49 protein-coding genes (2 of these 49 only partly in view) are annotated in these 56,286 nt (G+C 66.4%); 20 read left to right on the forward strand and 29 right to left on the reverse strand.

The annotated features are described in order from the left end of the window. From BM019_RS13190 to BM019_RS13215, 6 genes are all read right to left on the reverse strand, one after another. A protein-coding gene (locus BM019_RS13190) for a tripartite tricarboxylate transporter permease (protein ID WP_092418504.1) crosses the window boundary here: on the reverse strand, positions 1 to 813 show its 5' portion. Its footprint begins 696 nt before the window's first position; only the first 813 of its 1,509 coding nucleotides appear in the window; its start codon is at positions 811 to 813; the stop codon falls past the left edge of the window. A gap of 23 nt (positions 814 to 836) precedes the next feature. Further along, positions 837 to 1,331: a tripartite tricarboxylate transporter TctB family protein gene (locus tag BM019_RS13195; RefSeq protein WP_009043153.1), complete on the reverse strand. Its 495-nt coding sequence runs from the start codon at positions 1,329 to 1,331 to the stop codon at positions 837 to 839. Position 1,332: 1 nt separating this feature from the next. After that, positions 1,333 to 2,304 carry a Bug family tripartite tricarboxylate transporter substrate binding protein gene (locus tag BM019_RS13200; RefSeq protein ID WP_092418505.1) on the reverse strand — a complete coding sequence of 324 codons (972 nt, stop codon included), beginning with the start codon at positions 2,302 to 2,304 and terminating at the stop codon, positions 1,333 to 1,335. A 244-nt stretch (positions 2,305 to 2,548) separates the two neighbouring features. After that, positions 2,549 to 2,962, reverse strand: a complete 414-nt coding sequence (locus BM019_RS13205) for an arsenate reductase ArsC (protein WP_092418506.1) — start codon at positions 2,960 to 2,962, stop codon at positions 2,549 to 2,551. A 228-nt stretch (positions 2,963 to 3,190) separates the two neighbouring features. Then, positions 3,191 to 4,126: a Ppx/GppA family phosphatase gene (locus tag BM019_RS13210; RefSeq protein ID WP_092418507.1), complete on the reverse strand. Its 936-nt coding sequence runs from the start codon at positions 4,124 to 4,126 to the stop codon at positions 3,191 to 3,193. A gap of 339 nt (positions 4,127 to 4,465) precedes the next feature. Next, positions 4,466 to 6,970, reverse strand: coding sequence for a flavin-containing monooxygenase (locus BM019_RS13215; RefSeq protein ID WP_092418508.1), 2,505 nt, complete (start codon positions 6,968 to 6,970; stop codon positions 4,466 to 4,468). A 195-nt stretch (positions 6,971 to 7,165) separates the two neighbouring features. Here BM019_RS13215 and BM019_RS13220 point away from each other — a divergent pair, with 195 nt between their 5' ends. Beyond that, on the forward strand, positions 7,166 to 8,197 hold the full coding sequence (locus BM019_RS13220; RefSeq protein ID WP_092418509.1) for an AraC family transcriptional regulator: 1,032 nt from the start codon (positions 7,166 to 7,168) through the stop codon (positions 8,195 to 8,197). Between the two features lie 39 nt (positions 8,198 to 8,236). Here the strand turns inward: BM019_RS13220 and BM019_RS13225 are convergent, their stop codons facing one another. Together BM019_RS13225 and BM019_RS13230 are read right to left on the reverse strand one after the other, a co-directional pair. Then, positions 8,237 to 9,079 carry a PhzF family phenazine biosynthesis protein gene (locus BM019_RS13225; RefSeq protein ID WP_092418510.1) on the reverse strand — a complete coding sequence of 281 codons (843 nt, stop codon included), beginning with the start codon at positions 9,077 to 9,079 and terminating at the stop codon, positions 8,237 to 8,239. Between the two features lie 208 nt (positions 9,080 to 9,287). Further along, a complete protein-coding gene (locus tag BM019_RS13230) occupies positions 9,288 to 9,992 on the reverse strand; it encodes a glutathione S-transferase family protein (RefSeq protein WP_092418511.1) in 705 nt (234 codons plus the stop codon). A 328-nt stretch (positions 9,993 to 10,320) separates the two neighbouring features. Here BM019_RS13230 and BM019_RS13235 point away from each other — a divergent pair, with 328 nt between their 5' ends. Further along, positions 10,321 to 10,995 (forward strand): histidine phosphatase family protein, encoded by a 675-nt coding sequence (locus BM019_RS13235; protein ID WP_085530406.1) that lies wholly within the window; start codon positions 10,321 to 10,323, stop codon positions 10,993 to 10,995. Between the two features lie 10 nt (positions 10,996 to 11,005). Here BM019_RS13235 and BM019_RS13240 read toward each other — a convergent pair whose 3' ends face one another. From BM019_RS13240 to BM019_RS13255, 4 genes are read right to left on the reverse strand one after another with little or no spacing between them, the layout of a single operon-like run. Beyond that, on the reverse strand, positions 11,006 to 12,295 hold the full coding sequence (locus BM019_RS13240; protein ID WP_092418512.1) for an NAD(P)/FAD-dependent oxidoreductase: 1,290 nt from the start codon (positions 12,293 to 12,295) through the stop codon (positions 11,006 to 11,008). Then, complete coding sequence (locus BM019_RS13245) at positions 12,292 to 13,038, reverse strand: amino acid ABC transporter ATP-binding protein (protein ID WP_009048220.1); 747 nt, start codon at positions 13,036 to 13,038, stop codon at positions 12,292 to 12,294. Before BM019_RS13245 ends, BM019_RS13240 begins: the two co-directional genes overlap by 4 nt. Next, a complete protein-coding gene (locus BM019_RS13250) occupies positions 13,035 to 13,691 on the reverse strand; it encodes an amino acid ABC transporter permease (RefSeq protein WP_009043142.1) in 657 nt (218 codons plus the stop codon). The genes BM019_RS13245 and BM019_RS13250 overlap by 4 nt, the downstream gene beginning before the upstream one ends. 60 nt (positions 13,692 to 13,751) lie before the next feature. Further along, complete coding sequence (locus BM019_RS13255; protein WP_092418513.1) at positions 13,752 to 14,513, reverse strand: ABC transporter substrate-binding protein; 762 nt, start codon at positions 14,511 to 14,513, stop codon at positions 13,752 to 13,754. Positions 14,514 to 14,680: 167 nt separating this feature from the next. Between BM019_RS13255 and BM019_RS13260 the strand changes: the two genes are divergently transcribed. After that, the gene (locus tag BM019_RS13260; RefSeq protein ID WP_092418514.1) at positions 14,681 to 15,457 is read left to right on the forward strand and encodes an IclR family transcriptional regulator; all 777 of its coding nucleotides are present in this window, start codon (positions 14,681 to 14,683) and stop codon (positions 15,455 to 15,457) included. A 183-nt stretch (positions 15,458 to 15,640) separates the two neighbouring features. Further along, positions 15,641 to 16,702, forward strand: a complete 1,062-nt coding sequence (locus tag BM019_RS13265) for a permease (RefSeq protein ID WP_092418515.1) — start codon at positions 15,641 to 15,643, stop codon at positions 16,700 to 16,702. A 117-nt stretch (positions 16,703 to 16,819) separates the two neighbouring features. Here the strand turns inward: BM019_RS13265 and mnmH are convergent, their stop codons facing one another. The 4 genes from mnmH to BM019_RS13285 form a co-directional block, all read right to left on the reverse strand. Next, positions 16,820 to 17,920 carry a tRNA 2-selenouridine(34) synthase MnmH gene (gene mnmH, locus BM019_RS13270; RefSeq protein WP_092418516.1) on the reverse strand — a complete coding sequence of 367 codons (1,101 nt, stop codon included), beginning with the start codon at positions 17,918 to 17,920 and terminating at the stop codon, positions 16,820 to 16,822. Further along, positions 17,920 to 18,954, reverse strand: a complete 1,035-nt coding sequence (selD, locus tag BM019_RS13275; protein ID WP_092418517.1) for a selenide, water dikinase SelD — start codon at positions 18,952 to 18,954, stop codon at positions 17,920 to 17,922. Before selD ends, mnmH begins: the two co-directional genes overlap by 1 nt. Positions 18,955 to 18,986: 32 nt before the next feature. Continuing rightward, positions 18,987 to 19,388 (reverse strand): nuclear transport factor 2 family protein, encoded by a 402-nt coding sequence (locus BM019_RS13280; protein ID WP_092418518.1) that lies wholly within the window; start codon positions 19,386 to 19,388, stop codon positions 18,987 to 18,989. An 86-nt stretch (positions 19,389 to 19,474) separates the two neighbouring features. Continuing rightward, positions 19,475 to 30,016: an autotransporter-associated beta strand repeat-containing protein gene (locus BM019_RS13285; protein ID WP_092418519.1), complete on the reverse strand. Its 10,542-nt coding sequence runs from the start codon at positions 30,014 to 30,016 to the stop codon at positions 19,475 to 19,477. A 537-nt stretch (positions 30,017 to 30,553) separates the two neighbouring features. On the opposite strand from BM019_RS13285, the gene BM019_RS13290 reads away from it, so the two are divergent. Next, complete coding sequence (locus tag BM019_RS13290; RefSeq protein WP_085530399.1) at positions 30,554 to 31,528, forward strand: nucleoside-specific channel-forming protein Tsx; 975 nt, start codon at positions 30,554 to 30,556, stop codon at positions 31,526 to 31,528. Positions 31,529 to 31,551: 23 nt separating this feature from the next. Next, positions 31,552 to 32,595: a purine-nucleoside phosphorylase gene (locus tag BM019_RS13295; RefSeq protein WP_009043133.1), complete on the forward strand. Its 1,044-nt coding sequence runs from the start codon at positions 31,552 to 31,554 to the stop codon at positions 32,593 to 32,595. A 148-nt stretch (positions 32,596 to 32,743) separates the two neighbouring features. On the opposite strand, the gene BM019_RS13300 is transcribed toward BM019_RS13295, so the two are convergent. The 3 genes from BM019_RS13300 to BM019_RS13310 form a co-directional block, all read right to left on the reverse strand. Further along, complete coding sequence (locus BM019_RS13300; protein WP_092418520.1) at positions 32,744 to 33,700, reverse strand: quinone oxidoreductase family protein; 957 nt, start codon at positions 33,698 to 33,700, stop codon at positions 32,744 to 32,746. A 43-nt stretch (positions 33,701 to 33,743) separates the two neighbouring features. After that, positions 33,744 to 33,917, reverse strand: a complete 174-nt coding sequence (locus tag BM019_RS13305; protein WP_007930748.1) for a DUF1427 family protein — start codon at positions 33,915 to 33,917, stop codon at positions 33,744 to 33,746. 401 nt (positions 33,918 to 34,318) lie between these two features. Then, entirely contained in the window at positions 34,319 to 35,098 is a 780-nt protein-coding gene (locus tag BM019_RS13310; protein ID WP_009043131.1) for an AraC family transcriptional regulator, read from the reverse strand. Positions 35,099 to 35,322: 224 nt separating this feature from the next. On the opposite strand from BM019_RS13310, the gene BM019_RS13315 reads away from it, so the two are divergent. Beyond that, positions 35,323 to 35,550 carry a DUF6555 family protein gene (locus tag BM019_RS13315; RefSeq protein ID WP_007930743.1) on the forward strand — a complete coding sequence of 76 codons (228 nt, stop codon included), beginning with the start codon at positions 35,323 to 35,325 and terminating at the stop codon, positions 35,548 to 35,550. Between the two features lie 151 nt (positions 35,551 to 35,701). On the opposite strand, the gene BM019_RS13320 is transcribed toward BM019_RS13315, so the two are convergent. Beyond that, the gene (locus BM019_RS13320) at positions 35,702 to 35,872 is read right to left on the reverse strand and encodes a metallothionein (protein ID WP_062822890.1); all 171 of its coding nucleotides are present in this window, start codon (positions 35,870 to 35,872) and stop codon (positions 35,702 to 35,704) included. A 103-nt stretch (positions 35,873 to 35,975) separates the two neighbouring features. Further along, positions 35,976 to 36,740 carry a transcriptional regulator GlcC gene (glcC, locus tag BM019_RS13325; RefSeq protein ID WP_092418521.1) on the reverse strand — a complete coding sequence of 255 codons (765 nt, stop codon included), beginning with the start codon at positions 36,738 to 36,740 and terminating at the stop codon, positions 35,976 to 35,978. A 25-nt stretch (positions 36,741 to 36,765) separates the two neighbouring features. Between glcC and BM019_RS13330 the strand changes: the two genes are divergently transcribed. Genes BM019_RS13330 through BM019_RS13350 form a run of 5 tightly spaced genes read left to right on the forward strand, consistent with a single transcriptional unit; the run spans position 36,766 to position 41,218 of the window. Further along, positions 36,766 to 36,945 (forward strand): hypothetical protein, encoded by a 180-nt coding sequence (locus BM019_RS13330; RefSeq protein WP_092418522.1) that lies wholly within the window; start codon positions 36,766 to 36,768, stop codon positions 36,943 to 36,945. A 29-nt stretch (positions 36,946 to 36,974) separates the two neighbouring features. Beyond that, complete coding sequence (gene glcD, locus BM019_RS13335) at positions 36,975 to 38,474, forward strand: glycolate oxidase subunit GlcD (RefSeq protein WP_092418523.1); 1,500 nt, start codon at positions 36,975 to 36,977, stop codon at positions 38,472 to 38,474. Further along, positions 38,474 to 39,538 (forward strand): glycolate oxidase subunit GlcE, encoded by a 1,065-nt coding sequence (gene glcE / locus BM019_RS13340; RefSeq protein WP_092418524.1) that lies wholly within the window; start codon positions 38,474 to 38,476, stop codon positions 39,536 to 39,538. Before glcD ends, glcE begins: the two co-directional genes overlap by 1 nt. 15 nt (positions 39,539 to 39,553) lie before the next feature. After that, the gene (glcF, locus tag BM019_RS13345; RefSeq protein WP_092418525.1) at positions 39,554 to 40,804 is read left to right on the forward strand and encodes a glycolate oxidase subunit GlcF; all 1,251 of its coding nucleotides are present in this window, start codon (positions 39,554 to 39,556) and stop codon (positions 40,802 to 40,804) included. A gap of 12 nt (positions 40,805 to 40,816) precedes the next feature. After that, positions 40,817 to 41,218 carry a heme-binding protein gene (locus tag BM019_RS13350; protein WP_009043124.1) on the forward strand — a complete coding sequence of 134 codons (402 nt, stop codon included), beginning with the start codon at positions 40,817 to 40,819 and terminating at the stop codon, positions 41,216 to 41,218. A 121-nt stretch (positions 41,219 to 41,339) separates the two neighbouring features. Here the strand turns inward: BM019_RS13350 and BM019_RS13355 are convergent, their stop codons facing one another. Then, positions 41,340 to 42,659, reverse strand: coding sequence for an Nramp family divalent metal transporter (locus BM019_RS13355; protein ID WP_092418526.1), 1,320 nt, complete (start codon positions 42,657 to 42,659; stop codon positions 41,340 to 41,342). A gap of 254 nt (positions 42,660 to 42,913) precedes the next feature. Between BM019_RS13355 and BM019_RS13360 the strand changes: the two genes are divergently transcribed. The 3 genes from BM019_RS13360 to BM019_RS13370 all read left to right on the forward strand — a co-directional run bounded on the left by BM019_RS13360 (position 42,914) and on the right by BM019_RS13370 (position 45,380). Then, entirely contained in the window at positions 42,914 to 43,690 is a 777-nt protein-coding gene (locus tag BM019_RS13360; protein ID WP_092418527.1) for a helix-turn-helix domain-containing protein, read from the forward strand. Between the two features lie 60 nt (positions 43,691 to 43,750). Then, positions 43,751 to 44,680, forward strand: coding sequence for an aromatic amino acid exporter YddG (locus tag BM019_RS13365; RefSeq protein ID WP_092418528.1), 930 nt, complete (start codon positions 43,751 to 43,753; stop codon positions 44,678 to 44,680). Positions 44,681 to 44,804: 124 nt separating this feature from the next. After that, the gene (locus BM019_RS13370) at positions 44,805 to 45,380 is read left to right on the forward strand and encodes a DcrB/PsbP domain-containing protein (protein ID WP_092418529.1); all 576 of its coding nucleotides are present in this window, start codon (positions 44,805 to 44,807) and stop codon (positions 45,378 to 45,380) included. Between the two features lie 36 nt (positions 45,381 to 45,416). Here the strand turns inward: BM019_RS13370 and BM019_RS13375 are convergent, their stop codons facing one another. The 4 genes from BM019_RS13375 to BM019_RS13390 form a co-directional block, all read right to left on the reverse strand. Beyond that, a complete protein-coding gene (locus tag BM019_RS13375; protein ID WP_092418530.1) occupies positions 45,417 to 46,133 on the reverse strand; it encodes an alpha/beta hydrolase in 717 nt (238 codons plus the stop codon). A gap of 129 nt (positions 46,134 to 46,262) precedes the next feature. Beyond that, positions 46,263 to 47,375 carry a succinylglutamate desuccinylase/aspartoacylase family protein gene (locus tag BM019_RS13380; RefSeq protein WP_092418531.1) on the reverse strand — a complete coding sequence of 371 codons (1,113 nt, stop codon included), beginning with the start codon at positions 47,373 to 47,375 and terminating at the stop codon, positions 46,263 to 46,265. 295 nt (positions 47,376 to 47,670) lie between these two features. Beyond that, the gene (locus BM019_RS13385) at positions 47,671 to 48,450 is read right to left on the reverse strand and encodes an ABC transporter substrate-binding protein (RefSeq protein WP_007932592.1); all 780 of its coding nucleotides are present in this window, start codon (positions 48,448 to 48,450) and stop codon (positions 47,671 to 47,673) included. Positions 48,451 to 48,913: 463 nt separating this feature from the next. After that, the gene (locus BM019_RS13390) at positions 48,914 to 49,348 is read right to left on the reverse strand and encodes a rhodanese-like domain-containing protein (protein ID WP_092418532.1); all 435 of its coding nucleotides are present in this window, start codon (positions 49,346 to 49,348) and stop codon (positions 48,914 to 48,916) included. Between the two features lie 101 nt (positions 49,349 to 49,449). On the opposite strand from BM019_RS13390, the gene ftrA reads away from it, so the two are divergent. Beyond that, on the forward strand, positions 49,450 to 50,427 hold the full coding sequence (ftrA, locus tag BM019_RS13395) for a transcriptional regulator FtrA (RefSeq protein WP_062822900.1): 978 nt from the start codon (positions 49,450 to 49,452) through the stop codon (positions 50,425 to 50,427). A gap of 80 nt (positions 50,428 to 50,507) precedes the next feature. Here ftrA and cobF read toward each other — a convergent pair whose 3' ends face one another. The 3 genes from cobF to BM019_RS13410 form a co-directional block, all read right to left on the reverse strand. Then, positions 50,508 to 51,272: a precorrin-6A synthase (deacetylating) gene (cobF, locus tag BM019_RS13400; protein WP_092418533.1), complete on the reverse strand. Its 765-nt coding sequence runs from the start codon at positions 51,270 to 51,272 to the stop codon at positions 50,508 to 50,510. A 179-nt stretch (positions 51,273 to 51,451) separates the two neighbouring features. Further along, on the reverse strand, positions 51,452 to 52,015 hold the full coding sequence (locus tag BM019_RS13405) for a histidine phosphatase family protein (RefSeq protein ID WP_092418534.1): 564 nt from the start codon (positions 52,013 to 52,015) through the stop codon (positions 51,452 to 51,454). Positions 52,016 to 52,109: 94 nt separating this feature from the next. Next, complete coding sequence (locus BM019_RS13410) at positions 52,110 to 52,673, reverse strand: DUF4865 family protein (RefSeq protein ID WP_092418535.1); 564 nt, start codon at positions 52,671 to 52,673, stop codon at positions 52,110 to 52,112. Between the two features lie 94 nt (positions 52,674 to 52,767). On the opposite strand from BM019_RS13410, the gene BM019_RS13415 reads away from it, so the two are divergent. The 4 genes from BM019_RS13415 to BM019_RS13430 all read left to right on the forward strand — a co-directional run. Further along, the gene (locus tag BM019_RS13415) at positions 52,768 to 53,634 is read left to right on the forward strand and encodes a LysR family transcriptional regulator (protein ID WP_092418536.1); all 867 of its coding nucleotides are present in this window, start codon (positions 52,768 to 52,770) and stop codon (positions 53,632 to 53,634) included. Between the two features lie 170 nt (positions 53,635 to 53,804). Continuing rightward, positions 53,805 to 54,659 carry a MurR/RpiR family transcriptional regulator gene (locus BM019_RS13420; protein ID WP_092418537.1) on the forward strand — a complete coding sequence of 285 codons (855 nt, stop codon included), beginning with the start codon at positions 53,805 to 53,807 and terminating at the stop codon, positions 54,657 to 54,659. 2 nt (positions 54,660 to 54,661) lie between these two features. Continuing rightward, positions 54,662 to 55,306 carry a cysteine hydrolase family protein gene (locus tag BM019_RS13425; RefSeq protein ID WP_009043110.1) on the forward strand — a complete coding sequence of 215 codons (645 nt, stop codon included), beginning with the start codon at positions 54,662 to 54,664 and terminating at the stop codon, positions 55,304 to 55,306. Then, positions 55,303 to 56,286: the 5' portion of a type I glutamate--ammonia ligase gene (locus tag BM019_RS13430; RefSeq protein ID WP_092418538.1), read on the forward strand. 363 nt of this gene lie beyond the right edge of the window; only the first 984 of its 1,347 coding nucleotides appear in the window; its start codon is at positions 55,303 to 55,305; its stop codon lies off the right edge, out of view. Before BM019_RS13425 ends, BM019_RS13430 begins: the two co-directional genes overlap by 4 nt.

Consider the following 56,286-nt stretch of genomic DNA (forward strand, 5'->3'; position numbering starts at 1 on the left):
CGCGCCACCGGCCGGGATCGAGCCGAACGGAAAGCCGATCAGGGTGCCGCGCAGCCAGGCGGGAATCGAGCGTTTCCAGTCCTCGCGGGTCATCCACAAGGACGTCAGGCGATGCCGGCCGGACGCTTCCTCCTTCTGATACAGCAGGCTGTACAAGGCCTCCCCCACGGCAAACAGGCCGACCGCCACCAGCACCACCTCGATGCCATCGACCAGCTCGGGAACGCCCAGGGTGTAGCGGGCAATGCCCGAGGTCGAGTCGAGGCCGATCAGGCCAATGCCCAGGCCGATCCCTAGCGAGGCGAAACCGCGCAGCATGGACGCGCCGAGCACCGCCGACACCGTGGTGAAGGACAGCACCAGGATCGCGAAATACTCCGCGGGGCCGAACTTCAGCGCCAGCATGGCGACGATGGGGGCGAACAGGGTCAGCAGCACCGTGGCGATGGTCCCGGCGAAAAACGAGCCGATCGCCGCGGTGGCCAGGGCCGGCCCGGCGCGGCCGTTGCGGGCCATGAGATTGCCCTCCAGGGCGGTGACCATGGAGGACGACTCGCCCGGGGTATTGAGCAGGATCGAGGTGGTCGAACCACCGAACTGCGCCCCGTAATAGATGCCGGCGAACATGATCAGCGCGCCGGTGGGATCGACCTTGGCGGTGATCGGCAACAGCAGCGCCACGGTCAGCGCCGGGCCGATCCCCGGCAACACGCCGATCGCCGTGCCCAGCAGGCAGCCGATAAACCCCCAGAGCAGATTGATCGGCGCCAGCGCCGCGGAGAAACCTGTCGCCAGGTTCAAGAGAATGTCCACCGTGAGACCTCCTTCGGCCCGGTTCAGATCCAGGCGTTGACCAGGGGTGGCAGGGCCACGCCCAGCCCGGCGTTGAACAGCCAGTAGATCGGCAGGGTCAGGGCGATGCCGATGGCCAGGTCACGCAGCGGACGCCGACTGCCGAAACCCCGTGCCGAACAGGCGAACAGCAAGCCGGCGGCCAGGACGAAACCGATCAGGTCGATCAGCACGGCAAGCGCCACCAGGCCGGCGGTGACCCAGGCCACGCCCAGCCTGCCACCGGGCAAGGCCTGGGCGGTTTCGTCGTCGTGGACGGCCAGTTCGCGGAAACCACCGGTACAGGCCTGATAGCTCAGCAACAGGCCCACGGCGCCGAGGAAGGCGGCGACCGCGCTGGGATAGACATGGGCACCGAGGATGACGAAGCCCATCTCGGGCGGAAAGCGCAAGGCGCCGATGACCAGCACCAGGCTGATGGCGATCAGCCCCAGGCCAATCGCCAACTGCGACAGCACGACCCTGCTGCGCCCGGCCATCTCAAAGCAGCCCGACCTTGACCAGCATCGCTCGCAGGCGCTGGTGTTCCTCGTCGACGAACTGGCCGAACTCGTCACCGGTGAGGACGCTCGGCGACCAGGCGTTGGCTTTCACATTGTCCTGCCAGACCTTGCTGTGGGTGGCGGCCAGCACCGCGTCGGTGACTTGCTTGCGCTGCTCGGCGCTGAGGTTGGCCGCGCCATAGACACCGCGCCAGTTGCCGATGATCACGTCGTAGCCATTCTCCTTGAGGGTCGGCGCATCGATGCCGGGCACGCGCTCCGGAGCGCCGATGGCGAGCAGGCGGAACTGCTTGGACTGCACGTACTTGGCCAGCTCGGCATAACCGCCGGTGATCACCGTGATGTGGCCGCCCAGGGTCGCGGCCACCACTTCGCCGCCGCCGGCGTAGGCGACGTAGTTCACCTTGTTCACCGGCACGTCCATCTTGCTCGCCAGCTCGGCGATGCCGATATGGTCGATGGAACCCTTGGAGCCGCCGCCCCACTTGATGCTGGCCGGGTTGGCCTTGAAGTCCTTGAGCAGGTCTTCGAGGGTCTTGTAGGGCGAATCCTCACGCACCGCCAGCACGTTGTATTCGGTGAACAACCGGGCGATCGGCGTCACGTCCTTGAGGCTGATCTGCGGCTTGTTCTGCTCCACCGCCGTGACCATGATCGCCCCCACCACCAGCAGCGCATTCGGGTCGCCCTTGGTGCTGTTGGCGAACTGCGCCAGGCCCAGGGTGCCCCCGGCCCCGCCCTTGTTCTCGAAGGTCACGGACTTGGCCGTGCCGGCCTCGAGCAAGGCCTTGCCCAAGACCCGCGCGGTCTGGTCGTAACCGCCGCCCACGGAGCCCGGGGCCATGAACTTGACCGTATCCAGGGCAAACGCCGGGGTTGCGAGGGTGAGCGTGGCGAGGCTGGCGGCAAGGGCCATGCCGCGGCTGAATCGACGCAGTGCTGTAAACATCAGGTTTCTCCCGAGACTATTGTTTTTGTTGATACCGGTTGAATGCGCCCAGGGCTGCCGCCCTGTGTGGCCTGCGGTTAAGTGTAGACGGCCGGCGGTGGGCGACCGCCAGAGCAGAGAACCCAGGGTGAACACGGCGCCCAGAGTCTGGGTTCGGGGCGGGTTGGCCGGCATGCAACCCGGCCGTGCCAATCAGCGAGGGAGGATCTGCGATTCGGCCAAAGAGGATCGGCGATCCTTGCCATCACGAGCGGGTCTTCACGGTGATGAACATGTGCAGTCGATCGTGGATCTCCTGGAGGGTGTGGCGAAACGGTTCATGTTTGTCGCTGGTAGCCGGGTCCTCGAAGTTCCAGACAATCACCTCGCCGGAGGACGGCATGCGCGCGGCCTCTTCCGAGGACTTGTCGCACAGGGTGATGACATAGTGGAACTGCTGCCCGGCGAACTCGTCGAGGGCCTTGCTGCGCAGCCCGTCGGTGGCGATGCCGATATGTTCGAGAGACTCCAGGGTGCGCGGGTCGATCTCGCTGGCCACCAGGCCGGCGCTGAAGGCGTCGAAGTGTTCGGCGTCGGCGTGGCGCAGCAGCGCTTGCGCCATCAGTGAACGGGCATCGTTCCTGGCGCACACGAACAGCACGCGGCGTTTGTCACTCATGGTTCATGTCCCCTGTTTTCAGACTGCTGGGGATAGTGCCGCGCAAAATCGCACTTTTTATGACAGCCTTTTTCGCCGGCGGGAATACCGCGGCGACGGCGCGCAGGCGTTGCCGCGCCGGTTGATCCCGGCGTGACCTGTGAAGGGTTGAGTTAGAGCGACAGAGCACCCTGGCGGGAACAGGTGTCTGGAGGAAGGCCAGCCGCTTGTGCGGACAAGGCTCGGTCATCAGTTGTTACATATCAGGCCATGCAGCACGCCGAAGCGCAGCCCCGGTTCGGAAGGCGTCATATGGGTGACGCCAAACACCTTGAACGCCGCCAGCATCACCGCCAGGCCGCCGGGCAGGATGCCCAGGCGATGGGATTGCAGCCCGGCCAGCCGCAGGCGCTTGACATGCCCGGCCTCCAGCAGGCGCAACGACAGGCGCAACAGCCCGCCGTAGGTGATGCCGTCCTCGCCATAGTCGTTCAGGCCGTTGGCCTTGAGCACCTTGGCCAGGAACCGGGCGGTGCCCGAGGAGCCTATGGCCTGCTGCCAGCCGAGCTGGCGATAACGCCGGGCGACTTTCTCGAACTTCAGGCTGGCCAGGCGCTCGGCTTCCTGCAGGGCATGAGCCGAGACCGCGCCGCCCGGAAAGTAGCGCGCGCCGAAGCTCCCGCTGCCAATGGCAATGCTCTCGGTCAGCAAGGGCTGGGCGCCCTGCCCGAGGATCAACTCGGTGGAACCGCCGCCGATGTCCACCACCAGCCGCATGCTTTCGCTGCCCGGCACGGTATGGGCGACGCCGGCATACACCAGCCGCGCCTCCTCATGCCCGGAAATGACATCGATGCGAAACCCCAGGTGACGCTCGGCGCTGGCCAGGAACAGCGGCGCATTGTCGGCTTCGCGCACGGCGCTGGTGGCCACCGCCCGCACCCGACCGGCCTCGAAACCGCGCAGCTTCTTGCCAAAGCGCGCCAGTGCCTGCCAGCCCCGGTCCAGCGCCAGCTCGTCCAGGGCGCCCTCCTGGAAGCCCTCGGCCAGGCGCACCGGCTCACGCAGGGTCTTCACTTCCTGGATCATGAACCCCTGGCTGCGCCGGACCGGCTGGCCGATCATCAGGCGAAACGCATTGGACCCAAGATCAATGGCTGCGAACAGAGAAGCGTCGCCTTTCATGGGGGGGATTCCTGGCAGGTTCATCGACCGGCAGGCCGCAGCCTGTCGACTACTAAAGACGGTTTGCGGCGATCTTGCCATGGCGTCGATGACGCCAAGATGACAGACGTCCGCCTTGATCCGCCCGGCAACCCGGCTGGCGCCCACCCGGGCCGGCCCCTGCCGCAGCCCGGTCACGAAAGGCTGTTCGGCGGCAAGGGGACTGTCATCATTGGGTCATTTTTCGCAGTGATACTCGCGTTATCAGCAACGCGTGCTCTCCTTTAACGCTGCCATCTTGGGCGGCTTTTTTTTGCCCGAAAATCCTCGCGACCACCTTGCCGGATCGAGACAGCCTGCCTACCCATCAAGGGCTGCGGCATCCATCACCGCCGCTGCTGCGACCGCGTCGGCACAAGGCTCGCCGCGATCGTCCAGGCGGCGGCGAGCGAACAGGGCCGCTGAACGCAGGGCTTGCCTGGCCGAACGCAAGTAGAACGCCTGCAACTGAAACACATGCCACCTCGCGGCATGCACTTCCAGGCGACAGGCCACGCCGCAGTGCAGCGCGCGCTCGGCCAGGCGTGTGGCGTCCGCCAGCAGCAGTTCCTGGTCCCCCACCTGGATCAGCATCGGCGGCAGCCCACGCAAGTCGGCGCTCAATGGACTGTGCAACGGGCTCTGGGCAGGTGCTGCGTAGGCGCGCAGCCCTTGCTCGAGCCAATCGCGCCGCAGCATGGGGTCGGCGTACTGGCGGGTGATAAGGGTTGGCCCGCTCAGCGTCGTATCCGTCACCGGGGACAACAACAGCAGGCCCGCGGCAAAGGGCTCGCCACGCTGTTGCAGCGTCAGCGCCAGGGCCAGGACGAGAGAGCCACCCGCGGAGTCGCCGGCCAGCAGGATCTGCCGCGCCGGATAGCCTTGCGCCCGGATCGCCTGGTAGCAGGCCAACGCATCTTCCAGGGCCGCGGGAAACGGCTGTTCCGGCGCCAGCCGATAGTCCGCTACCCAGACGGCCATCCCCGCGTCCCGGGCCAGGCGGCTGGTAACGCTGCGGTGCGTGGCAGGGCCGCCCAGGCAGAAGGCACCGCCATGCAGATAAAGCATCACCCCACCCGCCTCGGCGTGGCCCGGTGTCAGGATTCGCAGCGGTACGCCCGAGACGTGGGCCCGTGCCTGGGTCACGCCAGCGCAGCCCGGCATCAACCAGGACAGGCCGTTGACGATACGCCGCTGGGTGGCAATGCTTCGCGGCGGACCGATCAGCGCCCGGAAGCTCACCCGCAAGAGTTGGCGCAACAAGCCAGCACTGAGGACTTCGAGGCCATCGCGGGGCTCGGCAATCACCTGCCCGTAGACCTGCCCTGACTCGCTGACCAGCGCCCTGGAAAAACCATAGGCGCGCAATGCCGAATAACGGGTCAGCCAGCGATAGGACAAGGTGAAGCCCGGCCAGTTGGTGCTGTTGTTGCCCGCTGCATCGACATACCAGCTCTTGCAACCGCTCCACACGGAACCGGCCAGGCGGCGCTGGATCCGTTGATGAAAACGCTGCTCAGCCTGGTCATCGACCTCGACGGTGGTGGCCGCAGCCTTGTGCATCGCGCGCCAGCAGCGCATGACATGGGATATCTGGCTTTCCAGCATGTAGACGATCGAGTTGTGCCCCAGGTTGGTATTGGGGCCATACAACATGAAAAAGTTGGGAAAGCCCGGCACCGCCAGCCCCAGATACGCACGTGCGCCCTGCTCCCAGGCGTGCTGCAGCTCCACCCCGCCGCGCCCGACGATCGTCATCGGTGCAAGGAACTGCGTCGCCGCGAACCCCGTGCCGTAGATGATCGCATCCACCGGGTGGTGCTTGCCGTCCAGCGTCTCGATGCCCTGCTCGGTGATGCGCCCGATACCCTCGGTGATCAACTGCACATTGGGCCGGGCCAGGGTCTTGAGGTAATCGCTGGACAGCAGGATGCGCTTGCAGCCGATGGGGTAATCCGGGATCAGTTGCCGGCGCAGCTGCGGGTCGCTGACCGACTGGTTCAACAAGCGGCGAAACGGCAGGCCGACCGCCCACTTCATCAGCCCCTTGAGGCGGGTAAAACCCAGGGCCCTGGATTCGTAGCGCAGGTAGATGGCGGCACGATGCAGCGCCATGCGCCAGGGCCTCCTGGCGAACAGCTGCTTTTCTTCATCGCTGTAGGCGCGATCGGGCCGAGGCAAGATGTAGGCCGGCGAGCGCTGGAATACCTTGAGCTGCGCCACCGGGTCGGCGATGGCCGGCACGAACTGAATCGCCGAAGCGCCCGTCCCTATCACCGCCACCCGTTTCCCCGCCAACGAGTAGCCGTGATCCCAGCTTGCGGAATGGAACACACGCCCCTTGAACGCCTGCATGCCTTCGAACGTCGGCAGCGCCGGCCGGCTGAGCTGGCCAGTGGCGCTGATCAGCACGGCGGCGCGATGCACCCGCCCACCGACTTCGGTGATGCACCACTGCGCGCTGGCCTCGTCGAATCGCGCCGCCCGTACTTCAGCGCCGAAACGGATGTGCCGCTGCACCTCATACTTGCGTACGCAATGCTGCAGATACCCCTGTATTTCGGCTTGCGGGGCAAACATCCGCGTCCAGCCGGGGTTGGGTTCGAATGAAAACGAATACAGGTGCGATGGCACATCGCAGGCAGCGCCCGGGTAACTGTTGTCTCGCCAGACGCCGCCGACATCCTGCTGTTTTTCCAGAATGATGAAGTCCGTGACGCCGGCCTTGCGCAGCGCGATGGCCATGCCGATGCCGGCAAAACCGCTGCCGATGATCACGGCGGTGAGTGGCGCCGTCGATTGCAGGTCAGGTTCGAGTTGGGGCATGCAGCACCTCTTTTGTTGTTTTTTTCATGGGCAGGCACAGGTCTTCGCATGATCAGGTCCCAGGGCTTCCCGCTAATCCCGATCAGCGTAGCCTGCGCACCCATCATGCTTGCCCGCCCTCGCCAGTCCCATGACGTAACGGGACAGATACTTTAGTATTCAGGCCAATTCCTTTCCCTGACCCAGGTCGCGAGCATGAACATGCTGGAGTTGTCGCGGGGACCGGCCAGTGCCCTGCTGATGGTGGATTTCGGTCGCGAAAGAGGCTTCTCGCCTGCGCGATTGCTGGCAGGCTCGGGCCTGTCGCTGGCCCGGCTGGCAGATCCCAACTTCGAGCTGTCATGCGCCCAGGAACTGCGCCTGATCAATAACCTGCTCAACCTGTCGGGGCACCCACAAGGGCTGGGCTATCAAGTGGGCGAGCGCTATCACTTCTCGACCTACGGGCTGTTCGGTTATGGCCTGATCAGCAGCGCGACCGCCGGTGACGCCCTGAAGCTGGCCCTGCGCTTCTTGCCGCTGACCTACGCGTTCACCCGGATCGCCTACCATGAGCAACCCCCGCTCGGCATCCTGACGTTCACCGAACCGGCGCTGGCGGACGAGTCGCTCAGAGACTTTGTGATCGAACGCGACATGGCCGCCGCCGCGATGCTGCTCAAAGAAATAGCTGGCCGCGAGTTCTCGCTGGCGGGTTTTACCCTGAAGAAGAAACGCCCGGTCGATCAGGTGGCGGCCAGTGCCGGCAATATTCTTGGCATCCGCCCCGCCTACCTCGCCGACCGCAACAGCCTGGCCTTCGATCGTTCGCTGCTGAGCCGCCCACTCCCCCAGGCAAACACCGTCACCGTCGCGATGTGCGAGCAGATGTGCGCGCAATTGATGGAGCGCCGCAGCCCCCGCACGGGCACCGCCGAGCTGGTCCGCCAGTACCTGAACATCGCCCCCCTGGGCGTACCGCCAGACCTGCCGGGCATGGCCAGCCTGATCAATCTCAGCGAGCGGACCTTGAAACGACGCCTGCACGAGGAAGGCACCTGTTACCGACACCTGCTGGAGCAGTCGCGCAGCGCCGCGGCCCTGGAGTTGCTCGGCGACCCGACGCTGAAACTGACAGACATCGCCGAAAAACTGGGCTACAGCGACCTGTCGAGTTTCTCCCAGACCTTCAAACGCTGGTACGGCGTATCCCCCAGAAGCTATCGCCACGCGTCCAGGGCCACTTAGGCAACAGACAGGCCGGGCCTGACTGCAAAGCGCCCTCGCCTACAACGTCAGGCTGCCCTCGATACAGGTCACCACCGAGCCGCCGATCCAGACTTCATCGCCGACCTGCTCGACCTGGATGCGCCCGGCCCGGCCCATGCTCAAACCCTGGCTGACCACGTAGGACGCCGGCGCCAACCCAGCGCCCAGCAGCCATTGGGCGATGCCGGCGTTGAGGCTGCCGGTGGCCGGGTCTTCCGGCATGCCGTCGCCGGCGATAAAGGCCCGCACCTCGAACTGCGCCGCGTCGCCATCGAGCTCGGGGTTCCAGGGGGCGATCACCCCCACCGCAAGGCCCTTGAGCTGTGCATAGTCGGGTTGCAGGTCGAGTACCTGGCCGCGCTCGGCCAGCAGCACCGCCAGCCAGCCGGCGCCGTTGTCCACCCATTGCGCGTCGACGATGGCATCGGGCGCCAGCCTCAGGCCCTGGCGCACCTGCTCCAGCAACCCGTCATCGACCGGGCCGGACTTGAGCAACGGCGGCGCGAGAAACGCCAGCTCGGCGCCGTGGCGGCGAATGCGCACCAGGCCGACCGCGCACTCCTGGACGATCTCCTCGCCCTTGGGCACGCCGCCGGCTTCCAGCCAGGCATGGCAGCTGCCGAGGGTCGGATGGCCGGCGAACGGCAGCTCCTGCAGGGTGGTGAAAATCCGCAGGCGATAGTCGGCCCGCGGGTCCCGGGGTTCGAGGATAAAGGTGGTTTCGCTGAGGTTGGTCCAGTTGGCGAATGCCGCCATGCGCGCGTCGCTCAACTCATCGGCGCCGAACACCACCGCCAGCGGGTTGCCCTTGAGCGGCTGGTTGCTGAAGACATCCACCTGCTTGAAATCGAATCGGCTCATTACGGGTCCTTGTCTGAATGAACGCGGTCAGGCCTGGAACCGGCCTGACCTGCAAAAAAGCATACCTGTAGCCGCTGGCGAAGCCTGCGATCGATGACGCAGTCATCGCAAAAGGACCCACGCGTTGTGCCAGACAGAACGCGTCGTCAGGTTCTACGACGACTGCGTCGCCGAGCGCAGCCTGCGGCAGCGGCTACAGAGAGGGCAGTCAGACCGGCTTGGGGATTTCCAGGCCGCGGATCACCGCCGGGCGCGCGAGGAAACGCTCGAGCACGCGCTGCACGTTGGGGAAGTCCTTGAAGCCCACCAGATCGCCCGCTTCATAGAAGCCGGTCAGGTTGCGCACCCAGGGGAAGGTGGCGATATCGGCGATGGTGTAGCGCTCGCCCATGATCCAGTCGCGGCCTTGCAGACGGCCCTCGAGCACGCTCAGCAGGCGGCGGGATTCGGCGACGTAGCGGTCGCGCGGACGCTTGTCCTCGTAATCCTTGCCGGCGAATTTATTGAAGAAGCCCAACTGGCCGAACATCGGGCCGATGCCGCCCATCTGGAACATCAGCCACTGAATGGTCTCGTAGCGCGCCGCGGATTCCTGGGCCAGCAGTTGCCCGCTCTTGTCCGCCAGGTAGATCAGGATCGCCCCCGACTCGAACAGCGCCAGCGGCTGGTCGCCCGGGCCGTGGGGATCGAGGATCGCCGGGATCTTGTTGTTCGGGTTCAGCGAGAGGAACTCGGGGGACATCTGGTCGTTGGTTTCGAAACTGACGCGATGCGGCTCGTAGGGCAGCCCGATCTCTTCGAGCATGATCGAGACCTTGACGCCGTTGGGGGTCGGCAAGGAATACAGCTGAATCCAGTCGGCGTACTGCGCCGGCCATTTCTGGGTGATGGGGAATGCATGGAGATCGGTCATGACAGGCTTCCAATGACAGTCAGATGAAAGGCCGTGGCCCGGGGCCGGGCGCGACGGCGCTAGATTACAGGCATCGGTCCGCGGCGCGCATTCTTAAATTCGAAACATCCGGTGGTTAAGCTTCCCGGCAGCCAGACAGCGGTGCGGATAAAGTGACGGGCCACGCTCGCAGCCCCATGCCCGGATCGAACCAAAAGGCGTCCTGGGACTCTGAGCACTACCTACGGGTAGAACACTCGTTCAACGACAGGGAAAACCACGCGAAGCGGGAGCTCGCCGTGGAAAGGTTTGTCAGCCTTAACCGATTGCGCTGAAGTACCGACGATCCATGAAGAATCTGCTGAGTTTCACCCAACGCCTGCAACACCGGTCCTACGTGTTCTTCCCGGCGCTGCTGCTGACCAGTGGGCTGCTGCTGTCGCTGGAGTCCAGTGAAAGTCGCGCCCAGCCGGTGGACGGCACCCAGACCCTGGTCTTTTTGCGCCACGCGGAAAAACCCGCCGGCGGCCTCGGCCAGCTCAACTGCCAGGGCCTGAACCGCGCCATCGACCTGGCGTCTTTGTTGCCGGAAAAATTCGGCAAGGCCAATTACGTATTCGCCGCCAACCCGACGCGCAATGTCGAGGAAGGCGAGCTCGACAACTCCTACAGCTACATCCGCCCGCTGATGACCATCAGCCCCAGCGCCATCAAGCTCGGCCTGCCGGTGAACATCGAATTCTCGGCCAACGACACCAGCGAGCTGGCCGACGAGCTGCTGCATGACCGTTATCACAACTCGATCATCTACACCGCCTGGTCCCACGGCTATCTGCCGGAGCTGATCAACAAGGTGGCGCGCGAAGCCGTCGGCGAAAAACGCACCATCACCGACGACTGGGCCTCCAACGACTTCGACTCGCTCTACGTGCTGACCCTGACCTGGCACAACGGCAAGGCCACCCTCGACAGCCGCAGCTACAAGCAGGGCCTGGATAACGGCGAGGAAAACTGCCCGACCTGATACGCCGCCCTCAGCGCAGGGCGTCCAGCAGGCGGTACCAGGCGATCCCCGCCCCCAGGTACAGACGCTGCAAGCCATGCAGCGGAATCGGCCGGATCGGCGTCACCGGAAACGGAAATTCACTGCTCGCCCCCGACAGCCGCGCCGCCAGGTGCTTGCCCAGGGCCGTGGACAAGGCGATGCCGCGACCGTTGTAGCCGAGCAGGATCGACAACCCCGGCTGCGGCTCATGCAGCTGCGGCAGGAAACTCTGATTCAACGCCACCCGCCCGCTCCAGCGATACTCGATGGGCGTGCCCGCCAACTGCGGAAACAGGCCCAGCAACGAACGCTCCAGATGGTGCCAGTCGCCGCTGTGGCTCGGCTCGGAAAACGGTCCGCGCCCCCCCAGCAACAAGCGCCCCTGGGCATCCTGTTTGAAATACAGCAACAGGCGCCGGGCGTCGGAACAGACCTCGCCGTTCGGCAGGATGCCCTGGCGCAGCTCGGCCGACAGCGGGCGGGTGGCGATGATGAAACTGTTGGCAGCAATCACCGTCTGCCGCAGCCGTGGCCACAGGTCGTCGGTGTAGCCATTGGTCGCCAGCACCACGCGCTGGGCCTGGACCCGATGGCCCTGGGCGGTGCGCAACTGCCACTGCCCGCCTTCGCGCTGCAAAGCCTCGACCCGGGTCTGCCCGTGAATCCGCACGCCCTGCTGCTGCGCCACCCTGGCCAGGCCGCGCGCATAGTTCAGCGGGTGCAGGCTGCCGGCGCGCGGATCGACCCAGCCGCCGAGGTAGTTCTGGCTGCCGATGCGCCGACCGACAGCGGCGCGGTCGAGCAATTCCACCGCCACCCCGCGCCGACGCCACTGCTCGGCGCGCTGTTCGATGGCCTGCAGGGAACTGGCGGAAAACGCCGGCTGAATCCAACCCTTGCGCGTCGCATCGCAAGCGATGCGATGCTGCTCGATCAGGGCGAACACTTCGTCGGCGGCCGAGCCGGCCGCCTCCAGCATGGCCTCGGCGCGGGCCGCGCCGAACTTGGCCAGCAACTGATCCGGGTCGTACTTGAGCCCGGGAATCACCTGCCCGCCGTTGCGTCCGGAGGCACCCCAACCCGGCTCCCCGGCGTCCAGCACACAGACGCTGACCCCGGCCTCGGCCAGGCGCAGCGCGGTCACCAGCCCGGTGTAGCCGGCGCCGACTATGGCCACATCGACCCGCAGGTCTTCGGCCAGCGCCGGGGTCTCGACCGCCGCCGTCGCCGTGGCGGCCCACAAGGAAGGCGGCAGGCGCAAGGTTTCGGCGGCCTTCATGCCTGCACCTCCGCGCCCTGATTGAGCAGGCGCTTGAGGAAGTCCTGGGTGCGCGGATGGCGCGGCGCGCTCAGCACCTGCTTCGCCGGCCCGGCCTCGACGATCTTGCCGCTGTGGAGGAAACACACCTTGTCCGCCACGTCCTGGGCAAAGCCCATTTCGTGGGTGACCACAATCATGGTCATGCCTTCGTCGGCGAGCTTGCGCATCACCGCCAGCACCTCGCCCACCAGCTCCGGGTCCAGCGCCGAGGTCGGCTCGTCGAACAGGATCGCCTGCGGGTCCATGGCCAGGGCCCGGGCGATCGCCACCCGCTGCTGCTGGCCGCCGGACAGCTCGTCCGGATAGGCGTGCATGCGATGGGCCAGGCCGACTTTTTCCAGCAGCGCCTCGGCCCGCTCCCGGGCCTGCTGCGGGTTCTGCTTCTTCACGTAGATCGGCCCTTCGGTGACGTTCTGCAACGCGGTGCGATGGGGGAACAGGTTGAAGCGCTGGAACACCATGGCCACCTGAGTACGCAGCTGGTGAATGGTCTTGCCATGGCGGTCGACCCGTTCGCCGCTGACCAGGATGTCGCCCTGCTCGTAGCTTTCCAGGCCGTTGATGCAGCGCAGCAGGGTCGACTTGCCGGACCCCGAGGGTCCGATCAGGCACACCACTTCCCCGCTCTGCACGCTCAGGTCGATGCCTTCGAGTACCGCCACGTTGCCGAAACTCTTGTGTACGCCCTTGATCTCGATCATGACTTTCTCCGGGTGCTGAAGCGCGCCTCCAGGCGACGCAGGGCAAAGGACAACGGCAGGCTCAGGGCCAGGTAGAGCAAGGCCACCAGGGTGTAGACGGTCATGTTCTCGAAGGTCGAGGACGCGATGAGCTGACCGGCGCGGGTCATTTCGGCCACGGTGATGGTGGACACCAGCGAGGAGTCCTTGAGCATCATCACCAGGGTATTGCCATAGGGCGGCAAGGCGATGCGAAAGGCCTGGGGCAGGACCACCCGGCGCATGATCATGCCGCCGCGCATGCCGATGGATTCGGCCGCCTCGATCTGCCCCTGGTGAATGGCCTGGATGCCGGCGCGGAAGTTCTCCGCCTGGTACGCCGAGTAGGCGATGCCCAGGCCAATCACCCCAGCCTGCATGGCCGTGAGCTGGATGCCGAAATCCGGCAGCACGAAGTAGATGTAGAACAGCTGCACGATGATCGGCAGGCCGCGAATGACGTTGACCACGCCAATCGCGAACAGGGAGATCGAGCGCACCTTGGACACCATCATCAAGGCGAATACCAGGCCGATCAGCGAGCTGAGCACAAAGGAGCCGGCCGTGACCTGCAAGGTGACCACCGCCCCTTTCAGCAGAATGGGGAGGAAGTCCAGAGCGTTCTGGAGAAACATAGGAGGACCTGCGCAATCAGGAGTGAAGCGACCCCGCCGGACGGCCGGGCCGCGGGGTGGTCAGTTGAGCTTCCACTTCTCGATGATCCGCTCCAGGGAGCCGTCGGCCTTGATCGCCGCGATGCCGCGGTTGACCTGGTCCAGGGTCTGCGCATCGCCCTTGCGCACGATCAGGCAGACATCGCCCATCACCACCGGTTGGTAGCTTTTCACCAGCTGCACCTTGTTCTGGGTGCCCTGGGCCAGTTGGTAGGCGACGATCGGCCGGTCGGCGAAACCGGCCTTGATCCGCCCCAGCGCCAGGTCGCGCAGCAGGTCGGGGATCGAGTCGTAGCCGCGCACTTCCTTGAAGATCCCGCGCTTGTTCAACTCATCGATGAACACCGTGCCGACCTGGGCGCCGACCACCTGGTCCTTGAAGTCCTCCATGCGGGTGTAGGCGGTGTTGTCGTCGGCGCGCACGATCAGCCCCTCGCCATAGCTGAACACCGGGTTGGAGTACTGCACCACCTTCTCCCGCGCCGGGGTGCGCAGCATGGCGGCGGAAATAATGTCGATCTTGTTCGAGGTCAGCGAGGGAATCAGCGCGGCGAAGGTGGTCTGCTGGATGTCCACCTCGAAGCCGCCGGCCTGGCCCACCGCACGGGCGGCGTCGATCATCATGCCTTCGATGCTCTGGCTCTTGACGTCGAGAAAGGTGAAGGGAATGCCGGTGGCGGTGGCGCCGACCTTGTACACCGGCGCGGCGCCGGCACTGACAGAACCGACGAGGCCGGCGGTGAGTGCGCAGCACAATGCAAGGACACGAAAACGCTTTTGCATGGCGAATCTCCCATTGGACGATTTTATTGTTTGAAGTCCGTGATGGTTGGCCTCTGATAGTGGGGCAGGAGGCATGGACCGACTATAAACAATTTACAAAAATCGTAAAGAGATTTATAAATATCGAATATCGATATTTAAAACACAAAAAACCCAAAGGAACCGCCATGAGCGGCACCCCCAATAGCCTGTTCAATCAGTCGCTGGAAAAAGGCCTGGCGGTCCTGCGCGCCTTCAACGCCGCCCAACGGACCATGAACCTGGCGGAAATCGCCGAGGCCGCCGAGATCAACAAAAGCTCGGCGCAACGCATGATCCACACCCTGGAGCAGCTCGGTTACGTGCGTAAGCACCCGCAGACCAAACGCTTCCAGCTGACCCCGCGGGTGATGGAGATCGGCTACAACTACCTGGCCGCCGACACCCTGGTGGACGTGGCCAACCCGTTCCTTGCCGAACTGGCCCAGGTCACCGGCGAAACCACCAACCTCACCGAGCCCGATGGCCTGGACATGGTCTATGTCGCGCGCTTTGTGGCGCCCAAGTTCATTCCGATCCACATGCCCATCGGCAGCCGCATCCCGATGTACTGCACCGGCTCCGGCCGCGCCTACCTCAGCGCCCTGCCCGACCAGGAAGCCCTGGCGATGCTCCAGGCCAGCGACCGCCAGGCCCATACCCGGCACACCCTGACCGGGATCGACGCGATCCATGGGGAAATCGTCGCCACCCGCCAGCGCGGTTACGCCCTGAACCAGGAAGAGCTGTTTCTCGGCGACATGAGCATCGCCGCGCCGATCATCGGCAGCCAGGGCCTGCCGGTGGCCGCCGTGCATGTGGTGATCCCCAGCAGCCGCTGGACCCTGGAAGAAGCCGAACGCAAGCTGGCGCCTTCGGTGATCGAGTGCGCCCGGGCGATTCGCACCTCGATTCGTACCCTCTGAGTGGCCATGACCCTTTGGTAGTCGCCGGTGCGGATTCCGGGATTTGGCCCGGCACTCCGTGTTGCGAGGTTTTACCACCGCTGCGCGGTCGATCGCAGCCTGCGGCAGCGGCTACACAGGCGCGCAAGGTGCGCGAGTAGGCTAAGATTCGCGACCTAACGTCATTGCCCGGAATCACTGTTCATGTCCAGCCTTGCCCCTGCCAGCCCCGTCCGGGGCTGGTCGTTCTGGTGGAAACCCGCCCTGTTCGTCCTGGTGGCGTGTGTCGGCCTCTACTTCGTCAAGTGGTCGCCCTACTACGCCAAGGCCTTTATCGCCGCCGACAGCCACAGCATCGGCGCCTCGATCATCAACGATCAGCCCTCCTCGCCTTTGAACGCCGCCCTGGCCTACGCCCAGGTGTATTTCCTGGCGATCTGGAAGGCCGCGGTGCTGGCGGTGATCCTCGGTTCGCTGCTGCAAGTGCTGATCCCGCGGGACTGGCTGCTGCGCCTGTTCGGCCGCGCCGGTTTCGGCTCGACTTTGCGCGGCGGGCTGTTCGCCCTGCCGGGCATGATGTGCTCCTGCTGCGCCGCGCCCGTGGCGGCGAGCATGCGCCGGCAGAATGTCTCGGTAGGCGCGGCGCTGGCCTTCTGGATCGCCAACCCGGTGCTCAACCCGGCGACCCTGGTGTTCATGGGCTTTGTCCTGGGCTGGGGTTTCACCGCGCTGCGGCTGGTGGCGGGCATCGTGCTGGTGCTGGGGGTATCGCTGGTGGCCCAGCGCATCGCCCGTCCCGAGCAACTGCCGGAAGCGGCGGTGGAGGCCGTGGTCGAGGCCAGCACGGGCAATGAAGGTGCGTTCTTCAGCCGCTGGGCGCGCAGCCTGTGGCAACTGTTCTGGAGCACCATTCCGATCTATGTGCTGGCGGTGCTGGTGCTGGGCGCGGCGCGGGTCTGGCTGTTCCCCCATGTCGAGGGCGCGATTGGCGACAGCCTGCTGTGGCTGGTGCCGCTGGCGATTGTCGGCACGCTGTTCGTGATTCCCACCGCCGCGGAAATCCCCATCGTGCAGACCATGATGACCCTGGGCATGGGCACCGGCCCGGCGGTGGCCTTGCTGATGACCCTGCCGAGCATCAGCCTGCCGTCGCTTTTAATGCTGCGCAAGGATTTCGATGCACGGGTGCTGATGACCGTGGCCGGCCTGACCATGCTGATTGGCGTGGTGTGCGGGTTGATTGGCGCGGCGTTGTTGTCAGCATGATTTGATGGCGTCCTTACGGACGTCATCGCGAGCAAGCTCGCTCCTACATGGACAGCGCAACTCCCCGTAGGAGCGAGCTTGCTCGCGATGGGGCCAAAGGCCCCGCCCGCTACCGCCTCAACCGCGCTTGGCGCGCTCGCGCAAATACTCCAGCACCGCCGCCTGTTCGCCGACGAACTCGATGCGCGCGCCCTTGCTTTCGCGCTGGAAGGCATACATCGGGTCGTAATATTCCTTGAGCAAGCCTTCGATCCAGGCCCGGTGCAGGTCCACGCTGCCGCTGCGGGCCTGCTCGGCCAGGGCGGCCTCCAGCAGCTGGTACAGGCGCTGGTGACGCTCGCCCCCCAGGCGTTTGCGGATGTTGTTCAGGCTTTCCAGCAGGCGCTCGGAAAACCGCGCGAAACCGTCCTCGCCATGCACCGCGACGAACTCCGCGCACAAGTCGATCACGTAGTCGCGCAGGATCCGCTCGATCCGCCCCTCCAGGCCATCCTCCAGCCAGACCATGGGGAAACGCTGCATGCCCTGGTACAGCGGCAACGGCAAGGCGCAGCTGCCGATCATGCGGTTCTCGTCTTCCAGCACGAACCCGCCGATGCCACGCTCGCGCTTTTTCAGGATGTCCACCGCCAGGCGGTTCTCGAAGTCGATGTTCGACGGCTGGCCACTGGCGCGCTTGCCGAAACTGGAGCCGCGATGGTTGGCGTGGCCTTCCAGGTCCAGGCCGTTGGCCAGTTGGTTGAGCACCTCGGTCTTGCCGATGCCGGTCATGCCGCCGAGCAGGACAAAATCACACTCGGCCACCGCTCCTTCGAGGGTGTCGAGCAGGAAGGTACGCATGGCCTTGTAGCCGCCGCCGACCCGCGGGTAGTCGATGCCGGCCTCGTCCTTGAGCCACTGCTGGACGATCTGCGAACGCAGGCCGCCGCGGAAGCAGTACAGGTAGCCATCGGGGTGGGCCCGGGCGAAATCGGCCCAGGCCTGGATGCGCTCGGCCTTGATCGCCCCGGACACCAGCTGGTGCCCGAGGACGATCGCCGCCTGCTGGCCCTGCTGCTTGTAGCAGGTGCCGACCCGCTGCCGTTCGTGGTCGGTCATCAGTGGCAGGTTGACCACGCCGGGAAAGGCGCCCTTGCTGAATTCGACCGGCGCGCGGGTATCCATCATCGGCCGGTCGTTGAGGAAGATTTCGCGGTAGTTGGTGATATCGATGGGCATCAGATCACCTCGACCGCGTTGCTCTGTCGTTCCACCAGCTCACCGATCGGCGCCAGTTCCAGGCCGAGTTCGGCGGCCAGCGCGAGGAAGGCCGCATTGCCTTCCGGGGTGACGGCGATCAACAGCCCGCCGCTGGTCTGCGGGTCGCACAGCACCAGCTTGTGCAGGGCCTGGATACGCCCGAGCTTGTCGGCGTAGCTGTCGAAATTGCGCTGGGTGCCGCCCGGTATGCAGCCCTGGTCGAGGTAGTACTCGACCCCTGGCAGGCGCGGCACGCGATCGTAGTGAATACGCGCGGTCAGGCCGCTGCCACCGGCCATTTCCACCAGGTGCCCGAGCAGGCCGAAACCGGTGACGTCGGTCATCGCGGTCACGCCGTCGAGCTTGCCGAAGCGGCTGCCGGGCTTGTTCAGGGTGCACATCCAGTCGCGGGCCAGGCCGACGTCGGCGCTGCGCAACTTGCCCTTCTTCTCGGCCGTGGTCAGCACGCCGATGCCCAGGGGCTTGGTCAGGTACAGCAGGCAACCGGCGGTGGCGGTGTCGTTGCGCTTCATGTGGCGCTTTTCCACCAGGCCAGTCACGGCCAGGCCGAAGATCGGTTCCGGGGCGTCGATCGAATGGCCGCCGGCCAGGGGGATGCCGGCCGCGTCGCACACCGCGCGGCCGCCGCGAATCACCTCGCGGGCGATTTCCGGCGCCAGCACGTTCACTGGCCAGCCAAGGATGGCGATGGCCATCAAGGGGTCGCCGCCCATGGCGTAGATGTCGCTGATGGCGTTGGTCGCGGCGATGCGCCCGAAGTCGAACGGGTCGTCGACGATCGGCATGAAAAAGTCGGTGGTCGAGACCACGCCGCGCTCTTCGTCGATGGCGTACACCGCCGCGTCGTCGCGCGAGGCATTGCCGACCCAGAGTTTCGGGTCGAGGTTCTGCGCGCCGCTGCCGGCCAGAATCACCTCCAGGACCTGGGGAGAAATCTTGCAACCGCAACCCGCGCCGTGGCTGTACTGGGTCAGGCGAATCGGCTCGCTCATGGGGCACCTCTGGAAGTCGTGGACCGGCGATTCTAACAGAGCCCTCGCCTCTGGGAGTGTCCTCGGCCGTCGACCCGCGGTGCCGCCCGCGTGCCCTGATGAAAGACCATGCGCCAGGCGTCGCCGTCCTGCCGCCAGCACGAGCTACGCAGCGAATCCTGGGGTGCTTGCCGGTCGATCAGCGTGCGGCAGCGGTAGGTCACCAGCGCCACGCCGGTGGCCAGCAGTTGCACGCGAAAGTCACTGACGCTGTGCTGTGCCGGCGCCTCTTCGAGGAGCGCCTCGATGATCTGCGCCCGGTTCCAGACCCGGCCGCTGGCGCCGAACTCGACGAACTCCTCGGCCAGCAGTTGGACCAGGCGCCGACGGTCCGCGCGCACAGCCGGGTCGTGCAGCTCGCTTTCCAGCGCCAGCAGTTGTGCAGGCAGTTGCATGTCGCTCCTCCAGTCGATCCAGCCTGCAAGCATAGCGGCAAAAAAAAACCGCCCTTTCGGGCGGTTGCAAGGAACCTCGGTGGGGATCAGAAACCGAGGGTGAAGCTGAGGGTCATGGCATGGTCGCGGTTGTCGTGGGACAGCTGGCCCGAGTAACCGACGCCCAGCTTGCCGGCGGGACTGATCTGGTAGTCCAGGCCGACCTCGACCAATGCACTGTCCTTGGCGATCGGTACGCCCTGGGTGGTGAACGAACCACCGCCCTCGATAAAGGTCAGGTCAGCATCGGGCTTGGTGTCGCCGTAGGCATGGCGCCAGCCCAGGGCGGCACGCGGAGTGATCTGCGAACCGTTGCCCAGGGTGATGCGCTTGCCGGCCCGCAGGCCCACGGTGGAGAACGTGATGTCCTGGCTCGACTTGGCGCTCAAGCGCCCGGCCCCGCCTTTTTCCCGGCCGGTATCGCTGTCGTAGTTGACGTAGGCCAGGCCGACGAACGGCTCCAGCGCTACGCCCGCCGCGTCCAGGGCATAACCGACCTCGCCGAACACCTGGGCACTGCGCGCGTCGTAGTTGGCTTTCAGGCGATCGTTGTAGCTGCCGACGCTGACGTTGCGCTTGGTGCTGATCCGGTGCCAGCTGTAGGCCGCGCCGAGACGGACTGCCAGGGCGTCATGCTGGGAGTTGAGGTAGGCCGCCAGGTGGGTACTGTTGATCGTGGCATCGGACTGGCGCCGTTGCGCGTCGATATCGCTGTGGGTGTAGCCGGCCGCGACCCCGCCGCGCCACTGCTCGCCAAGCTGGCGGTCGGTGCCGAGCATGAAGCCGGACAGGTTGCGATCCAGGCCCGCGGTGTTGCTGTCGCCTTCCATGTCGCCCCACGAGCCGAGCACCCGTAGCCAGCCGACCATCTCGTCCTGGTCCTGGCAGCCTTCGCGGCTCAGGCGGTTTTCCCCAGGCGCCAGGGTGCGCCGCAGTTCATCCTCCTCGGTACCGCAGCCGGGCTGGCGCATGCGGTCATTGAGGGCATCGCGCACATGGCGCGAGTCCTCGAGCAGCGAGCTGGCGGTGCTGGCGTGGATCTCGCCCGACAGGCTGTCGAACGCGGCGCGAGCCGAGGCTCGATCCAGGTTGACGACCTGGTCGCTGAGCACATCGCCCGCCGAACCTTCGGCGCCGCTGTAGCTCTCCAGCGCCCTGGCGACACCCCGCTGGTTAGGGGTGGCCGCCACTTCGGCGAAAGTGGTCTGGTTGCGACTGACCGCCAGGCCGACCTGGTTCGGGCCATACACCAGCGAGGTGTCGAGGAAGGCCAGGGACGGCAGGCTGGTGCTGCTGAAGGTACCGTTGACCCCACCACCGGCGGTGATCAGCGAGTAGGTGGTGTTGCCGGTGTAAGGCGCCAGGGAGCGCACTTGCAGGCCGCCGTCGAGAGTAGCGGTACCGCCCACGGCGAGCACGGTGCTGGTTGGCGAAGTCACGGTCAGGTCCAGCACACCGTCCGCGGCGTTGCTGAGGTTGCCCGCCACGCTCAGGGTCCCGGCAGTCCCGCCGGACTGGGTCAGGCCATGGTTGTCCAGCGACCCGACGCTGCCGTTGCCGCTCAGGGCGGCGCCATTGGCCACCGTGACCTGTCCGGCGAACACGCTCGGGGTGCTGCGATCGCCGACCTGCAACTCGCCCTGCTCGACCGCGACGGTGCCGCTGAACGGTTGGGTGCCGGTGAGCAGCAACAGGCCACTGCCCTGCTTGACCAGGCTGCCGGTGCCACTGAGCACGCCGTTGAAGCGCCCGGCGCGGTTCTGGCTGAACAACAGGCGCGCATTGTTGAGGATGCGGCCCTGCAGGCTGGTGGTGTTACCGGCCAGGGTGCCGCCGCTGACGGTGGTGCCGCCGGTATAGGTATTGGCGCCGGTCAGCAGCAGGGTGCCGGCGTCGAGCTTGTTGATCCCGCCTGTGCCGACCAGCGGCGCATCGATCTGCGCGGTCACGTCGGCGTTGACCCGCACCGCGGCCAGGGTGCCATCGGCGGCATTGGTCGGGCTCAGGCTGCCGCCCTCCCCGGCGACCAGGCTGTAGCCGGGGTCGAGGAACTGCAGGCCGGTGAAGCCCTGGTTGCCGACCACGGTGACCGTACCGCCCTGCCCGCCGAAGACCGCGAACTGATTATTGGAACCCAGGCTCTGGGTGCCGTTCGGGTCGGTCCAGTTGGTGCCCGGCCCCCAGGTGCCACTGCCACCGGTGATGCTGCCGTCGGCGGTGGTCTTGTCACCGTTCCAGAACTGCACCTCACCCGGTGTGCCCTGTACCAGCAGGTTGACCTGCTTGGCCAGCGCGGTCTGCAGCGTCAGGCTCGCAGGCAGCACACCCGCTGGCAGCGTGCCGTAGACCAGGCCGTTGTCGGTCAGGCTACCGCCGTAGCGGAACAGCTGGTAGATACCGACACCAAAACCGCCGCCGTTGGTGACGTTGAGGGTGCCATCGAGAGTCAGGTTGCCGGCCACATCGACCACCGTGGTCGAACTGCTGGCTTGCCCCAGGGTGAAGTCCAGCGTCGTCCCCGAGGCCAGGTTCAAGGCGCCCACCGACAACGGAGTGGCAGCGCCGCCAGCACTCAAGGTGGCGCCGCTGGCCAGTTGCAGGGTCCCGCCAATTTCTCCGCTGCCACCAATAGCCGCGCCGGAAGCGACATTCACCGTGGCACTGCTCAAGCTCCCGTCGACCCGCAACGAACCGGCTTGCACGTTGGTGGTGCCGGTGAAGCCGTTGCTGCCAGTCAGCAGCAGTTCGCCGGTGCCGCTTTTGGTCAGGGTGCCGCTACCGCTGAGGTTGCCGCTGTAGGTGCCGTCGCTGTTCTGGGCGAAGGTCAGCGCTGCGTTGTTGAGGATCGCGCCTTTGAGGCTGGAGGTATCGCCGGTGGTGGTGCCGCCATTGAGGGTGGTGCCGCCGGTGTAGCTGTTGGCGCCACTGAGCAGCAAGGCACCGCTGCCATTCTTGACCAGGCTGCCGCTGCCGCCGATGGCGCCGCTGAGGGTGGTGTCCTGGGTTCCGGCCAGGGTCAGCTGGGCGCCCAGGTTGATGGCGTTGGTCAGTTGCAAGGCCGTGCTGCTGTCGAGCTGGGCATTGCCGCCGACGCTCAAGGCGCCGCTGCCGATGGCCGCGTTGTTGCCCAGGGTCAGCTCGCCGCCATTGAGCTGAGTGCCGCCCTGATAACTATTGCTGCCGTCGAGGGTCAGGTTCGCCGCGCCGTTCTTGATCAGGCTGCCGCTGCCGCTGACCACGCCAGCCAGGGTCAGGTCGTTGGAGCCGGCCACATTCAACCCGCCGTTCAGCACTACCGTGTTGCCCAGGCTGACCGCGCCATTGCTGTCCAGGGTGGTGCCGTTAGCCGCGGTCAGCACGCCACTGCCCAGGGCACTGTTGTTGCCCACCACCAGGGTGCCGCCGTTCAGGGCGGTACCGCCGGTATAGCCATTGCTGCCGTTGAGCACCAGGGTGCCGCTGTCGAGCTTGGCCAGGGTGCCGGCGCCGTTGATGGCCACACCGATCGTGGCGGTGACGTTCGGGTCGACGCGGATCGCCGTATTGCCGGTGGCGCCATTGACCGCGTTCAGCGCACCGGAGGTGCCATCGATCAGGTTGTAGCCATCGGTGACGAACTGCATGCCGGTGATGCTTTGCGTGCCGTTGAGCGTGACGTTGCCGGCCGCGCCCTGGAACACCGCGAAGCTGTTGGCCCAGTTCTGATTGAGGGTGCCATCGACATTGGTCCAGTTGCTGGTGCCGCTGGCCCAGGTGCCGCTGCCGCCGTCGATGGCGCCGTTGCCGGTCAACTGCCCGCCGTCCCAGAACTGCACGAGGGTGTTGGGCGCGGTCACCAGCAGGTTGACCTGGCTGCCCACCGCGGTCTGCACCTGCAGGTCGCCCGGCACCACACTGCCCGGCACACTGCCGACCACCAGGCCGTTGTCGGTCAGGCTGCCGGTGTAGTTGATCAGGCGATACACGCCGCTGCCGAAGCCGCCGATATCGCTGACATTGAGCGTGCCGTCGAGGGTCAGGTTGCCGCCGACGTTGAGCAGCGAAGTCCCGCCACCCGCCACCGGCGTACCCAGGCCGACATCCAGGTTGGCGTTCGGCGCCAGCACCAGCGAACCCAGCGTCAGGGTGTTGCCGCTGCTGAGGCTCAGATGGCCGCCGTCGGCGACCGTTACCGCGCCGCTCAGGCTGCCGGTACCAGTCAGGGTACCGCTGTTGTTGACTGCCACATTGGCACTGGCCAGCGAACCGCTGACGTTCAGGGTGCCGGCATTGACGCTGGTATCGCCAGTCAGGGCGTTGCTGCCGCTCAAGGTCAGGGTGCCGCTACCGAGTTTGCTCAGCAGGCCGCTGCCGCTCAGGCTGCCGTCGAAGGTGCTGCTGAGGTTGTTGCCACCAATGCTCAGAGTGCTGCCCGCGCCCACCTGCGCCGTGCCGCTGCCGGTCAGGCTGGCGAGGCTGGCCGAACCACCGAGGTTGAGTTGGGTGCCGCTGGCCAGGTTGACCCCGGCGTCGTTGCCCAGCGCCGAGCCGCCCAGGGTGCTCAGGCTGCCGGCCGCGACGTTGAACTGGCCACTGAAGGTATTGCTGCCGCTGAGGAGCAGGTCGGCCGTGCCGTTCTTGGTCAAGGTGCCGCTGCCGGCCAGGGTGCCGGCCAGGGTCAGGTCGTTGCTGCCCGCCACGCTGAGCCCGGCATTGAGGTTGAGGTCGTTGGCCAGGATCAGCGGCGCGCTGTTGTCCAGGGTCGCATTGCCCGCCACTGTCAAGGCACCGCTGCCCAGGGCCGCCGCGCCGCCCAGGGTCAGGCTGCCAGCGTTCAGGGTGGTGCCGCCCTGGTAGGTGTTGACACCGTTGAGGGTCAGGTTGGCCGTGCCGTTTTTGCTCAACTCCCCGGTGCCGCTGATTACCCCGCCCAGGGTCAGGGCCTGGCTGCCGCCGACCGTCAGGTCAGCGTTCAATGCCAGGTTGTTGCCCAGGGTCAGGCCGGTATTGCTGTCCAGGGTGGAGGCGCCGGCCACCGTCAGGCTGCCCAGGCCCAAGGCCGCGGCATTGCCCAGAGTCAGGGTGCCGGCATTGAGGGTGGTGCCGCCGAGGAAACCGTTGGCGCCGCTAAGGGTCAGGTTGGCGCTGCCGTCCTTGCTCAGGCTGCCGGCACCGTTGATCGACCCGGCGAGGGTCAGGTCGGCGCTACCGCCGATGCCCAGGTTGCCGGCCAGGTTCACCGCGTTACTCACACTGACTGGGCTGCTGGCATCCAGGGTGGTGCCGGCAGCGGCGTTCAGCGCGCCACTGCCCAGCGCCGTGTTGGATGCCAGGATCAGGCCGCCGGCGTTCAACGCGGTCGGGCCCAGGTAGCTGTTATTGCCGCCCAGGGTCAGGTCGGCGCTACCGCTCTTGATCAGGCCGCCAGTGCCGCCGATGGCGCCGTTCAGGGCCAGGTCATTGCTGCCGGCGACCGTCAGGTTGCCGTTGAGGGTGACTGCGTTGGCCAGGTTGACCGCGGTGTTGCTGTCCAGGGTGGTGCCGGCGGCGACGGTCAGTTGGCCGCTGCCCAGCGCCGAGTCGTTGCCGACCACCAGGGTCCCGCCATTGAGCAAAGTGCCACCGCTGTAGGTGTTGGTGCCATTGAGCACCAGGGTGCCGGCGTCGAGCTTGGCCAGGGTGCCGCTGCCGTTGATGTCCACGCCGAGGGTCGCGGTGACACCCGGATCGACCCGCAGCGCGGTGTTGCCACCAGTGCCGTTGACCGCGGTCAGCGCACCGGCGGTGCCCGCCACCAGGTTGTAGCCGCTGGTGGTGAATTGCAGGCCGGTGAATGCCTGGGCGCCGTCGACGGTGACGGTACCCGCAGTGCCCTGGAAGATCCCGAAATCGCCAGCCCAGGCCTGGTTGAGCACGCCGTCGGACGATGTCCAGTTGCTGCCGGCGGTACTCCAGGTACCGCTGCCGCCATCGACGCTGCCATTGGCGATGGTCTGGCTGCCGTCCCAGAAGCGGATATTGACGTTCGGCGCAGACACCAGCACGTTGACCTGGTTGCCCACCGAGGTCTGTACCTGCAGGTCACCGAGGCTGAACCCCACGGGCACGCTATTGATGTCCAGCCCGAGGTCGACCAGGCTGCCGGTGTAGTTGATCAAGCGGTACACGCCCACGCCGAAGCCACCGGCGTCGGTGACATTCAGCTTGCCGTCGAGGGTCAGGTTGCCGCCGACATCGAGCAGCGAGGTGGTGGACGGTGCGCCAAGGCTGGCGTCGAGGTTGGCATTGCCACCGAGGACCAGCCCGCCCGTCGAAAGGGTGCTGCCCGAGCTCAAGGCCAGGTGACCGCCATCGGCCACGTTCAGCGTGCCCAGCAACGAGCCGCTGCCGGTCAGGGTCGCGCCGCTGGCGACGCCGACGTTGGCACTGCCCAGGGAGCCGCTGACATTCAGGGTGCCGCCGTTGACCTGGGTAGTGCCGGTGATGCCGTTGATCCCGGTGAGGTCGAGGGTGCCGCTGCCGACCTTGGTCAGGCCGCCGCTGCCGCCCAGGCTGCCGTCGAAGGTGCTGCTGGCACTGACGCCGCCGACGCTCAGGGTGGCGCCCGCGCCGATCTGTACCGCGCCGCTGCCGGTCAGGCTCGCCAGGCTGCTGTCGGCCCCCAGGTTGAGGCTGGCCCCAGCGCTGACGTTGGCGCCCGAGGTATTGCCCAGGGCGCCGGTGCTCAGGGTGCTGACGCTACCGGCATTGATGTCCAGGGCGCCGGTGAAGCTGTTGTTGCCCGACAGGCTCAGATCGCCCAGGCCGTTCTTGATCAGCGCCCCACCGCCGCTGACCACCCCGCCCAGGGTCAGGTTGTTGTTGCCGGCGAAGCTCAGGTCGGCGTTGAGCACGATGTCGTTGCCCAGGGTGAAAGCCGCGCTGTTGTCCAGGGTCGCCGCGCCACCCACGGTCAAGTCGCCGCTGCCCAATGCCGCGGCATTGCCCAGGGTCAGGGTACCGGCATTCAGACTGGTGCCGCCGGCATAGACGTTGACGCCGTTGAGCTGCAGCTCGCCCGCGCCATTCTTGACCAGTGCGCCGGTGCCGCTGACCACGCCGTCCAGGGTCAGGGCGTTGCTGCCGCCGAAGGTCAGGTTGGCATTGAGCGCCACGTCGTTGTTCAGGGTCACGGCGGTGTTGCTGTCCAGGGTCGCTGCGCCGCCGACGGTCAATGCACCGAGCCCCAGCGCCGCATCGGCGCCAACGGTCAAGGTGCCGGCATTCAAGGTGGTGCCGCCAAGGAAGCCATTGCTGCCGTTAAGCACCAGGTTGGCGCTGCCGTCCTTGACCAGGCTGCCGGCGCCGTTGACTGCGCCGGACAGCGTCAGGTCGGCGCTGCCAGCGATGTTCAGGGCACCGGCCAGGTTCACCTGGTTGCCCAGGGTGACGGCGGTATTGGCGTCCAGCGTAGTGCCCGCGGCCGCGTTCAGCGCACCGCCGCCAAGGGCGGTATTGGCGCCGACGATCAGCGTGCCGGCATTGAGTGCGGTATTGCCCAGGTAACCGTTGGCGCCATTGAGGGTCAGGTCGGCCGTGCCGTTCTTGATCAGCCCGCCGACGCCGTTGATCACCCCGCCCAGGGTCAGGTCCTGAGTGCCGCCGAGGGTCAGGTTGCCGCCCAGGTTGATGGCGTTGCCGAGGCTGACCGCGGCATTGGCATCGAGGGTGGTGCCGGCGGCGGCATTCAGCGCTCCGGTGCCCAGGGCGGTATTGGAACCGACGATCAGCGAGCCGGCATTCAGCGCGGTGGTGCCCTGGTAGCTGTTGTTGCCGCTCAGGGTCAGGCTCGAGGTGCCGTTCTTGATCAGCCCGCTGGTACCGTCTATGACTCCAGCCAGTGTCAGGGGATTACTCGCGTCCAGCGTCAGGTTGGCATCGAGGTGCACACCGTTGTTCAGGGTCAGCGCGCCGCTGCCGCTCAAGGTCCCGGCGCCGGCTACGGTCAGGTCGCCGCTGCCCAATGCCGCGCCATTGCCCAGGACCAGCCCCCCGGCATTGAGGGTGGTGCCGCCCTGGTAGGTATTGGCACCGTTGAGCGTGAGGCTGGCCGCACCATTCTTGATCAACCCGCTGGTGCCGCTGACCAGGCCATCCAGGGTCAGGGCGTTGCTGCCGGCCAGGGTCAGGTCGGCATTGAGCGTGACATCGTTGGCCAGGCCGATGCTGGCCGTATTGTCGAGGGTCGCCGCGCCGCCCACGGTCAGGGCGCCACTGCCCAGGGCATCGGCGTTGCCCAGGGTCAGGGTGCCGCCATTGAGGACGGTGCCGGCAAGAAAGGTGTTGGCGCCGTTGAGGATCAGGTTGGCCGCACCGTTCTTGGTCAGGCCGCCGCTGCCGCCGACCACGCCGTCCAGGGTCAGGTCGGCGCTGCCGCCGAGGCTCAGGTTGCCGGTGAGGTTCAGGGCATTGGCCAGGGTCACTGCAGTATTCGTATCCAGGGTGGTGCCGCTGGCGGTGTTCAGGGCGCCGAGACCCAGCGCCGTATTCGAACCGAGAATCAGCGAGCCGCTGTTGAGGGCGGTATCGCCCAGGTAGCCGTTGGCACCGTTCAGGGTCAGGGCCGCGGCCCCGTCCTTGATCAGTCCGCCCGCGCCGTTGATCGCCCCGCCCAGGGTCAGGTCCTGACTCCCGCCAAGGGTCAGGTCGCCGCTGAGGTTGATGGCATTGCCCAGGCTCACGGCCGCGCTGGCGTCCAGGGTGGTACCCGCGCCAGCGTTGAGGGCGCCTGTGCCCAGGGCGGTGCCGGAGCCCACCAGCAGCGTGCCGCCATTGAGCGAGGTGCCGCCCGAGTAGGTGTTGGTACCGCTCAGGGTCAGGTCGGCGCTACCGTTCTTGATCAGCCCGCCGGTGCCGGACAGCACGCCGCCCAGGGTCAGGGCATTGCTACCGAGGGTGGTCAGGTTGGCATTCAGGGTCACGGCATTGGCCAGATTCACCGCGGCGCTGCTGTCCAGGCTGGCGCTGCCACTCACGGTCAGTCCGCCGCTGCCCAGGGCACTGTCGTTGCTCACGCTGAGGGTGCCGGCGCTCAGGGTGGTGGTGCCGGAATACCCGCTGTTGATGCCACTGAGAAGCAGGCTGCCACTGCCGCTCTTGGTGATCCCGCCGCTGCCGCTGACCAGCCCCGCCAGGGTCAGGCTGCCGGCGCCGGTGGCGATCATGCTGTTGTTGAGGGTGACCAGGTTGTTCAGGGTGATGGTGCCGGGCGTCGACAGCGTGGCCGCGCCATCGATGCTCAGCGTGCCGCTGCCGAAGGCCAGGTTGTTGCCCAGTTGTACCGAGCCGGCGCTGATGCTGGTGTTGCCGCTGTAGGTGTTGGCCCCGTCGAGACTCAACTGGCCGGCGCCGCTCTTGGTCAGGCCGCCAGTACCGGAAATCACCCCGGCCAGGCTCAGGTCGTTGCCGCCCTGCACGGTCAGGCCGCCGGCGCCCAGGGTCACCAGATTGCTCAAGGCCAGGCCGCCGGAACTGGCCTGCAGAATCCCGCCATTGCTGGTCAGCACCCCGCTGCCGAAGGTACCGCTGTTATCGAACTGGGCGATGCCGCCGTTGAGGGTGGTGCTGCCGCTGACCATGGGCCCCTGCAAGGTCCAGGTACCGCTGTTGAGCGTGAGGTTGTTGAAGTTGATGTAATTGTCGCTCGACACCGTGCCACTGCCGGTGGTGCCACCACCAGGGCCGATGGTGTTCTGCAGGATCAGGGTGTTGGTGCCGCCCGCGCCGCCATCGACCTTGCCGGTGGGTGCGAAGGTCAGGTTGATCCCTGGCAGGCCGCCGAGGCCGAGGCTGATGTTGATCCCATCGCCGACGCCGACACTGGAACCGGTAACCGCAGTGAAGGTGTTGGTGCTGTTCACCCCCATCGACACCCCACCCTGGATGGTGCCGGTGTTGATGAAGGTATTGCCGCCGCTGGAGCTCTCGAAGGCGACCCGGCCCTCCAGCGTGCCGTTGTTGGTCATGTTCACCTGGGAACCGCCGTACACCGCCACCACCGGCGTGTCCGCCAGGGTCACGCTGAGCAGCGACAGGCCGGTCGAGGTGATGGTGCCGTTGTTGACGATGGTGGTGGTACCGCCAGTACCGTTGTTGATGTTCAGCGCGGCGCCGTCCAGGCTGCTCAGGTTCAGGCCGAGCAATTGCCCGGTACCGCGCATGATCCCGGTGACGGCGTTGGTGACGTTGACCACCCCCGCCGCGCCGTTGCCGATGAAGGCCCCGCCGCTCAGCACCGAGACCAGCCCCAGCAGCGCCGGATCGAGGGTCCCGGCGTTGTTCAGGGTGATGGTGCTGCCGGTCAGGTCCAGCACCTTGCCGCCCAGGGTCGCGTTCATTTGCGCGCCACTGTTGACGTTGACCGTCAGGCCATCGGTGGCGCTGGAAAAGTTGTTGAGGAACAGCGGCAGGCCCGGTACGCCGGTACAGGTCACCACGCTGCCGACGGTGGAACAGGTGGCCATGGCCGAAGGACTGACCAGGCTGAGCAGCAACCCGGCAAGCCCCAGGCGAACTGCCAAAGAAAGGGGGGAAAGATGATTGACTGCGTCCCTGACCTGAACTTTGTCCACGCTCAACTCCTTACTAAGGGGCCAAGCTGTTCATCCATGAATGCGTGTACTGCTCGCTCAGCAACGTCCTGAATCGATACGCACTGACTTCGAATACCTGACCGTGGCGAAAATTGCTCCGTGCCAGAAACGTAGACGAGCTTTGCGGGGGCAGAGACGAAACCGCAGGATTAAATAGCATTAATACTATGGTAAGAATTGACCGATAAAACTTCGTAAAAAGTTATCAACTCCTTATTTATCAATTAGTTAAAAAACAGCTTTTTTGTCAGATCAGATACATCCCCTCACAAGTGCCCACCTTATGCCCCACCCTCTTACCGCCCAGCGATTTCAGAAGTATCCGGTTTGATTTTCCGGATATTTCCTAACAAGGCAGTCAGTTTCTGCACCGATTTTTCATTTGTTTCAACCACCTGAGCGAAGTTGGTACAGCATATGCAAACGTTTGCGCGAACCCGTTGAGCCGACGATCAATACAAGTTCGCCTCAACCCGGCCAGCCATGGCTTTCCTACCGCATGAACAGGGAGTTTCAATGCATCGACCTCTTACACCTTCGGCCTCCTGTCGCACCCTGGCTGTTTCCCTGCTACTGACCGTCGTTACGGGAGTACTCAGCAGTGCTGCCCAGGCCCAGGAAAAAACCGTCGACCGCCAACAAAGCGTTGATGACTCGGCCCAGGGCGAAACCCTCAGCCCGGACGCCAATCCGCCCACAAAAGGTGCATACCTGTCGGACTGGTACAACCAGGACCTGACCCTGATCGGCAGCAAGGACATCAGTTTCGGCCCGCAGCCGGCCGACGATATCTACCTGGAATACGAGTACTTCGGCCGCAAGGGGCCGTTCGAGCTGTACGGCTACATCGACATCCCGAAGATCTTCAACATCGGCAACAGCCACGACAAAGGCGTGTGGGACCACGGCTCGCCGGTGTTCATGGAGCACGAGCCGCGGATCTCCATCGACTACCTGGCCGGACGCAGCCTGGCCATCGGCCCCTTTAAGGAGTGGTACGTGGCCTTCGACTGGATCTACGACCACGGCAGCAACAGCGCCAACCGCGCCAATACCCTGTACAGCGGCCTGGGCACCGACATCGACACCCATTCGCGGGTCAACCTGTCGGCCAACTTCTACGGGCGCTACCAGTGGGAAAACTACGGTGCCAGCAATGAATATTCCTGGGACGGCTACCGCGCCCAGCTCAAGTACATCGTACCCATCAGCAAGTTCGGCAACGGCGCGTCGCTGACCTATATCGGCTTCACCAACTTCGATTTCGGCTCGGACCTGCACAAGGACAACCCGGCCCGTACCGCCAACGCCACGGTATCCACCAACGTATTGCTGTATTCCTTCACCCACCTGCGGTTCACCCTGGTCGGCCGTTACTTCCACAACGGCGGCAACTGGCAGGACGGCAGCGAGCTGAATTTCGGCGATGGCGATTTCCGCGCCCGGTCCAACGGCTGGGGTTACTACGCCGGCATCGGTTACCAGTTCTGATCACTCAAGCAATGGAGGCTTTCATGCACGCGATAACCCGTCTTTCCCTTTCCGTGGGCCTGGCCTGCGGCGCCCTGCTCGCTTCGACGGCCTGGGCCGCCGAGGCCCCGGCGACCCCGATCAAACCCAAGGTGATGCTGATCACCATGTTCGCCCCCGAGGCCCAGCACTGGATCGAGCGCCTGGAACTGAAACAGGAAGTGCGCGTACCCGGCCTGTCGGCGGAGTACCCGGCGATCCGTTGCAATACCAGGGACGTCTGCCTGCTGGTCACCGGCATGGGCCAGACCAACGCCGCGGCCTCGACCCTGGCACTGGCGCTGTCGCCGAAATTCGACCTGCGCAAAAGCTACTTCCTGGTCGCCGGGATCGCCGGCATCAGCCCTAAACACGGGACCATCGGCACCACCGCCTGGGCCCATTACCTGGTGGAATTCGGTACCCAGTGGGAACTGGATTCGCGGGACGCGCCCAAGGACTGGCCGACCGGCTACCTGGGCATCAATACCAAAGGCCCGAACGAGAAACCGCCGCTGGACTACAAGACCGAAGTCTTCGAACTCAACCCGAAACTCCAGGCCAAGGCCTTCGCCCTGTCGCGTAGGGTAAGCCTGAGCGAAAGCAAGGAATCGGCGGCCTGGCGCCTCAAGTACCCGGCGGCCCCGGCCAACCAGCCGCCGGTGGTGACCCAGTGCGACACCCTGGCGGGCAACACCTGGTTCTCCGGTACGCGCCTGAGCGAGCGGGCCGAGGTCTGGACCCGCCTGCTGACCGACAACAAGGGCGAATACTGCACCACCCAGCAGGAAGACAACTCGACCTACGAGGCCCTGCTGCGCGCCAGCCGCGAAGGCCGGGTGGACGTGCAGCGGCTGGCGGTGGTCCGCGCCGGCTCCGACTTCGACCGCCCCGAGCCGGGCGGCAGCGAGGTCGACAACCTGCTCAAGTACGCCGACCAGGGCGGTTTTGTCCCGGCCCTGGAAAACCTCTATCGCACCGGCAACCCGCTGGTGCAGGACATCCTGAAGAACTGGTCGGCGTGGGAGAAAGGCGTGCCGGGGGCGTAAACCAACCTGTAGCCGCTGCCGCAGGCTGCGATAGGTCCGCAGGACCTCAGCGAACGCAAGATCGCCGCGCCCCTTCGGGGCAATCGCAGCCTTCGGCAGCGGCTACAACAAGCCACGCCAATCCTCTGACCCGCACAAGACCCCACCCTTACGGCAGCAAAATCACCTTCTCGCCACTGCCCTGATTGACCTCGTGATAACGCTCGACGCCCTGCTCCAGCGGCGATTCGAACAGCCCCTGCGGCAATGGCAACAGCCCCTCATCGAAGAACCGGCCGAACTGCTCGAGCATGGCCGCGCAGGCCTGCACGCCGTACAGCAACGAGTTGATCCCGACCACCGAACCGCCCTTGCGATACAGGCCCAGGGCCGGCAGTTGCACATGACCGTCCACCGGCGCGGCGATGATGGCGATGCGGCCGAACGGCGCCAGGGCCGCGACCGAGGCCGGTAGCCAGAAACCGGTGGTGTCGAAGATCACCTCGGCGCCGCCGGCGAACACCTCGTTGACCTGCGCCCCCAGGTCTTCCGGCTGGTCCAGTTGCAAGGTCTGGAACCCTTGTGCCTGCAAGGCCTTGACCTGTTCCGGGCGCCGCGCGGCGGCCAGCACCCTGGCCCCGCGAACCTTCGCCAGGGCCAGGGCGGCGCTGCCCACCGCCCCGCCGCCAATCACCAGCAACGTGGTGCCGGCGCTTACCCCGCTGCGTTCCAGGGCATCCCAGGCGGTGGTGTAAGGCACCCCCAGGCTGGCGGCCTGGGCGAAGCTCAACTGCGCCGGCTTGTGCGCCACGCCCTTGGCCGACAGCGCCACGTACTGGGCATGGGAGCCGTCCGCATAGAACCCCAGTTCCTTGCCGGTGCCCCAGACCTCCTGCCCCACCCACTCCTGCGGCCCCTCCACCACCACCCCGGCAAAGTCCCGCCCGGGAATGCGCGGCAAGGTGGTGTAGGGAAAACGCCCGAGCACATTTTTCACATCGCTGGGATTGAGGCCGGCGGCCTTGATCCGCACCAGTACCTGATCGGCGGCCGGCACCGGGGTCGGCACCTCGACGTAGTGCAGCGACGAGAGATCGCCGGTCTTGGAAAATTGCAGGGCGTGCATAAGCACCTCCATGAACAGGAATATATAAAAGAATCGAAAGGCCTCAGGACAACCAGTTGCTCACCAGCTGCCGGCCCATGGGCCACAGCTGTTCGCCGGCGAGCATGCCGAGCAGCCCGACCAGGGCGATGGCCGGCGGCGCCGGCGAGCGAAAATTCAGCGCGCCATAAAGCAGGCCGACGCCGAGACCGATGGCCAGGGAGATGAGGTAATGCATGACGAACTCCAGGCAGTGCGCCGCGCCTGGGCGGCGGCAAGTGGGCATGCCGGGAGTCTAGGGAACGCCGAACCGGGCAACCGGCCAAGCACTTCAGGATTTCGGCCAATCTGTGGGTATGAACGAGTAAGAGCGAAGCCTGGCTGCGATGGCCCCGACGTGGAATGTCTGGCATACCGCGTTATCGTTCATCGCGAGCAAGCTTCGCTCCTACGGGATTGCAGCGCCCACACACAATGGATGCCTGTACGCAAAGCCCCCGTAGCCGCTGCCGAGCCGCGCGAGGCTGCGATCGACTGCACAGCAGGCGCAAAACCTGAGAATGCAGTGGGTCTGGATAAACGCGGTGGCCCGGTCGCAGCCTCGCAGAGCTCGGCAGCGGCTACAGGGATGACAGGCACTCAGGCTCGGGCTTCCCCGGCCGCGTATTGCGACGGGGCCAGCCCCAGCTCGCGGCGGAACATGTCGCTGAAGCTGCCGGGGGAATACCCCAGCTCACGGGCGATGGTGCCGACCGGCACGCCCTGGATCAATTCGGCGGCGGCCGTGGCCAGTTGCACCTGGCGGCGCCACTCGGCGAAGCCCATGCCCAGGCCGTCCTTGAACAGCCGCGCCAGGGTGCGCACGCTGGCGCCCGCCGCCTCGGCGTGGCGTTCGAAGGGAATGTCCAGGGAAGGCGCGGCCATCACCGCCTGGCAGAGGCTGATCAGGCGCCGGTCGGAACTGTCCGGCAGGACGATCTTCAGCTGCGAGCGCCGGGCGCGCTTGAGCTCCAGCAGGGCCAGGCCCACCAGCGCGTCGTAGTACTCCGGCTGCGGCGCGCCGTCATGTTCCACCAGGCGCACGATCAACTCGCGCAGCAGGTTGTCCACCTGCAACACCTGCACCTGGCTGTCGAGGGTCGCCGCCAGGCACGGGCGCAGATAGATATTGCGCATCTGCAGGTCGGTGACCACGCGGATCCCGTGGGGCACGCCCGGCGGCAGCCACACCGCCCGTTGCGGCGGCACCACCAGCGCCTCGTTCGGCGTCTCGACCCACATCACCCCGCTCATGGCGTACAGCAGCTGCCCCCAGGCGTGTTCGTGGGGCTCGATGAACAGGCCGCGCGGATAGGTGCGCGCCAGGGGTTGCACCGGTACGTCGGTGTCGCTGAGGTCGGGAGGTGCGGCAAGGGCCATGGCCGGGCATCGTCGTCAAGCAAGGGGGGCCCATGGTAACCCCGTCGATCCGCCTGGAAAACCGCGAGAAAACATCCGAACGGGCGCCGCAGCGACAGGCAATAACCCGTTCGAATGCCTGCCCGACCACTGCCCGACCGCTGATACCCTTGCTCGACAATCCGAGTGAATTTTTCCCTGCCCGCGCGGGTCACTAAACCATCACAGGGAGGATTGATAGCTCTATGAACAACGCAAAACTTTTCGTCATCGAATACACCCTGCACGGCACCCCCAAGTCCTTCATCATCCGCTCGGAGAAGATGGACAACGCCGAGGCGTGGCACTGGGCAAGCTGCGACGCCGGTGTCGGCCGCATCGGCCGCTTTGGCCTGGAACGGGTGAAAAAGACCAGCAAGCCCCTGGCGGAAAAATTCGGTATCGAGAACGTCACCTGGCGACCGTCGACCTGAGCCAAGCGAGGTCGATGCCTTGCGGCGTGCGCTGCCAAAGCCGCCGGCCAGCCGCCTTGCCAGCGAAAGCGGTATCTGCACCCCGCACAATTGAAAGTGGAGCCACGACAGGCTCCACTGTTTTTTTTCGCCCCGCCACTGTTGCAGCACGTCAGTGATGCGCGCCCTTGGCGCAATCGCAGCCTTTGGTAGAGGCGCAGGGTTCGCCGTTGGCGTGGTGGCTGGCGCAGGCCTGGCAGCAGTAGTGCTTGCCGTGACGCACAATGGCATGGGCGCCGACCTTGCAGGTGCAGCCTGGACAGGCACAAGTCTCGTTGGACATGGGGTGACTCCTTTGTGGTGGTCGTCGACGACGCGGATGTTGCCGCGTCTCTAGCAGTGTAGTGGCTGCCCGTCGCCGCCATTGGCCCCTGGTCGCGGCGGCTTCAGTTCCAGCCTTCCAGGCGCAAGGTCGCCCGCACCAGGCGCTGCTCTTCGTTTTCGATCTCCCGCAGGTTGTCGCAGAGGCCCTGGATATGCGCGATGGCGGCCTTGCGCGCCTGCTCCGGCAGGCGGCCGGTGACGGCGTTGTAGAGCCGCGCGTGCTGGCGGTCGATCTGGCGCTTCTGCGCCTGGCGGTGGTAGAGGTTGTTGACCGAGGCGAACACCGAATTGAGCAGCAGGTCGGTCAGCGAGCGCAGGGTCTGCACCAGCACCGGGTTGTGCGAAGCCTCGCAGATCGCCAGGTGGAAAGCGTGATCCAGGCGCGCGTGGGCCGAGGCATCAAGGGCCTGGTCGTGGGCGTCCAGCAGCGCCTGATAGGCGCGGCCGATCAGCACGAAATCGGCCTCGGTGCCGCGCAACGCCGCCAGCCGCGCCGACTCGCCTTCCAGCAGGCTGCGCACTTCGAACAAGTCGTAGAGGGTGCGTGGCTGGGAGCTGAACAGATGCATCAGCGCCGAGGTCGCGCCCTGCCCCGACAGTTGGGCGACAAACGAGCCCTTGCCCTGTTCGGTTTCGATGATGCCCCGCGCCCGCAGCAGCTTCAGGCCCTCGCGCAAAGCCGTGCGCGATACCCCGAGTTTTTCCGTGAGGCGCCGCTCCGAGGGCAGCAGCTGGCCGGTCTTGAGTACGCCGTCGACGATCAGGCGCTCGATGCGTTCACACACCACATCCGCCACCTGGTGCCGGCCCGAATCGCTCTTGTGCATGCGTCCTCCACTGGTATGACCAGCTGTGAAGAAAAAACCCGATCAAGCGGACCGCCAGGCCATCCTGCTGATATGCCTGGCTTTTTATAAAAAACCCGGCATCGACGGCAAAACAAACTGGTTCGACCAGCGCTCGGCCCCGTGGACAGTAAGGCCAGCCGGGCCAATGATGCAACTGAGCGGCCTGCCCCTGCCGGCCGCCTAATAAAAACAACTCAGGGTCGTTAGCCACCCATGAATATCCTCTACGACGAACGCGTCGACGGCGCGCTGCCCAGCGTCGATAAAGCGGCATTGCTCCAAGCGCTGCGCCAGCGCCTGCCCGACCTCGACCTGCTGCACCAGACGGAAGACCTCAAGCCCTACGAATGCGACGGCCTCTCGGCCTATCGCACCACGCCGATGCTGGTGGCCCTGCCGCGGCATATCGAGCAGGTGCAGGAGCTGCTGCGGATCTGCCATGAACGGCGCGTGCCGGTGGTCGCCCGCGGTGCCGGCACCGGCCTCTCCGGTGGCGCCCTGCCCCTGGAACAGGGCGTGCTGCTGGTGATGGCGCGCTTCAACCAGATCCTGCATATCGACCCCGCCGCCCGCACCGCGCGGATCCAGCCCGGGGTGCGCAACCTGGCGATCTCCCAGGCCGCCGCGCCGTTCGGCCTGTACTACGCCCCCGATCCGTCCTCGCAGATCGCCTGCTCGATCGGCGGCAACGTCGCGGAAAACGCCGGCGGCGTGCATTGCCTGAAATACGGCCTGACCGTGCACAACCTGCTCAAGGTGGAGATCCTCAGCGTCGAAGGCGAACGCCTGACCCTGGGTAGCGACGCCCTGGACGCGCCAGGCTTCGACCTGCTGGCGCTGTTCACCGGCTCCGAAGGCCTGCTCGGGATCATCACCGAAGTCACGGTCAAGCTGCTGCCCAAGCCGCAACTGGCCAAGGTGCTGCTGGCGGCCTTCGACTCGGTGGAAAAAGCCGGCCGCGCGGTGGCCGATATCATCGCCGCCGGCATCATCCCCGGCGGCCTGGAAATGATGGACAACCTGGCACTCCGCGCCGCCGAGGACTTCATTCACGCCGGCTACCCGGTGGACGCCGAGGCCATCCTGCTGTGCGAGCTGGACGGTGTCGAAGCCGATGTCCACGACGACTGCGACCGGGTCCGCGCGGTGCTCGAACGGGCCGGCGCCACCGAGGTCCGCCAGGCCCGCGACGAAGCCGAACGGGTGCGTTTCTGGGCCGGGCGCAAGAACGCCTTCCCGGCGGTGGGCCGGCTGTCGCCGGACTACTACTGCATGGACGGCACCATTCCGCGCCGCGCACTGCCGGGGGTGCTCAAGGCCATCGCCGCGCTGGCCGCCGAATACCAGCTGCGGGTGGCCAATGTGTTTCATGCCGGCGACGGCAACATGCACCCGCTGATCCTGTTCGACGCCAACCAGCCCGGCGAACTGGACCGCGCCGAAGCCCTGGGCGGCAGGATCCTCGAACTGTGCGTGGCGGTCGGGGGCAGCATCACCGGCGAACACGGGGTCGGCCGGGAGAAAATCAACCAGATGTGCGCCCAGTTCAACAGCGACGAGCTGACCCTGTTCCACGCGGTCAAGGCGGCCTTCGACCCCGGCGGCCTGCTCAACCCCGGCAAGAACATCCCGACCCTGCACCGCTGCGCCGAATTCGGCGCCATGCATGTGCACGCCGGACAATTGCCCTTCCCCGAGCTGGAGCGTTTCTGATGACGGCACACGCGGATAACGACGCCAGCGGCGAACTGCTGGAACAGGTCGGGCAGGCGCTGGCCGGCAATACCCCGCTGCTGATCCAGGGCGGCAACAGCAAGGCCTTTCTCGGGCGCATGAGCGCTGGAGAAGTGCTCGACACCCGCGGCCATCGCGGCATCGTCAGCTACGACCCGACCGAGTTGGTGGTGACGGTCCGCGCCGGCACGCCGCTTGCGGAACTGCTGGCCACGCTGGACGCCGCCGGGCAAATGCTGGCCTGCGAACCGCCGGCCTTCGGCGACGGCGCCACGGTCGGCGGCATGGTCGCCACCGGCTTGTCCGGCCCGCGGCGGCCCTGGGCCGGCTCGGTGCGCGACTTCGTCCTCGGCAGCCGGGTGATCACCGGCACCGGCAAGCTGTTGCGCTTTGGCGGCGAGGTGATGAAAAACGTCGCCGGCTACGACCTCTCGCGCTTGCTGGTGGGCAGCTACGGTTGCCTGGGAGTGCTCACCGAGGTGTCGCTCAAGGTCCTGCCCAAACCGCGCCAGTGCCTCAGCCTGAGCCTGGAAATGGACAGCGCCAAGGCCCTGGCCCGGCTCGCCGACTGGGGCCAGCAACCGCTGCCCATCAGCGCCGCCAGCCATGACGGCCAGTGCCTGCACCTGCGCCTGGAGGGCGGCGAAGGCTCGGTGGCCGCGGCCCGCGACCGCCTGGGTGGCGAGCCGTTGGCCGCCGATTACTGGGCCAATCTCAACGAACAACGCCTGGCATTCTTCGACGAAGGCCTGCCGCTGTGGCGCCTGTCGCTGCCCAATAACACGGGACTTCTGGAGCTGCCCGGCCAGCAGTTAATAGATTGGGCCGGGGCCCAGCGCTGGCTGAAATCCGCGGCGCCCGCGGAGCGCATCCGCGACCTCGCCAGCCGCGTCGGCGGCCATGCCACCTGCTACAGCCACGGCCTGGTGGACAGCCCGTTCCAGCCACTGCCGGCGGTGCTGCTGCGCTACCACCGCCAGCTCAAGGCGCAACTGGACCCGCAAGGGATCTTCAACCCCGGCCGGCTCTACGCCGAGCTCTGAACGCAGACCCCAAGCATGCAAACCACCTTGAACGAACAGGCGCGCCAGCTGCCCCGCGCCGCGGAGGCCGAGACCATCCTGCGCACCTGTGTGCACTGCGGTTTCTGCAACGCCACCTGCCCCACCTACCAACTGCTGGGCGACGAGCTGGACGGGCCACGGGGGCGCATCTACCTGATCAAGCAAGTCCTGGAAGGCCACGAGGCCACGGCCAAGACCCAGCTGCACCTGGACCGCTGCCTGTCGTGCCGCAACTGCGAAACCACCTGCCCGTCCGGGGTGGATTACCACAACCTGCTGGACATCGGCCGCGCCGTGGTCGATGCCGCCGTGCCCCGGCCCCTCGGCCAGCGCCTGCTGCGCCAGGGCCTGCGCGCCCTGGCGCCGAACCCGGCGCTGTTCAAGGCTCTGCTCGGCACCGGCGCCACCTTGCGTCCGTGGCTGCCCGAGGCCGTGCACGGCAAGCTGCCGCGCCAGGTGCAGCCGGCCAAGGCGCGTCCGGCCACGGCCTACGCGCGGCGTGTCTTGCTGCTGGAAGGCTGCGTGCAAGCGAGTCTGTCGCCCAACACCAATGCGGCGACGGCGCGGGTCCTCGACCGCCTGGGCATCGCCGTGCAAACCGTGAGCGAGGCCGGCTGCTGTGGCGCCGTGGATTACCACCTGGACGCCCAGGAGGCCGGCCTGGAGCGGGCGCGGCGCAATATCGACGCCTGGTGGCCGCACCTGGAAAACGGCGCCGAAGCCCTGGTGCAGACCGCCAGCGGCTGCGGCGCCTTTATCAAGGATTACGGCCACCTGCTGGCCCACGACCCGCGTTATGCCGCCCGCGCCGAGCGGGTCAGCGCCCTGGCCCGGGACCTGGTGGAAGTGCTGCGCGACGAACCGCTGGAACAGTTGCACGCCCACAGCGACCAGCGCCTGGCCTTCCACTGCCCGTGCAGCCTGCAACACGCGCAGAAACTCGGCGGCGCGGTGGAGGCGGTGCTCAAGCGCCTGGGCTTCGAGCTCACCGAGGTGCCCGACAGCCACCTGTGCTGCGGTTCGGCGGGCACCTATTCGCTGACCCAGCCCGAGCTGGCGCGGCAACTGCGCGACAACAAGCTCAATGCCCTGGAAAGCGGCCGGCCCGAAGTCATAGCCACCGCCAATATCGGCTGCCAGACCCACCTCGACGGCGCCGGGCGTACCCCGGTGCGGCACTGGATCGAACTGGTCGAGGCCGCCCTGCCACCCCTGAATGCTTCCCATCAATCAGCTACGCCCTGAAAGGAGCACGCCATGCACAGCAAAGCCGTACTGGGTCAGCGCGAAGTCCAGCGCATCCTGATCGCCGCGCGGGACGAGGCCGAGCGCAACCAATGGGCGGTGAGCATCGCCATCGTCGACGACGGCGGCCATCCGCTGGCCCTCGAACGCCTGGACGGCTGCGCTCCGGTCAGCGCCTACATCGCCGTGGAAAAGGCCCGCACCGCGGCCCTCGGCCGACGCGAGTCCAAGGGCTATGAAGAGATGGTCAATGGCGGGCGCACCGCGTTTCTCTCCGCGCCCCTGCTGACCTCGCTGGAAGGCGGCGTGCCGGTGGTGTTCGACGGCCAGGTGATCGGTGCGGTCGGGGTGTCCGGGGTCAAGTCCGGGGAGGATGCCCAGGTGGCGCGGTTCGCCGCCCAGGCGCTGGATTGAAAATCTGGACCGCTGCGCGGTCCATCGCGAGCAAGCTCGCTCCTACAGGGTTCTGCGCCGTCCATGTAGGAGCGAGCTTGCTCGCGATAGGGCCGGAAAATCCGCCGCCCCGACGCCTGCCTCACATCACCAACTGCGCAATCAGCCAGGCATTGGCGCCGCTGATAACGGCGAACAGGCTCCAGGCGAGGATGCGGGTCGGCCAGCGGTTGACGAACACGCCCATCAACCGCGGGTCGCTGGTCATGCGGATCAGCGGGTAGAGGGCGAATGGCAGTTGCAGGCTGAGCACCACCTGGCTCAGCACCAGCAGCTGGCCGACCGCGCCGTCGCCCATCAGCCACACGCCGACGAACGCCGGCACCAGCGCCAGGCCGCGGGTGATCAGGCGCCGCTGCCAGCACGGCAGGCGCAGGTTCAGGTAGCCCTCCATGATCACCTGGCCGGCGATGGTGCCGGTGAAGGTCGAGCTCTGCCCCGAGGCCAGCAAGGCCACGCCGAACAGCACGCTGGCCAGCGCCCCGCCCACCAGCGGATCGAGCAGGTGATAGGCGTCCTGCAATTCCACCACCTCGGTGTGCCCGGTGCCGTGGAAGGCCGCGGCGGCGAGGATCAGGATCGCCGCGTTGACCAGCAGCGCCAAAGCCAGGGAGCCGATGGTGTCGATGCGCGCCAGCTTGATCGCATCCCGCCGGCTGGCCTCGTCCCGGCCCACCAGGCGGGTCTGCACGATGGAAGTGTGCAGGTACAGGTTATGCGGCATCACGGTGGCGCCGAGGATGCCGATCGCCAGGTACAGCGGCGCCGCCTCGCCGATCGCCGCCAGCGACGGCGTGAAGCCTCGCGCCACATCCGGCCAGTAGGGCTTGATCAACAGCAGCTCGACGAAAAAGCACAGGCCGATGGTGCCCACCAGCACCAGCATGATCGCCTCCAGGCGGCGGAAGCCACGGTTCTGCAGGGCGAGAATCAACAGGGTGTCGAAGGCGGTGATGACAATCCCGGTGGTCAGCGAAACCCCGAGCAACAGGTGGAACGCCAGGGCGCACCCCAGGACCTCGGCAAGGTCGGTGGCGATGATCGACACCTCCGCCAGCAGCCACTGGGTCCGTGCCGTGCGGGTGCTGTAGCGCTGCCGGCAAAGCTGCGCCAGGTCGCGCCCGGTGGCGATGCCCAGGCGCGAGCACAGGCATTGCACCGCCATGCCCGCGAGGCTCGCCAGCAGCACCACGAACAGCAGGTTGTAGCCATACCGCGAGCCGGCCTCGATGGCGGTGGCCCAGTTGCCGGGGTCCATGTAGCCGATGGAAATCAGCAGGCCGGGGCCGGCGAAGCGCAGGATGCGCTTGAACAGCGGCGCGCTGGGATCGACAACGATGGTGCCGGCGACTTCCGGCGGGCAAAAGGGTGCGGTACCGACTTTGGGGAGAGTGAATTTCACGCGGGCATCCGGAAGGCTGGAACGGTGGCCCAGCTTAGACGTTTCAGCGAACCGGCCCAAGCCTTGATAGCGCCCTGCCCCGGCCTTTTGCAGCCTTGCTTCTGTAGGAGCGGAGCTTGTCGCGATAGCGGCATATCAGTCATCACAACAGATGAGCCGACCCCTTTTCCCAAACCATCCCGCACCGACCGACCGCTCCTACAGCCCCCGTATTTTCAGGCATGATGCGAGGCAGCCATCCGCGGAGCAGCGCCATGAACACTCCAGCCCACCCCACTGTCGCCCTGGCGATGCGTTCATATTCCGGACAGGTCGAGCTGCATCATCACGATTTTCCGCAGATCGTGCTGCCGCAGTCAGGGGCGATGGAGATCGAGGTGGATGGCCGTGGTGGCAAGGTCGACGCCAGCCAGGGCGTGGTGATTGCGCCGGGCGCCCGGCATAGCTTCCTGGCCGAGCGCCGTAATACCTTTCTGGTGCTCGACCTGGATAGCCCCGACACCGAGCAATCTCTGGCCGATACCCGCTTCTTCACCATCGACCCGCAGATCCGCCACCTGCTCGGTTATGCCAACCACAGCGGTGCCTTGCTCAGCTCTGGCAGCCAGGTCGCCAGCGCCTGGAGCGCCCTGCTGCTGGCCTGCCTGGCCCGCCCGACGCCGAGCGCGCCGCAGCGCCAGACGCTGGTGCGGGCCCTGACCTACATCGAGCAACACCTGGGCAGCCCGCTGAGCGCCCGCGCCATCGCCCAGGCCGCGAGGGTCAGCGAGCGCACCCTGTATCTGCTGTTCGAGCGGGACATGCACAGCACGCCTTTCGCCTACATTTCGACCCTGCGCCTGGACCGCGCCATCGACCTGCTCGGCCGTACCCTGCTGCCCATCAGCGAGATCGCCCAGCGGGTCGGCTACGCCGATCAGAGTGCCCTGACCCATGCGTTGAAGAAGGCGCGCAACCAGACCCCGGCCGCCCTGCGCAAGGCCGCTCGCGACGCCCAGGCGCAGGCTGCGACAAGAGTTCGGCAGGCCTGATCAATACCGCCGTCGCGGCGACTTCTATGCTGGCCACACCGCCCTTGCCTCGGTGTGCCTATGACCGCCATCCACTCAACCCGCCTCGCCCCCTCCCGCAGCGGCGCCGCCACCGCCATCGGCGTGATCGCGGTGTTTCTCTGGTCGTGCCTGGCGCTGCTGACCACCCTCACCGCCGGCATTCCCCCCTTCCAGTTGCTGGCCCTGAGCTTTGCCGTGGCCTGCGGCGCCAGCCTGGTATTGCTCGGCTTGCGGGGACGCGCCGGCTTTCGTGGCTGGCGCCAGCCCTGGCCGGTCTGGGCCCTGGGGTTCGGCGGGATCTTTGCCTACCACGCGCTGTATTTCTTCGCCCTGAAAGCCGCGCCGGCCGCCGAGGCCAGCCTGATCGCCTACCTCTGGCCGTTGCTGATCGTCCTGCTGGCGGCCAGGGCCGGCGGCGAACCGCTGCGCGGCCGGCAACTGACCGGTGCCTTGCTGGGGCTGGCCGGCACCGCGTTCATCATGCAGCAGCGCGCTGCCAGCCAGGTTGGCGCGATGCCGGTGGCGGGTTACCTGGCGGCATTCGGCTGCGCCCTGGTGTGGTCCGGCTACTCGGTGCTCAACCGCCGTTTCAGCAGCGTGCCCAGCAGCCTGATCGGCGGCATCTGCGGGCTGGTGGCGCTGGCCGGGGCGCTCTGCCACCTGATGTTCGAAAGCCCGGTGCAACCGGACCTCAAGCAATGGCTGGCGATCATCGGCCTGGGGCTGGGTCCGGTCGGCCTGGCCTTCTTCGCCTGGGACCACGCCACCAAACACGGCAACCTGGCCACGCTCGGCGCACTGTCGTACCTGGCGCCGTTGATCTCCACCCTGCTGCTGATCGTGATCGGGCAAAGCGCGGCCAGTGTATGGCTGCTGGTGCCGGCGCTGCTGATCATCGCCGGGGCGGTGCTGGCGACTTCGGGGGCGCGTTCTGCCCGGGGCGACGAGCAAAAACTGTCACACCGATAAGCGCCACGAAGGCGCTCCCGCGCCCTTTTATCCGAAATTTCGCGCCACCGCATATCCCACTGGAGTGCCCCGCGACAGCCGTGGGAAGATGCGCGCCCCAACGCGCTCACTCTGGAGAATCTGCATGTCCCTGTTCGGTAAACACGCCGCGGTCCTGGTCCTGGCGGCGCTGGCCGGCTTCAGCGCCCTGGAGGTGTCCGCGGCCCAGCCGACGAACAACAAGGCCAAGGTCGAGACCGTCTCGATGCTCGGCGGCAAGTTCAAGTTCAGCCTGCCCAAGGGCTTTATCGCCAACCCGTTGCCGGCCGGCGACGAAGCCAGCGGCACCGCCGGCGCCACCGGCACTCTGTACACCAACGCCAGCACCAAGACCGTGGTCATCGCCGCGGAGAACCTGATCCCCGATGCGGTGCAGGCCAAGGACAACGACGCACAGTTCCTCGACAGCGCGGTGTCGGGTTTCCTCTCGCAACAGGCGGCGGCCCTGCCGGATTTCAGCAAGCAGAGCGAAAAAAGCATGACCCGCGGCGGCCTCGGCCTGCGCCAGATCGACAGCACCGCGACCCAGGGCGGCGGTATGACCCAGAGCTCCACCCTGCTGGCCGGCTCGGGTAACCGCATGGCGGTGGTGCAGGTGATTTCGCGGATCGGCGACAAGGCCAATCACGACAAGCTGGTCAGCCAGATCGTCGGCAAGTAAGCGCAGCGGCACAGCGGCCGCGGCGGGTTCACGGCTTCAAGGGTTGAGGCTGAGCAACCAGCGGTTCAAGTCCTGAAGCTCGGTGTCGCTGATGGTATGGCCGATGCCCGGGTAGGCATGGAATTGCGGAGCCAGGCCCAGGCCGCGCAACAGGCTGTCGGCCTCGGAGCCGTCGCTGTAAGGCAGGCGCATATCCGCGGTGCCATGGGCGATGAAGATCGCCAGCCGCTCCAGGCCCGCGCCGCTCTTGAGCTGCGAGCGCAGCACCGGCAGGATCTTCCCGCTCAGGGCGGCGATCCCACGGACCGCCTGGGGATGGCGCAGGCCCAGCTCGTAGGCCATGATCGCGCCCTGGCTGAAGCCCACCAGGAACACCCGGTCGGCGCGGGTGTGGTACTTGGCGAGCGCCTGCCGGACGAACTCGTCGATCAGCTTCGCACTGTCGGCCAGCTCGGCGGTCACGCCGTCGTAAGCGCCTTCGCCCTGCTTGTGAAACCACTGGTAACTGCCCTCTTCCACGGTCTGCGGTGCCCGTACCGAGAGGTAGGTGTAATCCGCCGGCAACCCATCCTTGAGGCCGAACAGGTCTTCTTCGTTGCTGCCGTAGCCGTGGAGAAAAATCACCAAAGGCCGGTCGCGGGAATCGGCCGGGGCCTGTTCCAGATAGCGCAGCGGCAGGTCGTCGTGCAGCACCGTCTGCGCCTGGGCAGTGGCGCAAACACTTAGCAGCAACAGGGCCAGGAACTTGAACATGGGACGTCCTTGCGGGTGAGAGGGGCTCGCGGTCACCAAGGGCAAAAGCGTTGCCTGGTGGTCTGGCCGCGGAGCGGCCATCGCGAGCCAGCTCGCTCCTACAGTGAGGAGCAGTGAGGAGCGGTTCGCTCAATCGTTGGTCAGCTTGCCGCTGCGGATCGGCTCGCGGCCGGCGACCTTGGCCTGCCAGATGCCCGGCTCGGTATAGCGGCTGCGGTCCAGGGCGAACAGCACACCGCTGGTGGCGGCGCGCACCACGCTGACGGTGTCGTTCAGCGGGTCGACCACCTCGAAGATCGCATCGCCCCGCTCCACCCATTCGCCAGCCTCACGCAGGAAACTGACCACCCCATGGTGCGGGGCGAACAGGTATTGGGTGCCTTCGAACGGCATGCCCTCGCAGCAGGCATCCGGGGTCGCTGGCCATTGGCCGTCGATAAACCCCTGCTCGGCGAGAAAGCCGAGGATCGCTTCGCAGTTGGCCTGGGCCTGTTCGACCCGGGTGTCGCCCATGCTGCCCAGCTCCAGGGTGGTGGCGAGGTTGGCCGGGGGAATCGCCGCCCGCGGGAAGTCGCGGGCCAGGCGCAGCCAGGGCGTGGAGCAGGATTCGTCGAACGAGCTGCCCCCGGAATCCTCGCAGAGCAGCGCCACGCCGGCCTTCAGCCGGGCGGCCAGGGATTGCCAGCGTGGCCAGTGCTGAGGCAATGCGTAGAGGTGGATCGCCGCTTCGAAATCGCAGTGCAGGTCGAGGGTGATGTCGGCGTCGCAGGCATGGCGCAGCAGCAGGCGTTGCAGGGCCTGGAGTTGCGAGGTCGGGGCTGGCAGAGCGTCGAGGACATCGCCCATGGTCTGGCGGATCAAGGCGACGTTGGCCGCCGCATCGCTGCCCAGGCGGTCACCGATCAGGTCGCCCACCGGGCCGCTGAGTTCGACGAAGGCACGGTTGAAGTTCTTCCCGCTACCGCTTTCAAACCGCCCCAGGTGGCTGCTTTGCAAGTGCTGGTCGAGGCCGATGGGGTTGGCCACCGGCACCAGCTCGATCACGCCTTTGAGTTGCCCCTGGGCTTCAAGTTCGCTCAGGCGTTTTTTCAGTTCCCAGGCGGTGCGCATGCCCGGCAGCTCGTCGGCGTGCAGGCTGGCCTGGATATAGACCTTGCGGCTGCCACTGCCAAAACGGAACACGCTGAGCTGGCGCTGGGTGCCCAGGTGGCTCCAGGGCAAGGAATGGTCGATGCGTTGCATGAAGGGATCCGGAAGAAAAATGGAGTTCGGCGGGGGCCGTAGCCTGAGGCATTTGCGCGGCCGTGAAAAGGTCGTCGTCCGCTGCCGGGTAGCGCGGGCTTCTGTAGCCGCTGCCGCAGGCTGCGATAAGGCCGAAGGCCTTCAGCGATCTCAAGATCCCTGCGCCCCCTGCGGGGTCGATCGCAGCCTCGCGGGCTCGGCAGCGGCTACAGGAGCGCCCCATCGCACGGGGTAAATCGCACTCATGAAAAAGGCGGCCCCGGTAAACGGTAGCCGCCTTTTTCAGCCCGGCGAATTACTCGCCGTAGACGTCGAACTTGAAGTACTTGTCCTGCACGGCCTTGTACTTGCCGTTGGCGCGGATCTCAGTAATGGCGGTGTTGAATTTCTCGGCCAGGGCGGTATCGCCCTTGCGCACGGCGATGCCGGCGCCGCCACCGAAGTACTTCGGATCGTTGTACTCGGGACCGACGAAGGCGAAGCCCTTGCCGGCGTCGGTTTTCAGGAAGCCGTCGTCGAGGTTGACCGAGTCGGCCAGCAGCGCGTCGATGCGCCCGGAAACCATGTCCAGGTTGGCTTCCTGCTGGGAGCCGTAGCGCACCAGGTTGATCCCGGCCGGCACCAGCACTTCGGTGGCGAAACGGTCATGGGTACTGGCGCGCAGCACCCCGACTTTCTTGCCCTTGAGCTCGGTCAGCGGGTCCTTGACCTCGGTGCCTTCCTTCATCACGAAGCGCGCCGGGGTGTGGTAGTACTTGATGGTGAAGTCGACGTTTTTCTTGCGATCGTCGGTGATGGTCATGGACGACAGGATGGCGTCGATCTTGCGCACTTTCAGCGCCGGGATCAGGCCGTCGAATTCCTGCTCGACCCAGGTGCATTTGACGTTCATCTGCTCGCACAGCGCGTCGCCGATATCCACGTCGAAACCGGTGAGCTTGCCGTCGGGGGTTTTCATCGAGAATGGCGGGTAGCCGGCTTCGATACCGATGCGGATCGGCTTGGCATCGTCAGCCACGGCGGTCAGGGACAGCATGGACAGTGCCAGGGCACCGAACAGTACAAGCTTCTTCATTTATAACTCCCGTAGACGGAGGCTCTTATTGGCAGAAAGGTTCGATTGGGGGAAATCGAAGTGGCCAGCAGTCTAGAGCGGCGCCCGGGAGGCAAATTGTGTTTATGCGACAAATATTTATATAAAAACCCGAGAAATCCAGGCATCGACCGAGCGGCCCCACACAAGTGCGAGGCCCCTGGAAAATGCCCTCGATCCCGGCATTTTTCCGCGTTCCAGCGCCTGAGTCGCGACTCGCCAGTCGCCGCCGGAACGCCTTGCAAGGCCTTAATCATCCTAGATACGAGCGGGCCGCGGTATTTCAGCCAGGCCCGGTACAGCGGTTTTGCGAGGACGACGTCCTCGATCGCAGCCTCGCGGGCTCGGCAGCGGCTACACGCACAACGCCAACTGTAGCCGCTGTCGAGTGCCAGCGAGGCTGCGAACGGGCGCGAAGCGACCGCCAATCAGGCACCACGGTGACTCAGCAGGCGCACTCCACGACCACGCTCGCCGGCCGCTCCAGCTCGACGCTGAGGGCAAAGCCCTCATCCAGCCAGCCGGTCACGCCGCCAATCATCTCCTTGACCGGGTAACCCAGGGCCGCCAGCCTGACCGCGGCCTTATTGGCGCCATTGCAATGCGGGCCGGCGCAATAGACCACGAACAGGGTGTCGCGGGAGTAGCCCGCCAGGCGCTCGGCGTTGATCAGCCGCCCAGGCAGATTGACCGCCCCCGGAACATGGCCGCGCTCGAACGCCAGCGGTCCGCGCACATCCAGCAGGACGAAGTCGACCTCCCCGGCTTCCTGGCTGCCGAAGACATCCGAGCAATCGGTCTCGAAGGTCAGGCGGTTGGAAAAATGCATCAGGGCGATGGCCGAGGGGGCGGCGGGAACTTCACGAACCAGGCTGGTCATTGCGGCGTCTCCAGAACAACAGTGGGTGTGGCGAGACTTTATCGACACGAGCGACGCCGCTACAGTGGCGCACAAGACACTGACTGGTAACTTCCCGCCAAATGCATAACGCCCCCGGTTTAGTCGCGATCCTGGCCTACAACGGCCTCTGCACCTTCGAGTTCGGCATCGCCGTGGAGATCTTCGGCCTGGCCCGCCCGGAGTTCGATTTCCCCTGGTACGAACACCGCATCGTCGCCGTCGAGCCCGGGCCGCTACGGGCCATGGGCGGTATCCAGGTGCTGGCCGATGGCGGCATGGAGCTGCTGGAACAGGCGCGGACCATCGTCATCCCCGGCTGGCGCAACCGCAACGAGCCGCTGCCGCCGGGGCTGAGCGAGGCTTTGGTGCGCGCCCATGAGCGCGGCGCGCGGCTGCTGTCGATCTGCTCCGGGGTATTCGCCCTGGCGGCCACCGGGCTGCTGGACGGCCGGGGCGCCACCACCCACTGGCAATACACCGATGAACTGGCCGAGCGTTTCCCCGCCATTTTGGTGGACCCGGACGTGCTCTATGTGGATTCGGGGCAGATCATCACCTCGGCCGGCAGCGCCGCCGGGATCGACGCCTGCCTGCACCTGGTGAGCCGCGACTTCGGCACCCACGTCACCAATTCGGTGGCGCGGCGCCTGGTGATGTCGCCGCAACGCACCGGCGGCCAGGCGCAGTTCATTCCGGCGCCGGTCAGCCGCACGCCGCGCAACGACCTGTCGCGGGTCATGCATTGGGCCCGCGAACACCTGCATGAGCCACTGGAAGTGCGCGACCTGGCCAGCCAGGCGTTGATGAGCGAGCGCACCTTCCTGCGCCGCTTCAACCAGGCCACCGGCGTCTCGCCCAAGGCCTGGCTGCAGCACGAACGCCTGGCCCGGGCGCGGGAGTTGCTGGAGAGCGGCAGCGAGCACACCGAGACCATCGCCCTGCGCTGCGGCTACCGCTCGGTGGAGAGTTTTCGCGTGGCCTTTCGCAGCGTGGTGGGCCTGCCGCCGTCGGCGTACCGCGAACGGTTCGGGCGTGGGGAGAAAGTGGTCGCCGAGTGATGGGCCGAGCGGGAGAACGTCATCGCGGGCAAGTCGGATCGCCGCCCGCTCGCTCCTGCAGAAGCAGCTTCCCGCTTGCCTCAATCCTCCGGCTTGCGCAGCAGGTAGGTGTCCATGATCCAGCCATTGGCCTGCCGCGCCGCCTTGCGCACTTGCTGGATCTGCCCCGCGACCTCCTTGAGCCGGCCGGCAATCAGGATTTCCTCCGGCGTACCGAGGTAGGCGCCCCAGTAGATCTCCAGGTCCTGGTCCGCCACCTGGCGATAGGAGTCCTCGGCGTCGAGCATCACCACCAGGCTATCGGCATCGCTCACCTGCCCCGCCGCCAGTCGCCGGCCGGTGGTGATCTCCACTGAACGGCCGATGCGGTTCAACGGCACCTTGTGCTGCGCCGCCAGGGCCTGGACGCTGGTGATGCCGGGGATCACCTCGAACTCGAACGCACAGCGGCCGCTGGCCAGGATCGCCTGCAGGATGCGAATGGTGCTGTCGTACAGCGCCGGATCGCCCCAGGCCAGGAAAGCCCCGGTTTCACCGTCCGCCAGTTCCTCATCGATCAGCCGCTCGAAGGTGCGCTGCTTGTCGCGGTTCAGCTCGGCGACGCTGGCCTGGTAATCCACCTCGGCGCCGCGCAGTCGCTCCGGGCTTTGCGCTTCGACAAAACGGTAGCCGGGCCGCTCGATGTAGCGCTCGCAGATTTCCCGGCGCAGGTCGATCAGCGCGTCCTTGCTCTGGCCCTTGTCCATCAGGAAGAACACGTCGCTGCGATTGAGCGCCTTGACCGCCTGCATGGTGATGTAGTCGGGGTTGCCGGCGCCGATGCCGATGATCAGGAGGGTTTTCACGAGGGGCAGGTCTCGATGGCGAATCGGAAATGGAGTATGGCCGGGTTGTCGCGGCGCGTCACAAAGCGGCCGCCGGGCGGCCTATCGCGAGCAAGCTCGCTCCTACAATGATTTGCGCCAACCCTGTAGGAGCGAGCTTGCTCGCGAAAAAATCCCCAGGCCACGCCGAGCCAAGCCCGCTAATCGCGCTGGTCCAGACGCAAGCGCCAGCGCCCGTTGAAGCGCAGTTCGACCTGGGCCAGCGGCTCGACATCGATGGCATTGAAACTGGCCAGCGGGCACTGCATGACGTGCACCAGCGCCGCGCGGATGACCAGCGGATGGGTCACCGCCAGCACATGCCCGGGCTGCTCGCTCAGCGCTGCCAGCCAGGCCGCGACCCGCTCGCACAGCTGCGCCACCGACTCGCCGCCATGGGGCGCCAAGTGGCTGTCGGCCAGCCAGGCTTGCACGGCCTCGGGCTGCTCGCGCTGCAGATCGTCGAGAGCCAGGCCCTGCCAGCGGCCCATGTCACAGTCGCGCAGCGCCGCCACCGCCTCCACGCTGGCGCCATACAAGGCAGCGGTCTGCCGCGCCCGTTGCTCCGGCCCGCTGAGCAGGCGCGGCGCACGCTTGAACGCGCCGGCCCGCGAGCCCGCCAGCGCCTGCCAGTCCATCTCCAGCGGTTCGTCCAGCGGGAAACGCACGCGCTTCTGGGCGACGGTCCGGGCATGGCAGATCAGGGTCAAGCGGGTGGCCGGCACGGGGAATCTCTCGACGTTGAATGGACGCAGCGGGCAATGTGGCTGCGTTTGTATCATGGGCCGCCGAGGGATTCCCAACTTGTCGCAGCCGAACCTAGGCGCTGGCGATCCCCGACCGGGCCAGGTACAGCACCTCATAGCGCTCGGCGCCGCGCGCGCTGTCGGGCGCGCTGGCCGAAAGGGTGAAGCGCACCAGCTCCCAGGCCTGCAGGTCGAGGGCGACGAACACGGCGAAGGTGTCCGGGTCATCGGCCAGCCGCTGGTTGTGTTCGACCTGCTCGGCCAGCAACCTGGCGCGATCCGCCAGCGGGTCGATCGCCAACGGCTCGCGGTACAGCGTCCGTGCCTGGTTGGCACGCCCGCGACGCCAGTCCAGGGGCAACCAGGACTCGATGTGCGGACGGCCGAAGGAGTCGATCACGCTGTCGAAACCGCCGCCCATGAGAAACCGCGCGGCGCCCGCCGGATCGGCCCAGAGGTAGATCGAGGCGTACAGGTTATGCCGCGCGCCGTGCACGCCCCGCTCCTGCCCGGCGAAGACCTTGAACAGCAACCCGTCGACCTCGTCCCACAAGGGCCCGCGATCCGCGGCGCGGTGGCGGATCACGCCCATGTCGTAATCGGCGGGCAGGCGGTGTGAATACTGTTTGGCCAACATGGCGATGCTCCTGTGCTTGATGGTGTTGCCAGCTTGCGCGGGGCCAGCCATTACAACAAGATATCGGCATATATATCTGCGATAAGCATTCGATATGAGCGAACCCGTCAAGCCGTTGGATATCGACACCGTGCACGCCTTCGTGCTGATCGCCGACTTCGGCAGTTTCACCCGCGCCGCCCAGGCGCTGGACACCTCCCAGGCCGCCATCAGCCTCAAGCTCAAGCGCCTGGAGGAACGCCTCGGCTATCGCCTGTTGGAGCGCACGCCGCGGCATGTGCGCCTGACACCGGTCGGCGAGCAATTCATGCAGGCCGCCCGCGACCTGCTGCGCGCCCATGAGCGGGCCCTGGGCGACATGCAGGCGGCGCCGGCGCGACGGCTGGTCATCGGCATCAGCGACCACGTGGCCGGCGCGGAACTGCCGCACCTGCTGAGCCGCATCGCCGCCTACGATCCACTGCTGATCATCGAGGTGCGCATCGCCTCCTCCCGGGACCTGACGGCGGCCTTCGACCGCGAGGAGCTGGACGCGGTCATCGTGCGCAACGAAGGCGCGCGCCAGGATGGCGAAGTGCTGGTGGCCGAGCGCTTCGGCTGGTTCGCCGCGCCGGCCTGGCAGCAGGCGCCGGGCACCCCGCTGCGGCTGGCGACCATGGCCGCGCCCTGTGGCGTGCGGCATGTCGCCGTGCGGGTGCTGGACGACGCCGGCATTGCCTGGACCGAAGTCTTTATCGGCGGTGGTGTGATGGCCGTGTGCGCCGCGGTCAGCGCCGGGCTCGGGGTCGCGGCGCTGGCCCATCGGGTGGCGCCGGCCGGCGCGGTGGAAGTCGGCGAACGCCTCGGGCTGCCGGTGCTGCCAGTCAGTGAAATCATCTTGCTCGCGCGGCCCACCGACGCCCGCTCCGAGGAAACCCTGCGCGCCCTCAGCGCCGCCTTTCGCGGCACCCTGCCGCGCTGACGGCGGGCCTCAAAAAAACCTCGAACACCCAATAAACCTGGGCTTTCACGCCCCCTTTTGGCGCATTGCAGGGCGCCTTTATTTTTCACTGGACATGTAGCGTAAATTACATAAATACTGTTTTCACTTTCAGTGAAACAAAAACGACATCCACTTGCGAAGGCGTTTTTATGCCGTCTCTCAGAGACCAGATCACCGACCCGGCCCTCGACCTCACGCCTTCGGAGCGCAAGGTCATCCGGGCCCTGCTCGACCATTACCCGCGCAACGGCCTGGGGCCCATGTCGCGGTTGGCCGAACACGCCGGCGTCAGCGATCCGACCATCGTGCGGCTGGTGAAAAAACTCGGTTTCGGCGGTTATGCGCAGTTCCAGGAAGCGCTGCTCAGCGACATGGACGCTCGCCTGCGTTCGCCCAGCACCCTGTTGCAACCGCGGGCCCAGGTCCCTCGGGACGATGCCTGGAGCCATTACCTGCAAGGCAGCCTGCGCAGCCTGGAACAGACCCAGGCCCTGACCCAGCCCGAAGACGTGCGCATCCTGGTCGACTGGCTGCTGGACAGCCGGCACGCGCTGTACTGCTACGGCGGGCGCTTCAGCAGCTTTCTCGCCAGCTACCTGCTCAATCACCTGCGCCTGATGCGCCCCGGCTGCGTGGTCCTGGACGACAACGCGCAACTGCCCGACCGCCTGTATGACGTGCAGCGCCAGGACATCGTCCTGCTGTTCGACTACCGCCGCTACCAGAGCCAGGCCCTGCGCGTGGCCAGCGCGGCCAAGGCGCGGCACGCGCGGGTGGTGCTGTTCACCGACATCTACGCCTCGCCCCTGCGGGAGCTGGCGGACCTGATCATCAGTGCCCCGGTGGAGTCGGCCTCGGCCTTCGACACCCTGGTGCCGGCGCTGGCCCAGGTCGAGGCGCTGGTCGCCAGCCTGACCCTGCGCAGCACCGACCTGGACCGACGCCTGGAGGGCATCGACGCCCTGCGCAACGAATTCGCCACTCACCTGCTGGAGGACAAATAAGGATGGTCTGCCTTCCCCACCAATCGCCCCGCGACCTGCCATTCACCCTCGATCGCACCGCCCTGCTGCTGGTGGACATGCAACGGGCCTGGCTCGAGCCGCAGCTGGATCCGCATTTGCAGGTGCCGGATGCCGAGTACTTTATCAAGCGCACCCGCGAGCAGGTGATTCCCAACCAGCAGAAGCTCCTGGCGGCCATGCGCGGCGCCCGGCAGAACGTGCTGCACACCATTATCGAAAGCCTGACCGCCGATGGCCGCGACCGCTCGCTGGACCACAAGCTGTCGGACATGCACCTGCCCAAGGGCAGCCCGCAGGCGGCGATCATCGATCCGCTCGCGGCGCGGGAGAACGAAATAGTCCTGCCCAAGACCTCCTCCGGGGTCTTCAACTCGACCAACATCGACTACGTGCTGCGCAACCTGCAGACCCGCCACCTGATCGTCGCCGGCATCGTCACCGACCAGTGCGTCGACATGGCGGTGCGCGACGCCGCCGACCGCGGTTACCTGGTGACCCTGGTGGAAGACGCCTGCGCCACCTACACCGACGTCCGGCACCAGGCCTGCCTGAACGCGATCAAGGGCTACTGCTGGATCACCGACACCCAGACCGTGCTCGACCGCCTGCGGGAGATGCAGGCATGAGCCGCAACAGCGAGCCATTGCGGCCGGTGGCCATGACCACCCTGCTCACCACCGACCTGATCGGCGTCAGCCGTGGCCGCTCGTTCCCCAGCGACGAACTGGACAGCTACACCAGCGCCGGCTGCGGCTGGGTGCCGGCCAACAGCGCGCTGACCCCGCAGGACATCATTGCCGAGCCCAACCCCTGGGGCGCCCGTGGCGACCTGCGGCTGATCCCCGACCTGGCCAGCCGGGTGTATGTCGGCAACGGCCCGGACGCCAGCGCCTCGCCGCTGGACTTCATCCACGCCGACATCCGCGAGACCGACGGCCAGCCCTGGGCCGCTTGCCCGCGCACCCTGCTGCGCAACGAGGTGCAGCGCTACGCCAGCGAGCTGGGGCTGCAGGTCACCGCGGCCTTCGAGCACGAATTCAACCTGCACAGCGCCACCGCGCAACCGGAACGCCTGGCCTTCTCCCTGCAGGCCCAGCGCCAGGGTGCGGACTTCGGCGGCTGGCTGCTCAGCGCCTTGCGCGCCGCGGGCGTCGAGCCGGAAATGTTCCTGCCCGAATACGGCAAGCAGCAATACGAAATCACCTGCCGCCCGACCCAGGGCGTGGCCGCCGCCGACCGCGCGGTAAACGTGCGCGAGATCACCCGCGAGATCGCCCGGCAACTAGGCCATGGCCTGAGCTTCGCGCCCAAGACCGCGGAGCACGCGGTGTGCAATGGCGTGCACCTGCACCTGAGCCTGCAGGACCTGGACGGCGCGCCGGTGCTGTACGCACCACAGAGCACCAATGGCCTGTCGTACCTCGGCGAGTGCTGGGCTGCCGGGGTGCTCAAGTACCTGCCGGCGCTCTGCGCCTTTACCGCGCCGACGCCGATTTCCTACGCACGCTTGCAGCCCCATCACTGGAGCGCCTCCTACGCCTGCCTGGGCCAGCGCAACCGCGAAGCCTCGCTGCGCATCTGCCCCACCGTGAGCATCGGCGGCAAG

Origin of the sequence: Pseudomonas sp. NFPP07, from assembly GCF_900115645.1 — a bacterium.
GTDB classification, from domain to species: domain Bacteria; phylum Pseudomonadota; class Gammaproteobacteria; order Pseudomonadales; family Pseudomonadaceae; genus Aquipseudomonas; species Aquipseudomonas chlororaphis.

What these genes read in the sequence shown, in the direction of transcription:
- BM019_RS13195 (WP_009043153.1), bottom strand. Translation starts at nt 1,331, where the DNA reads ATGGCCGGGCGCAGCAGGGTCGTGCTGTCGCAGTTGGCGATTGGCCTG.
- BM019_RS13385 (WP_007932592.1), bottom strand. Translation starts at nt 48,450, where the DNA reads ATGAAGAAGCTTGTACTGTTCGGTGCCCTGGCACTGTCCATGCTGTCC.
- ftrA (WP_062822900.1), top strand. Translation starts at nt 49,450, where the DNA reads ATGCATAACGCCCCCGGTTTAGTCGCGATCCTGGCCTACAACGGCCTC.
- BM019_RS13240 (WP_092418512.1), bottom strand. Translation starts at nt 12,295, where the DNA reads ATGAAGGCCGCCGAAACCTTGCGCCTGCCGCCTTCCTTGTGGGCCGCC.
- glcD (WP_092418523.1), top strand. Translation starts at nt 36,975, where the DNA reads ATGAATATCCTCTACGACGAACGCGTCGACGGCGCGCTGCCCAGCGTC.
- BM019_RS13205 (WP_092418506.1), bottom strand. Translation starts at nt 2,962, where the DNA reads ATGAGTGACAAACGCCGCGTGCTGTTCGTGTGCGCCAGGAACGATGCC.
- BM019_RS13420 (WP_092418537.1), top strand. Translation starts at nt 53,805, where the DNA reads ATGCCGTCTCTCAGAGACCAGATCACCGACCCGGCCCTCGACCTCACG.
- BM019_RS13300 (WP_092418520.1), bottom strand. Translation starts at nt 33,700, where the DNA reads ATGCACGCCCTGCAATTTTCCAAGACCGGCGATCTCTCGTCGCTGCAC.
- BM019_RS13425 (WP_009043110.1), top strand. Translation starts at nt 54,662, where the DNA reads ATGGTCTGCCTTCCCCACCAATCGCCCCGCGACCTGCCATTCACCCTC.
- BM019_RS13370 (WP_092418529.1), top strand. Translation starts at nt 44,805, where the DNA reads ATGTCCCTGTTCGGTAAACACGCCGCGGTCCTGGTCCTGGCGGCGCTG.
- BM019_RS13210 (WP_092418507.1), bottom strand. Translation starts at nt 4,126, where the DNA reads ATGAAAGGCGACGCTTCTCTGTTCGCAGCCATTGATCTTGGGTCCAAT.
- glcE (WP_092418524.1), top strand. Translation starts at nt 38,474, where the DNA reads ATGACGGCACACGCGGATAACGACGCCAGCGGCGAACTGCTGGAACAG.
- BM019_RS13215 (WP_092418508.1), bottom strand. Translation starts at nt 6,970, where the DNA reads ATGCCCCAACTCGAACCTGACCTGCAATCGACGGCGCCACTCACCGCC.
- BM019_RS13415 (WP_092418536.1), top strand. Translation starts at nt 52,768, where the DNA reads ATGAGCGAACCCGTCAAGCCGTTGGATATCGACACCGTGCACGCCTTC.
- glcF (WP_092418525.1), top strand. Translation starts at nt 39,554, where the DNA reads ATGCAAACCACCTTGAACGAACAGGCGCGCCAGCTGCCCCGCGCCGCG.
- selD (WP_092418517.1), bottom strand. Translation starts at nt 18,954, where the DNA reads ATGAGCGAGCCGATTCGCCTGACCCAGTACAGCCACGGCGCGGGTTGC.
- BM019_RS13350 (WP_009043124.1), top strand. Translation starts at nt 40,817, where the DNA reads ATGCACAGCAAAGCCGTACTGGGTCAGCGCGAAGTCCAGCGCATCCTG.
- BM019_RS13320 (WP_062822890.1), bottom strand. Translation starts at nt 35,872, where the DNA reads ATGTCCAACGAGACTTGTGCCTGTCCAGGCTGCACCTGCAAGGTCGGC.
- BM019_RS13315 (WP_007930743.1), top strand. Translation starts at nt 35,323, where the DNA reads ATGAACAACGCAAAACTTTTCGTCATCGAATACACCCTGCACGGCACC.
- BM019_RS13390 (WP_092418532.1), bottom strand. Translation starts at nt 49,348, where the DNA reads ATGACCAGCCTGGTTCGTGAAGTTCCCGCCGCCCCCTCGGCCATCGCC.
- BM019_RS13235 (WP_085530406.1), top strand. Translation starts at nt 10,321, where the DNA reads ATGAAGAATCTGCTGAGTTTCACCCAACGCCTGCAACACCGGTCCTAC.
- BM019_RS13360 (WP_092418527.1), top strand. Translation starts at nt 42,914, where the DNA reads ATGAACACTCCAGCCCACCCCACTGTCGCCCTGGCGATGCGTTCATAT.
- BM019_RS13295 (WP_009043133.1), top strand. Translation starts at nt 31,552, where the DNA reads ATGCACGCGATAACCCGTCTTTCCCTTTCCGTGGGCCTGGCCTGCGGC.
- BM019_RS13220 (WP_092418509.1), top strand. Translation starts at nt 7,166, where the DNA reads ATGAACATGCTGGAGTTGTCGCGGGGACCGGCCAGTGCCCTGCTGATG.
- BM019_RS13265 (WP_092418515.1), top strand. Translation starts at nt 15,641, where the DNA reads ATGTCCAGCCTTGCCCCTGCCAGCCCCGTCCGGGGCTGGTCGTTCTGG.
- mnmH (WP_092418516.1), bottom strand. Translation starts at nt 17,920, where the DNA reads ATGCCCATCGATATCACCAACTACCGCGAAATCTTCCTCAACGACCGG.
- BM019_RS13365 (WP_092418528.1), top strand. Translation starts at nt 43,751, where the DNA reads ATGACCGCCATCCACTCAACCCGCCTCGCCCCCTCCCGCAGCGGCGCC.
- BM019_RS13260 (WP_092418514.1), top strand. Translation starts at nt 14,681, where the DNA reads ATGAGCGGCACCCCCAATAGCCTGTTCAATCAGTCGCTGGAAAAAGGC.
- BM019_RS13225 (WP_092418510.1), bottom strand. Translation starts at nt 9,079, where the DNA reads ATGAGCCGATTCGATTTCAAGCAGGTGGATGTCTTCAGCAACCAGCCG.
- BM019_RS13255 (WP_092418513.1), bottom strand. Translation starts at nt 14,513, where the DNA reads ATGCAAAAGCGTTTTCGTGTCCTTGCATTGTGCTGCGCACTCACCGCC.
- BM019_RS13200 (WP_092418505.1), bottom strand. Translation starts at nt 2,304, where the DNA reads ATGTTTACAGCACTGCGTCGATTCAGCCGCGGCATGGCCCTTGCCGCC.
- BM019_RS13410 (WP_092418535.1), bottom strand. Translation starts at nt 52,673, where the DNA reads ATGTTGGCCAAACAGTATTCACACCGCCTGCCCGCCGATTACGACATG.
- BM019_RS13290 (WP_085530399.1), top strand. Translation starts at nt 30,554, where the DNA reads ATGCATCGACCTCTTACACCTTCGGCCTCCTGTCGCACCCTGGCTGTT.
- BM019_RS13310 (WP_009043131.1), bottom strand. Translation starts at nt 35,098, where the DNA reads ATGGCCCTTGCCGCACCTCCCGACCTCAGCGACACCGACGTACCGGTG.
- BM019_RS13250 (WP_009043142.1), bottom strand. Translation starts at nt 13,691, where the DNA reads ATGTTTCTCCAGAACGCTCTGGACTTCCTCCCCATTCTGCTGAAAGGG.
- BM019_RS13375 (WP_092418530.1), bottom strand. Translation starts at nt 46,133, where the DNA reads ATGTTCAAGTTCCTGGCCCTGTTGCTGCTAAGTGTTTGCGCCACTGCC.
- BM019_RS13305 (WP_007930748.1), bottom strand. Translation starts at nt 33,917, where the DNA reads ATGCATTACCTCATCTCCCTGGCCATCGGTCTCGGCGTCGGCCTGCTT.
- BM019_RS13280 (WP_092418518.1), bottom strand. Translation starts at nt 19,388, where the DNA reads ATGCAACTGCCTGCACAACTGCTGGCGCTGGAAAGCGAGCTGCACGAC.
- BM019_RS13245 (WP_009048220.1), bottom strand. Translation starts at nt 13,038, where the DNA reads ATGATCGAGATCAAGGGCGTACACAAGAGTTTCGGCAACGTGGCGGTA.
- BM019_RS13380 (WP_092418531.1), bottom strand. Translation starts at nt 47,375, where the DNA reads ATGCAACGCATCGACCATTCCTTGCCCTGGAGCCACCTGGGCACCCAG.
- glcC (WP_092418521.1), bottom strand. Translation starts at nt 36,740, where the DNA reads ATGCACAAGAGCGATTCGGGCCGGCACCAGGTGGCGGATGTGGTGTGT.
- BM019_RS13230 (WP_092418511.1), bottom strand. Translation starts at nt 9,992, where the DNA reads ATGACCGATCTCCATGCATTCCCCATCACCCAGAAATGGCCGGCGCAG.